The sequence below is a fragment of the Variovorax sp. OV700 genome (genome assembly GCF_900099805.1).
Taxonomy (GTDB): Bacteria; Pseudomonadota; Gammaproteobacteria; order Burkholderiales; family Burkholderiaceae_C; genus Variovorax.
In genome coordinates this window covers 337,232-394,902 of the sequence record NZ_FNDR01000005.1, presented here as the reverse complement: position 1 = coordinate 394,902, position 57,671 = coordinate 337,232, and the positions used below count along the sequence as shown (strand labels likewise).

Annotated in this window: 42 protein-coding genes and 1 tRNA gene (2 of these 43 running past the window's edge); 19 read left to right on the top strand and 24 right to left on the bottom strand. The window is 67.0% G+C overall.

Annotation, left to right across the window (positions count from 1 at the left end):
- On the top strand, nt 1-2,639 hold the 3' portion of the coding sequence (locus tag BLR24_RS14595; RefSeq protein ID WP_254787304.1) for a hybrid sensor histidine kinase/response regulator. It extends 757 nt beyond the left edge of the window; the window shows 2,639 of its 3,396 coding nt (coding positions 758-3,396); its start codon lies off the left edge, out of view; it ends in the stop codon at nt 2,637-2,639.
- Complete coding sequence (locus BLR24_RS14590) at nt 2,617-3,528, top strand: response regulator transcription factor (protein WP_093017998.1); 912 nt, start codon at nt 2,617-2,619, stop codon at nt 3,526-3,528. The genes BLR24_RS14595 and BLR24_RS14590 overlap by 23 nt, the downstream gene beginning before the upstream one ends.
- A 56-nt stretch (nt 3,529-3,584) precedes the next feature.
- Here the strand turns inward: BLR24_RS14590 and BLR24_RS30715 are convergent, their stop codons facing one another.
- Both BLR24_RS30715 and BLR24_RS14585 read right to left on the bottom strand, forming a co-directional pair.
- Nucleotides 3,585-4,028: a hypothetical protein gene (locus BLR24_RS30715; RefSeq protein WP_175543272.1), complete on the bottom strand. Its 444-nt coding sequence runs from the start codon at nt 4,026-4,028 to the stop codon at nt 3,585-3,587.
- A gap of 198 nt (nt 4,029-4,226) precedes the next feature.
- On the bottom strand, nt 4,227-5,360 hold the full coding sequence (locus tag BLR24_RS14585) for a sensor histidine kinase (protein ID WP_093017996.1): 1,134 nt from the start codon (nt 5,358-5,360) through the stop codon (nt 4,227-4,229).
- Between the two features lie 129 nt (nt 5,361-5,489).
- Between BLR24_RS14585 and BLR24_RS14580 the strand changes: the two genes are divergently transcribed.
- The 3 genes from BLR24_RS14580 (at nt 5,490) to BLR24_RS14570 (ending at nt 7,527) form a co-directional block, all read left to right on the top strand.
- On the top strand, nt 5,490-5,774 hold the full coding sequence (locus BLR24_RS14580; protein WP_093017994.1) for a DUF1488 family protein: 285 nt from the start codon (nt 5,490-5,492) through the stop codon (nt 5,772-5,774).
- Nucleotides 5,775-5,899: 125 nt separating this feature from the next.
- Nucleotides 5,900-6,718, top strand: coding sequence for a substrate-binding domain-containing protein (locus BLR24_RS14575; RefSeq protein ID WP_093017992.1), 819 nt, complete (start codon nt 5,900-5,902; stop codon nt 6,716-6,718).
- A gap of 62 nt (nt 6,719-6,780) precedes the next feature.
- Nucleotides 6,781-7,527, top strand: a complete 747-nt coding sequence (locus tag BLR24_RS14570; protein WP_093017990.1) for a transporter substrate-binding domain-containing protein — start codon at nt 6,781-6,783, stop codon at nt 7,525-7,527.
- A 28-nt stretch (nt 7,528-7,555) separates the two neighbouring features.
- Here the strand turns inward: BLR24_RS14570 and BLR24_RS14565 are convergent, their stop codons facing one another.
- The 21 genes from BLR24_RS14565 to alaS all read right to left on the bottom strand — a co-directional run bounded on the left by BLR24_RS14565 (nt 7,556) and on the right by alaS (nt 31,734).
- On the bottom strand, nt 7,556-7,966 hold the full coding sequence (locus BLR24_RS14565; RefSeq protein ID WP_093017988.1) for a hypothetical protein: 411 nt from the start codon (nt 7,964-7,966) through the stop codon (nt 7,556-7,558).
- Between the two features lie 11 nt (nt 7,967-7,977).
- Nucleotides 7,978-10,206, bottom strand: coding sequence for a M1 family metallopeptidase (locus BLR24_RS14560; RefSeq protein WP_093018254.1), 2,229 nt, complete (start codon nt 10,204-10,206; stop codon nt 7,978-7,980).
- Between the two features lie 676 nt (nt 10,207-10,882).
- Nucleotides 10,883-11,989 (bottom strand): porin, encoded by a 1,107-nt coding sequence (locus tag BLR24_RS14555; protein ID WP_093017986.1) that lies wholly within the window; start codon nt 11,987-11,989, stop codon nt 10,883-10,885.
- Nucleotides 11,990-12,027: 38 nt separating this feature from the next.
- A complete protein-coding gene (locus tag BLR24_RS14550) occupies nt 12,028-12,996 on the bottom strand; it encodes a PDR/VanB family oxidoreductase (RefSeq protein ID WP_093017984.1) in 969 nt (322 codons plus the stop codon).
- Between the two features lie 18 nt (nt 12,997-13,014).
- On the bottom strand, nt 13,015-14,055 hold the full coding sequence (locus tag BLR24_RS14545) for an aromatic ring-hydroxylating oxygenase subunit alpha (RefSeq protein WP_093017982.1): 1,041 nt from the start codon (nt 14,053-14,055) through the stop codon (nt 13,015-13,017).
- A gap of 26 nt (nt 14,056-14,081) precedes the next feature.
- A complete protein-coding gene (locus BLR24_RS14540; RefSeq protein WP_093017980.1) occupies nt 14,082-14,303 on the bottom strand; it encodes a recombinase-like helix-turn-helix domain-containing protein in 222 nt (73 codons plus the stop codon).
- Nucleotides 14,304-14,337: 34 nt separating this feature from the next.
- Nucleotides 14,338-15,507, bottom strand: coding sequence for an FAD-dependent monooxygenase (locus BLR24_RS14535; RefSeq protein ID WP_093017978.1), 1,170 nt, complete (start codon nt 15,505-15,507; stop codon nt 14,338-14,340).
- A 31-nt stretch (nt 15,508-15,538) separates the two neighbouring features.
- Nucleotides 15,539-16,531 carry a Bug family tripartite tricarboxylate transporter substrate binding protein gene (locus BLR24_RS14530; RefSeq protein WP_093018252.1) on the bottom strand — a complete coding sequence of 331 codons (993 nt, stop codon included), beginning with the start codon at nt 16,529-16,531 and terminating at the stop codon, nt 15,539-15,541.
- 17 nt (nt 16,532-16,548) lie between these two features.
- A complete protein-coding gene (locus tag BLR24_RS14525; protein ID WP_093017976.1) occupies nt 16,549-17,520 on the bottom strand; it encodes a VOC family protein in 972 nt (323 codons plus the stop codon).
- A 13-nt stretch (nt 17,521-17,533) separates the two neighbouring features.
- Complete coding sequence (locus BLR24_RS14520) at nt 17,534-19,009, bottom strand: aldehyde dehydrogenase (RefSeq protein ID WP_093017974.1); 1,476 nt, start codon at nt 19,007-19,009, stop codon at nt 17,534-17,536.
- Between the two features lie 9 nt (nt 19,010-19,018).
- The gene (locus BLR24_RS14515; RefSeq protein ID WP_093017972.1) at nt 19,019-19,813 is read right to left on the bottom strand and encodes an aspartate dehydrogenase; all 795 of its coding nucleotides are present in this window, start codon (nt 19,811-19,813) and stop codon (nt 19,019-19,021) included.
- Between the two features lie 4 nt (nt 19,814-19,817).
- Nucleotides 19,818-21,533 carry a thiamine pyrophosphate-binding protein gene (locus BLR24_RS14510; protein ID WP_093017970.1) on the bottom strand — a complete coding sequence of 572 codons (1,716 nt, stop codon included), beginning with the start codon at nt 21,531-21,533 and terminating at the stop codon, nt 19,818-19,820.
- Nucleotides 21,526-22,362 carry an SDR family oxidoreductase gene (locus BLR24_RS14505; protein WP_217636322.1) on the bottom strand — a complete coding sequence of 279 codons (837 nt, stop codon included), beginning with the start codon at nt 22,360-22,362 and terminating at the stop codon, nt 21,526-21,528. Before BLR24_RS14505 ends, BLR24_RS14510 begins: the two co-directional genes overlap by 8 nt.
- 5 nt (nt 22,363-22,367) lie before the next feature.
- Nucleotides 22,368-23,204, bottom strand: a complete 837-nt coding sequence (locus tag BLR24_RS14500) for an IclR family transcriptional regulator (RefSeq protein WP_093017968.1) — start codon at nt 23,202-23,204, stop codon at nt 22,368-22,370.
- 42 nt (nt 23,205-23,246) lie between these two features.
- The gene (locus BLR24_RS14495) at nt 23,247-24,119 is read right to left on the bottom strand and encodes an alpha/beta fold hydrolase (protein WP_093018248.1); all 873 of its coding nucleotides are present in this window, start codon (nt 24,117-24,119) and stop codon (nt 23,247-23,249) included.
- Nucleotides 24,120-24,142: 23 nt separating this feature from the next.
- The gene (locus BLR24_RS14490) at nt 24,143-24,691 is read right to left on the bottom strand and encodes a cupin domain-containing protein (RefSeq protein ID WP_093017966.1); all 549 of its coding nucleotides are present in this window, start codon (nt 24,689-24,691) and stop codon (nt 24,143-24,145) included.
- A 28-nt stretch (nt 24,692-24,719) separates the two neighbouring features.
- On the bottom strand, nt 24,720-25,535 hold the full coding sequence (locus BLR24_RS14485) for an SDR family oxidoreductase (RefSeq protein ID WP_093017964.1): 816 nt from the start codon (nt 25,533-25,535) through the stop codon (nt 24,720-24,722).
- Between the two features lie 18 nt (nt 25,536-25,553).
- A complete protein-coding gene (locus BLR24_RS14480; protein ID WP_093017962.1) occupies nt 25,554-26,537 on the bottom strand; it encodes a Bug family tripartite tricarboxylate transporter substrate binding protein in 984 nt (327 codons plus the stop codon).
- 221 nt (nt 26,538-26,758) lie between these two features.
- The gene (locus BLR24_RS14475; protein ID WP_093017960.1) at nt 26,759-28,018 is read right to left on the bottom strand and encodes a D-amino acid dehydrogenase; all 1,260 of its coding nucleotides are present in this window, start codon (nt 28,016-28,018) and stop codon (nt 26,759-26,761) included.
- A gap of 60 nt (nt 28,019-28,078) precedes the next feature.
- Nucleotides 28,079-29,110 (bottom strand): 2-dehydropantoate 2-reductase, encoded by a 1,032-nt coding sequence (locus tag BLR24_RS14470; protein ID WP_093017958.1) that lies wholly within the window; start codon nt 29,108-29,110, stop codon nt 28,079-28,081.
- On the bottom strand, nt 29,110-31,734 hold the full coding sequence (gene alaS / locus BLR24_RS14465) for an alanine--tRNA ligase (RefSeq protein WP_093017956.1): 2,625 nt from the start codon (nt 31,732-31,734) through the stop codon (nt 29,110-29,112). The genes BLR24_RS14470 and alaS overlap by 1 nt, the downstream gene beginning before the upstream one ends.
- A gap of 258 nt (nt 31,735-31,992) precedes the next feature.
- Here alaS and BLR24_RS14460 point away from each other — a divergent pair, with 258 nt between their 5' ends.
- The 3 genes from BLR24_RS14460 (at nt 31,993) to BLR24_RS14450 (ending at nt 33,742) form a co-directional block, all read left to right on the top strand.
- Complete coding sequence (locus BLR24_RS14460) at nt 31,993-32,814, top strand: ferritin-like domain-containing protein (RefSeq protein ID WP_093017954.1); 822 nt, start codon at nt 31,993-31,995, stop codon at nt 32,812-32,814.
- Nucleotides 32,815-33,020: 206 nt separating this feature from the next.
- Complete coding sequence (locus BLR24_RS14455; protein WP_093017952.1) at nt 33,021-33,296, top strand: hypothetical protein; 276 nt, start codon at nt 33,021-33,023, stop codon at nt 33,294-33,296.
- 372 nt (nt 33,297-33,668) lie between these two features.
- Nucleotides 33,669-33,742, top strand: a tRNA-Gly gene (locus tag BLR24_RS14450).
- Between the two features lie 76 nt (nt 33,743-33,818).
- Here BLR24_RS14450 and BLR24_RS14445 read toward each other — a convergent pair.
- On the bottom strand, nt 33,819-34,703 hold the full coding sequence (locus tag BLR24_RS14445) for a class I SAM-dependent methyltransferase (protein ID WP_093017950.1): 885 nt from the start codon (nt 34,701-34,703) through the stop codon (nt 33,819-33,821).
- 849 nt (nt 34,704-35,552) lie between these two features.
- On the opposite strand from BLR24_RS14445, the gene BLR24_RS14440 reads away from it, so the two are divergent.
- The 11 genes from BLR24_RS14440 to BLR24_RS14390 all read left to right on the top strand — a co-directional run.
- The gene (locus BLR24_RS14440) at nt 35,553-42,902 is read left to right on the top strand and encodes a polyketide synthase (RefSeq protein ID WP_254787302.1); all 7,350 of its coding nucleotides are present in this window, start codon (nt 35,553-35,555) and stop codon (nt 42,900-42,902) included.
- On the top strand, nt 42,899-47,899 hold the full coding sequence (locus BLR24_RS14435) for a non-ribosomal peptide synthetase (protein ID WP_093017946.1): 5,001 nt from the start codon (nt 42,899-42,901) through the stop codon (nt 47,897-47,899). Before BLR24_RS14440 ends, BLR24_RS14435 begins: the two co-directional genes overlap by 4 nt.
- Before the next feature lie 6 nt (nt 47,900-47,905).
- Complete coding sequence (locus tag BLR24_RS14430) at nt 47,906-48,625, top strand: 4'-phosphopantetheinyl transferase family protein (RefSeq protein WP_093017944.1); 720 nt, start codon at nt 47,906-47,908, stop codon at nt 48,623-48,625.
- Complete coding sequence (locus BLR24_RS14425) at nt 48,622-49,440, top strand: serine aminopeptidase domain-containing protein (protein WP_093017942.1); 819 nt, start codon at nt 48,622-48,624, stop codon at nt 49,438-49,440. The genes BLR24_RS14430 and BLR24_RS14425 overlap by 4 nt, the downstream gene beginning before the upstream one ends.
- Nucleotides 49,433-50,389: an alpha/beta hydrolase family protein gene (locus BLR24_RS14420; RefSeq protein WP_093017940.1), complete on the top strand. Its 957-nt coding sequence runs from the start codon at nt 49,433-49,435 to the stop codon at nt 50,387-50,389. Before BLR24_RS14425 ends, BLR24_RS14420 begins: the two co-directional genes overlap by 8 nt.
- Before the next feature lie 31 nt (nt 50,390-50,420).
- Nucleotides 50,421-51,614, top strand: coding sequence for a polysaccharide biosynthesis/export family protein (locus BLR24_RS14415; RefSeq protein ID WP_093017938.1), 1,194 nt, complete (start codon nt 50,421-50,423; stop codon nt 51,612-51,614).
- Between the two features lie 64 nt (nt 51,615-51,678).
- Nucleotides 51,679-53,991 (top strand): polysaccharide biosynthesis tyrosine autokinase, encoded by a 2,313-nt coding sequence (locus BLR24_RS14410; RefSeq protein ID WP_093017936.1) that lies wholly within the window; start codon nt 51,679-51,681, stop codon nt 53,989-53,991.
- Nucleotides 53,988-54,650: a sugar transferase gene (locus BLR24_RS14405; protein ID WP_093017934.1), complete on the top strand. Its 663-nt coding sequence runs from the start codon at nt 53,988-53,990 to the stop codon at nt 54,648-54,650. The genes BLR24_RS14410 and BLR24_RS14405 overlap by 4 nt, the downstream gene beginning before the upstream one ends.
- Nucleotides 54,651-54,713: 63 nt before the next feature.
- Nucleotides 54,714-55,691, top strand: a complete 978-nt coding sequence (locus tag BLR24_RS14400; RefSeq protein ID WP_093017932.1) for a GDP-L-fucose synthase family protein — start codon at nt 54,714-54,716, stop codon at nt 55,689-55,691.
- A gap of 45 nt (nt 55,692-55,736) precedes the next feature.
- Nucleotides 55,737-57,065: a hypothetical protein gene (locus BLR24_RS14395; RefSeq protein WP_093017930.1), complete on the top strand. Its 1,329-nt coding sequence runs from the start codon at nt 55,737-55,739 to the stop codon at nt 57,063-57,065.
- A gap of 8 nt (nt 57,066-57,073) precedes the next feature.
- Nucleotides 57,074-57,671, top strand: partial view of a glycosyltransferase gene (locus BLR24_RS14390; protein ID WP_093017928.1) — the 5' portion only. It continues 509 nt past the right edge of the window; 598 of the gene's 1,107 nt are visible here — the first part of the coding sequence; the start codon lies at nt 57,074-57,076; the stop codon falls past the right edge of the window.

The following is a 57,671-nucleotide window of genomic DNA, read 5'->3' as shown; positions in this document are numbered from 1 at the left end:
CCGCCAACCGGGGCCGCTGGTGGGCCGCGGTGCTGGTGGCGGGGCCTGGCTGGATCGTGCCGGGCATGCTCAAGATGATGGGCGGCGCCTTCCTGGCCTTTTTGGCACTCCAGCACGAGATTCCGGGCAAGCACGCGATCGAGCCCACGCTGATGTACCTCACGGGCTTTTCATACGTGCTGCGCGACCCGGCCTGGGTGCTGGCGATCACCACGCTCTTCGTGGTGGTCTCGCAGATGAAGATCAACCTCACCAACGCCTATGCGGGATCGCTGGCGTGGTCCAACTTCTTCGCGCGCCTCACGCACAGCCATCCGGGGCGCGTGGTGTGGCTGGTATTCAACGTGGTCATTGCCATCCTGCTGATGACGCTGGGCGTGTTCGCGGCGCTCGAGCACGTGCTGGGCTTCTACAGCAACATTGCCATCGCCTGGGTCGGCGCGCTGGTGGCCGACCTGGTCATCAACAAGCCGCTGGGCTGGAGCCCGCGCACCATCGAGTTCAAGCGCGCCCATCTGTACGACATCAACCCGGTCGGCCTGGGCGCGATGCTGGTGGCGGCGGCGCTGGCCATGCTGGCGTATTCCGGCGCGCTGGGCCAATGGGCGCGGGCGTTCTCGCCGTTCATCGCGCTGGTCACCGCGCTGTTGGTCTCGCCGCTTCTGGCATGGCGCACGCGCGGGCGCTACTACCTGGCCCGCACCGACATCCAACGCTGGACGCCCGGGCAGTTGGTCAAGTGCTCGGTGTGCGACAACAGCTTCGAGTCGGAGGACATGGCCCACTGCCCCGCCTACAGCGCGCCGATCTGCTCGCTGTGCTGCACGCTGGAATCGCGCTGCCACGACCGCTGCAAGACCGACTCGCGGGCGGCCGAGCAGATGAGCGGATGGCTCAAGGCGCTGCTGCCGCCCGCGCTGTCGGGGCGGCTCAACTTTCGCGTGGCGCACTACCTGATGGTGGCCACGTCGCTCGTGGCGCTGGTGGCCACGGTGATGGGCGTCGTGTATGCGCAAGAGACCATCGTGGGCTCGGACCTCCTGGACCCGGCCCTTCGCAGCGCCTTTCTCAAGGTGTTTGCGCTGCTCTCGCTGGTGGCGGCGGTGGCCGCGTGGTGGATCGTGCTGGGCAGCGAGAGCCGGCAGATGGCGCAGGAAGAATCCAACCGCCACAACCACCTGCTCACCGTCGAGATCGAGGCGCACAAGCGCACCGACGCCGCGCTGCAGACCGCCAAGGAAGCTGCCGAGGCCGCCAACCAGGCCAAGACCCGCTACGTGGCCGGTATGACCCACGAACTGCGCACGCCGCTCAACAGCATCCTCGGCTATTCGCAGATTCTGCTCAAGGGCGAGGCCGCGGCGCCGCCGCGCGAAGCGGTGCAGACCATCCAGCGCAGCGGCGAGCACATGCTGGGACTGATCGACGGGCTGCTCGACCTGGCGCGCATCGAGGCCGGCCGGCTGCAGCTGGAGCCCGCTCCGCTCGCGCTGCCCGCCTTTCTCGACGAGCTCGTGCACATGGTGCGGCCGCAGGCGGAGAGCAAGGGCCTGGCCTTCGTGTACACGCACAGCGGGCGGCTGCCGCCCTGGGTGCATGCCGATGCCAAACGGCTGCGCCAGATCCTCATCAACCTGCTGGCCAATGCGGTGCGCTTCACCGACAGCGGCACGGTCACTCTGCATGTGGATGCGCGCCGCGAGGTGCTGCGCTTCGACGTGGTCGACACCGGCATCGGCGTAGCGCCGCAAGATCACCAGCGCATCTTCCTTCCGTTCGAGCGCGGCGCCGCCGGTCGCCGGCGCGGCGAGCCCGGCACGGGCCTGGGTCTCACCATCACCGGACTTCTCACGTCGCTGATGGGCGGCGAACTGCGCCTGGCCGATACTTCTCCCGCGGGCAGCACCTTCGGAGTGCGGGTGTACCTGCGCGAAGTGGCCGAGCCGGGGCCCGAGGCGCAGGCCGGCGCACTGCGGCGGCCGGTGTCGGGCTACATCGGCGCGCGCCGAACGCTGCTGGTGGTGGACGACCAGCCGGTGCAGCGCCAGATGCTGGCCGGAATGCTCGCGCCGCTGGGCTTCGAGGTGCGCGAGGCCGCGAGCGGCACCGAGTGCCTCGACAGCCTGCGCGAAAACCTGCCCTCCGCCATTTTGCTGGATCTCACAATGGACGACATGGACGGCTGGCAGACCGCGGCCCTGGTGCGCGCCTCGGGCTTCGACCGCATTCCGATCATCATCGTCTCGGCCAACATGTTCGAGAACCAGAGCGAGCTGCTCCGCGCGGCGGGCTGCCAGGCGTTCGTCGGCAAGCCGGTTATCGAATCGCAGCTGATCGCCGCGCTGGAGCGCCACCTCGGGCTCGAATGGCTGGCGTTGAACGACCCCATGCCACCCAGCGCCGACGTCGCGGTCAGGCCGGAGCAGCTGGCGCTCTCCGAAGACGACCGCGCCGAGCTGATGCGGCTGGTGCAGATGGGTCACGTGCGCGGCCTGCACCAAGTGCTCGATCGGCTCGCCACCGCTTCACCACCGGCTGCGGTCACCTGCACGTGGCTGCGCGGCATGGTCAACCGCTTCGATCTCGACAATCTCCGCAAGGCACTCGCAGAAGAAGATGCAGACACTCTCGCTCCCTGATGAAACCGAACGCCCCGTGGTACTGGTGGTGGACGACGCCCCCAGCAGCCTGGGCATGCTGTGCGACACGCTCGAGGCCAGCGGCTACACCGTGCTGGTGGCAGCCGACGGCGAGGCCGCGCTGCAGCGGCTTGAACTGGTGGTGCCCGACGCTATCCTGCTGGACGGCATGATGCCCGGCCTTTCGGGCTTCGAGACCTGCCGGCGCATCAAGGCCGATGCTGCGCTCGCGCACATTCCGGTGCTGTTCATGACCGGGCTTTCGGAAACCGCGCACGTGGTCGAGGGCTTCGCGTGCGGCGGCGTCGACTACGTCGTGAAGCCGATCCGCGCGCAGGAGGTGCTGGCGCGGCTGCACACGCACACGCGCAACGCGCGCATCACGCGGATGGCGCGCGATGCCGTCGACGTCGCGGGCATGGGCGTGGTCTTCGTCGATGCGCACGGGCGTATCGCATGGCGTTCACCGCAGGCCGCGCTGTGGCTCCAGGCACTCGACGCGCCATCGGCTGCGGGACTGCTGCCAACCTCGCTAGAACCTTCGCTGGCATCCGGCGCAGTCATTGCGCTGGTCACGCCCGCCGGCACACGGCTGTCGGTGCGCAACCTGGGCACTGCCGCCCTCGGTGAGACCATGCTTCTCTTTGCCACCCAGCGCGAAGGCGCGGCGGGCACTTCTGCTTCGGCCCGCCTTGCCGATGCGGCGCTCACGCCGCGCGAGACCGAAGTGCTTTCATGGCTTGCCAAGGGCAAAACCAATCGCGACATCGGAGAAATTCTCGGCACCAGTCCGCGCACGGTGAACAAGCACCTCGAACACATCTTCGAGAAGCTCGGCGTGGAGACGCGCGCCGCCGCGGCGGCGCTGGCGAGCGGACAGCTGGCCTGATTGCGGAATAAAGGGCCGGCAGCCTCGCCGCTGCGCGGCCCTTCAACTGTCCTCTCTTATCTCTTCGTTGCCGGCGTTGCAGGCACCGCAGGTATCGTCGTGTTGGTGTCCGACTTGGACGCCGGCACCGCAGGCGTCGCGGGCGTTGCAGACATCGTGGACGATGAAGATTGCGCCGACGGCGTGGCCGGAGTCGCAGGCGTGGCCGGCGTCGCAGGCGACGTGGCCGTGGCTGGCGTTGCAGGCGTGGCAGGTGTCGCCGGCGTTGCGGCATTGGCCGAGGCGTTGGATCCGCTGGTCGCGCCCGCGCCGTTGCCATTCGCACCGGCAGCGGCGCCTACGCCAGCACTTCCGCCGCCGCTACCGCTACCGCCCCCCGAACCTCCGCCACCACCGCCGCCACCTCCCCCGCCGCCACCCGCGGCCAAGGCAAGGGGTGCAACGCAGGCGCCCATGAGGACCGCCACCAAGGTCGGTGCAATACGCTGTTTCAGCTTCATCGGATTCTCCTTGTTGATGTTTCGACAAAGCCAAGCTAGACGACGCACCAAGCCGTTCTTGTAGTCAAAAGTCAGCATGGCAGGCCGGTCTGATCGGTCGGACGTCCGCATCGCTATGCAATCGATAGCTTCACAGTTCGGCTCGACGGTGTCCGCAGGGATACGGCCAGGAGGGCAGCGCGCGCGGGGGGAGCTCGGCTATCTCGTCGTGCCGCGAGGCAGATGAACAGTGAATGCCGTGCCTTCTGCCGCAGACGACGTCACCGTGATGGTGCCGCCGTGGCCCGTCACGATCTCCCGCGCAATGTAGAGGCCGAGTCCCAGGCTCGTGGCGGGCCGCTCGTGCGGCGCCGATTCGCGGGTCGCAACCTGCACCAGCGGGTTGAAGATCACCTGCATCGCGTCGGGAGGAATCGGCCTGCCCCGATTCTTGACGACCAGGGTCGCATGCGCCCCTTCGTGCCTGATCAGCAACGCCACGGGATAGCTGGGGTCGCCGTGCTGCACGGCATTGCTCAGCAGATTCGTCAGGACCTGGCGCATGCGGGCCGCGTCGAACATCAGGACCACGTCGCCCGGCAGATCGGCAACCAGTGCCCGCTGGGGATACGCCGCGCACACCTCGTCGAAGGCCTCCTGGCACAGGGCGCCCAGGTTGCCTTCCTGCGGAATCACCTCGATGCCCCGGCCGAGCCGGGTACGCGTGTACTCGAGCAGGTCGGTCACCATGTCGTTGATCGACGCAATGCTTCGCCTGGCGATCTGGAGCGTCCGCTCCTTGGGCTTGGCATCACCTGCCAGGCTGAGGAGATCGATGCAGGAACTGAGCGCGCTCAGGGGGTTTCGCAGGTCGTGCCCCAGCACGGCCAGAAAGGTGTCCCTCGAATTGGCGACATGGTCGGAATACGTGGCCATGGCCTCTGCAAGGCCCTGGTCGATGCCCTCGTTGAAACGCACCACTTCTTCGAGCACCGCGGCGTCGACCGCGCCCACCTTTCCCATCCACAAGCGTAGAACCGTGGCCCGCAGCGCGCGATATTCCGCGCCCAGCTGGGACAGATCGAAGCCCACCCGCTGGCGCAAGCCTCCATGTTCGGCGGCAAAGGTCTCTTTTGGGAACGGTACCGCGAGCCCCTTGGATTTGGCTTCGCGCTCCTTTTCGGATTGCGTGGACTCCATTTCGCTAGCAATTGCCAGCAGGATTTCATGCGCATGGTCCCGGAGCTCGACGACGGACATAGTCTCCGCTGGCGGGATCATCGTTCGTGCAAAGGATTCCCACTCGACAAGAATGGGTTCGATGTTGTCTTTGATGAATTGGCTCAGGCGCATGCTGAGCCGAGTATGCACCCGTGTAGGACAACAGGCGGTCCGGCGAGCAGCGCCGGCCTGCCGGAAGCGACGGAAGAAGGGGTACTCGACGAAGCGTATCCTGAGGCTCCTCGTTCCGGAATACACCCCATGACCGAACAGCCGCTTTCCGGGACGAACCCCGTCGCCCCGCCCTTCTTCCACGAGGCCTCCGGCACGGTCCGCTTCTGGGTGCTGGTCGATGGCCAACCCGTGGGCGCGAGCATTGGCCGGGAGGTCTTGCACTACCGCTACCACTCCAACGCTCAGGGCGATGATCCGCTCGAAACTTACACCCAGCACGAGGAGCAAATGGAAGCGGCCGTGCGCCGCCGGGTTGCACAGGGCTCCATCGAGCCGGTGATGCTGCGCGAAAACGATCTACCCCGCAGTTGATTTCGCCCGTGGCTCCAGCGGGCTCGCATTGCTCGCGCCACCCGAGTCGGTAGTTTCCCCAGCAGCGCTGAAGGCTGATTGACAGCCTCGCTGCCTACGATGGATGCAACCACTCAGGAGACACCATGAAATCCCAGCCCTTCTCGTTGAATCGCCTGACCCGCCGCACCGCCCTGCTGGCCGCCGCGGCCGTGCTTGCCGGATGCAGCAGCTTCGGCAGCCCGCCGCGCGCCGGCGGCGACATCCACGTGATGACCTCGGGCGGTTTCACCGCAGCCTACAACGACCTGCGCCCAGGCTTCGAGCGCAGCAGCGGGCGCACGGTCAAGACCGCCTATGGCGCTTCGATGGGCAATGCCGAGGATTCGATTCCGAGCCGGCTGTCGCGCAACGAGCCGGCCGACGTGGTGATCCTTGCGCGACCGGCGCTCGACGCGCTGGTGGCAGAGGGCAAGGTGGTGCCGGGAAGCCAGGTCGACCTGGTGAAGTCGTCCATCGGCTTTGCGGTGCGGAAGGGCGCGCCCAAGCCCGACATTTCAACGGTCGATGCGCTCAAGCGCACGCTTTTGGCCGCGCCTTCCATCGCCTACTCGGCGAGCGCCAGCGGCACGTATTACGAAACCGAACTGCTCAAGAAGCTGGGCATCGAGGAGCAGGTCAAGCCCAAGAGCAAGCGCATCCTGAGCGAACGCGTGGGCACGGTGGTCGCGCGCGGCGATGCGGCGCTGGGGCTGCAACAGGTGAGCGAACTGCTGCCGATCGAAGGCATCGACTACATCGGCCCGCTGCCCGCCGAGGTACAGCGCGTGACGGTGTTCTCGGCCGGCATTGCCACGGCCTCCAAGCAGCCCGATGCGGCGCGCCAGCTGATCCGCTATCTCAACTCGCCCGAGGCCGCGCCGACCATCTCAAAGACCGGCCTCGAGCCGCTGACGGCACGTTGATGCGCTGATGCGGCCGGTCAGTAAACTGGCGCTCATCCTCTTTTTGAAACGATGGACGCGCCATGACCCAGCCACAGCCCATTGCCCCCGCCCTCGTCTCCGCCTTTGCGCCCGGCGGCACGCTGCGAGCGTCGATCAACCTCGGCAACCCGATCCTCGCAAACAAGGACGCGGCCACCGGCGAACCGGTGGGCGTGTCGATCGACCTTGCGCGCGAGTTCGCACGCCGGCTCGGCGTGGGCATCGAGCTCGTGGTGTTCGAGAAGGCGGCGGCATCGGTCGACGCGGTCAAGAACGAGAAGGCCGACATCGGCTTCTTTGCCATCGACCCGGCGCGCAGCGAAGGGCTGCGCTTCACCGCGCCCTACGTGCTGATCGAAGGCAGCTACCTCGTGCGCGACGCATCCGAATTCACCGACAACGCGCAGATCGACCGCGCGGGCCAGCGGATCTCGGTTGGCGCGGGCAGCGCCTACGACCTGTTCCTCACGCGCGAAATCAGGCAGGCCGAGATCGTGCGGCTCCAGGGCGCGGCCGCGGCGTTGGACGCGCTGCGTTCAGGCCAGGTCGAAGTGGCTGCAGGAATTCGCCAGCTGCTCGAAGGCGAGGCACTGCGCGAACCGGGCGTGCGTGTGCTGCCCGGCCGCTTCATGGTGATCCAGCAGGCCATGGGCACGCCGGCCAGCCGCGGCGCCGAGGCACAGGCACTGCTCGCGGCCTTCGTCGAGGAGATGAAGGCCAGCGGCTTCGTGGCCGATGCGCTCGAACGCCACGGCATCGAAGGCGCGATCGTCGCGCCCGCGGCCTAAGCGGCGCGTTTGCCGCGTCGCAAGCGGCTCACAGCTTGTGGACCTCGAGGGGTCCTTGCGAATAGAACAGGAAGTAGCCGGTTTCGGTGCTGAAGTCGTTCTTCTTCCAGCCCGGCGCCACCTTGAACACCCCGAGCTGCCCGCTCGCCACGCCGACGAAGGCAGTGTCCCCGGTGTCGGTGGTGATCCTGCGCCATGCTTCGCGCGTGACGGGCTCCATCTGCATCTTGGGTTCGCTCCATTCGGCGGTGCGCACCTTGTCACGCATGATGTAACGGCCGTCCTGCCGCTCGATCTTGACCAGCTCTTTCAGGACGCCGTTCTTCTTCACGGCATACACGCCGACCAGCTCTGCTTCGGGCCCACCACTCGGCCCGCAAGCGGACAACAACAGCAGCGCAGATGCGCTGGCTACCAGATAGTTGAGTGCTTTCTTCATGAGGCTGCCCTTCAGCGCTTTTGGTTCTCGCGCAGCTTCAGGCTGCCCTGGTAGCGCAGCGCGTGCGGATAGTCTTCCTTGCCGACCGCGTCCTGCGCCATCGTCATCATCATCTTCTGCTGGCTTGCCTCGGTCTTGGCAAGAAGCGTGGACGGCAGGTTGACGATGTTCTTGATCTGGTCGTACTGCACCTGCGTGATGCGCCCTACCGACAGCAGGCGGAACGCGTCCCGTTCGATGTTGAGCAGCAGCGGTTTATTGTCGGCAAAGGTCTGCGCCTTGGCCAGCAGGTCGCTCCAGGACTGGGTGCTGTAGTTGCTCACGTAGTAGTCCTGCCCCGTCGGCCCGGCCAGCACCGCGGTGCAGCCCGGCAGATCCAGCTGAGCGGTGCTGCTCGCCATCACGAAGGTCTTGCGCTGCTCCATCGCGTCGCCGTAGGCCAGCGTCACGGGAATGGTCCATGAAGACGCGGGATAGACGTTCTGGTTGGGAAACGGCTCCTGGCTGATCGACACGTAGGTGCGGTCGCCCGCGCACTGAGCGTCCACCGTCAGCAGCGGCACGCCGGTCTGCCGGATGAAGCTGTCGCCGATGTCAGTCACCTTCTTGCCGCCGCTCGCCTTCTCGAGCGAACTCCACAGCCGCGACGGCGTGACATTGCCGAAGGCATAGTCTTTCAGGTAGATCTGCAGGCCCTTCTGCATCGCCTCCTCGCCGATGTAGTTCTGGATCATCTCCAGCACGTGGCTGCCCTTGTTGTAGACGAAGATCGAGGGGCTGATGAAACCGAAGGAGCCCGCATCGTTGAGGTTGCGCTGCACCGGCACCGCGGTGTTCCGCAGGTCCGCCACCACCACGGTGTGCTTGTCCAGCACGTAGTCGGAGAAGCTGTAGTAGTCGGGGTGGAATTTGATCGTGGTGCGGCGGTCGAACCAGCGCGCGAACGATTCGTTGAGCCACACGTTGTCCCACCAGTCGAGCGTGACCAGGTCGCCGAACCACTGGTGCGCAATTTCGTGCGTGACCACCGTCACCGAATAAAGCGTGGGCGTGTCGCCCGGCTTGGTGAGCACGCGATCGGCAAACTCGAAGATGGAGCCCCAGTTTTCCATGCCGCCAAAGCCGGTGTTGGGCTTGTTGTCGTAGCTGTCGTTGGCGGCCACGGTGTCGAACTTCTTGAACGGCAGCGGAATGCCGGTGTAGTTGTAGTAGTAGTCCATGGCCACTTTGGTCCACTCCATCGCGAAGGTGGCCCAGGTGGAACGGCCCGGCGGCGTGAACCAGCGCAGCGGCATTTCGCTGCCGTCGAGCGGGCTCTTGAAGGTGTCCGAGAGAATGTCGAACTTGCCGCCGCCAAAGAAGGCGAGGTACATCGGCATCGAAGGCGTCTTCTCGAACGACACCTGCTGGTAGCCATCGGGCAGCTTGACGGCGGACTTCTGCGCGGCGTTCGACACCGTCTGCCAATCGCCCGGCACCTCGGCCGAGATCTCGAAGGTGTGGCGAAAGGCCGGCTCGTCCCAGCCCGGGAACCATTGCCTCGCATAGTTGGTTTCGCCCTGCGTCACGATGGCGTCGCTCGTCACGCCCTCGGGCGTGGAAAGGCCTACCTTGAAGACACCCGTGGCCGCAGAGCAGAACGGGTTGCGCGCCATTTCCTCGGGCGGGCAGTACTCCGCATCGGAGAACTGGATCTTGCCGTCCCACTCCATGTGCAGCAGATACTTGCCCTTGGCGATCTGCCCGTCGCTGAGCCGCAGCTGAACGAAGTCGCCCAGCGTCTGCGGCGTGGGTATCAACGCAATGGCCTCGGAGGGATTCGACAGCTTGCGCAAGGTGGTTCGGCCGTTGGCAAACTTCAGGTTGTGCGCGGCAACGACGATCGCATCGACCGGCTTGAGCACTTCGATCTCCACGTCTCCTCGCCCCACGAAGGTCTTGAGCTCCGCATCGGGCCGGAACCACAGCTTGTAGTTGATGGGCCAGACGGTGTCGGGCAGTTCCATCGGCTTCGCGGACCGGTCGATCTGCGCCACGGCCGCATCGGGAGCGAGCGCCGGACCGTCGTCGGGTGTCTTGGGCGACGCCGAACCGTCCGCCGTGAGCGTGGGCGCATTCAATGCGCTGGCTCCCAGCGAAGAATCGCCTCCGCCGCCTCCTCCACCGCAGGCCGCCAAGGTGGCAAGTGTCACGGCGGTGATGGCAAGATGATTGACGGCTGGCTTGACAAGTTTCTTCATGATGATGAACGCCTCTTGGTAAAGACAGGCGCCGCCGCGCATGCACCGGCGGATAGCCGGCAATGCGCGAACGCGCGCGAAAATGGAATGGACGACATATCGACGGGCAGCGCCGCGCCCTCCCGGCGAACAAGACGTTCGTCAGGAAAGACACGAACTGTCCAGCGATTTTTTCAGCCGGTGCGGCGCGAACGCGCCACACCGAACCACGCCGCGCGCGATGCGGGTGGTCCCAGGATGCGGGGAGTGATGGGTTCCATTCCCGTCGATGTGCGAGGGCGATGGAATGCGGCTGAGCCTGAATGCCTGGACGGTTGGCTTAGCGCAAGCGCGTCAACTCTGCGGATTCAGGCAGAGAGGCAACGATTGAAGAAACGATTGAAATAGCGGTCGCAACGGCCAGTTCTCTTGTAGCTGTTCTGAATAGCTTCACGTGCGTTCTCCCTCCTTGGAAGTGCGCACATTTTTAGCTGAGCACAGATGACAGCGTCAACGAGGCGTGGAACTTTTCTCTCTCAAAATGTTCGCGCGCCATACGACGAATGGAGTCATCGATTCCATGCGTGCAATTCACTACGAAGATGGTTCTTTCTTCATGCCGCGCGCAGCGCGCGGGGCGCGAACGGCAGGCACATTCGGTGTGACCAGGCAGCCACACCGAATGCGCGAAGGGAGCCTAGAAGATGTGGCGCATGCCGAACTCGGTGCCGCTGGACGACCGGTTCGGCGTGGTGATGGCGCCCGCAAGCGCTTGTGCCGCGCCATTGTGGTTGCTGATGCGCGCGACCGTGGCATACAGCGCGGTGCGCTTGGACAGGTTGTGCACGTAGCCGATCACCAGCTTCGAGGTGGTCGGCTTCAGCGCTGCGCCGGTGGGCTCGAGCCGGTAGCGCGCATACGAGCCCTTGATCTCGCCCGGGCCAACCGGCAACTGAAAGCCGACCAGCGCGCCCTTGCCATCGGTGCCTCCTTTGGACTCCGTGTAGAGCTCGCCCGTGAACTTCAGGCTCATTAGCGAGGGACCGAAGGTATAGGACGCGCCGAGGTTGGTCACGCGAAGGTCACCGGTCGCGTAGCGCGTCTTGCCGGTGGCCAGTGCGATGTTGAAGCCGCCCTGCAGATAGCCGAAGCGCAAGCCCACGTGGCTGCCGTCGCGCCGGGTCGACCGCAGCGTTCCCGGCATCACGGAGTTCGAGTCGTTCTCGCCCATGGCATACATGGCCTGCCCGTAGAACCCGCCCAGGTTGCCCGGCAGGAAGTAGCCGATGCTGTTCGACGCGCGGGTGCCGGTGGGCGCGGGCAGGCCGCCAAGGCCCGAGAAATAGATCTGGTTGGCCCCGATGCCGCCGCCGGTTCCGAAGGGATCGAAGATGGCCGTGTTCCAGAACGCGGGCACGTAGTCGCGGCCCAGGCGAATCTCGCCGAACGGCCCTGAAAGGCTCACGGTGGAGCGGCGGTTGAAGCTCAGGATGCCCGCAGTGCCGGCACTGCTCGCCTGGTTGTTGACGTTGGAGCCAAAGCCGGTGCCGTTGTCGTTCTGCAGGCCGGCCTCGAGCCAGAAACCGGCCGCGAGCCCGCCGCCCAAGTCTTCGGTCCCGCGAAAACCGATGCGGCTGAACATGTTGCCGCTGTTGGTCAGCTGCACCTTGTGGCTCGAACCATCGCCGCTGCCGCGCGTGTAGGTGACGGCCGCGTCGACCACGCCGAACAGGGTGACGGAAGATTGGGCCAGCGCTCCGCCAGCCGCGCCGGCCGAGGCCAGCGCGAACAAGTACTTTTTCATGGGGTGTGTCTCTACGCTTTCTTGCTTGGTGGGGAAACTCAGATGTCGAGCACCAGCCGCTCGCCCTTGCAGCGAGAGACGCAGATCATCATGGTCTTGTTGGACGCACGTTCGATCTTGGTGAGGATGCCGTCGTGGTGATCGACTTCGCCTTCGAGCACGGCCGTTTCGCAGGCGCCGCAGACGCCTTCCTTGCAGCTGTGGTCGGGGTTCAGGCCAGCGTCGATCAGGCTGTCGAGAATCGACTTGCCGGCCGGCACCTCGACGCTCTTGCCGCTCTTCGCGCACTGCACCACGTAGCTCTGCGTGGCGCTGGGCGCCTCCACGTGGACCGCGGCAAAGCGCTCGATGTGCGCGTTGGCGTAGCCCAGCATTTCGCAGCTCTTCTCGAAGGCATCGAGCATTGGCGTGGGGCCGCAGCAGTAGTAGTGGCTGGTGGCGCCCTTGCCCGCCAGCAGCGCCGCGAGGTCGGGCGGCGCGCCCTTCTCGTCGTCGAAATGCCAGGTGAGCTGCACCGACTTTTCCTTGGCCAGAGCCTCGATCGCATCGCAGAACGCAGCTTCCTTGCGGGTGCGCGCGCAGTACAACAGCTCCACCGGCTGGCCGATGGCCACGAGCCGCTGCAGCATGCACCAGATGGGCGTCACGCCGATGCCGCCGGCCACGAGCACCGAGCGGTCGGCGCCCTCTTGCAGCTTGAAGTTGTTGCGCGGCACCGAGATCGGCAGCGTCATGCCCACGCGCAATTGCTGGTGCACATAGCGCGAGCCGCCGCGGCTCTTGCGGTCGTTGAGCACACCGACCACGTAGCGCTGGCGGTCGCTGGACGGATTGCACAGCGAGTAGCTGCGCACCAGTCCGTTGGGCAGGTGCAGGTCGATGTGGGAGCCGGCCTCGAAGGCGGGAAAGTCCACGGCGGGCGTGGCCGGCCGGAACTCGACACTGATGATGCCGTCGGCCTCGTAGCGCATGGTGTGCACGAGGGCGTTCAGCGTGGGAGAAGACATGGCGATGCTCGCTTCCGGTCAGGCCGTCGTGGTGGCTTCGGCCAGCTGCGCTTGCGCGAGGCCGCGCATGTGGCGGCGCAGGCGGACGATGCCCAGGTCGTGCTGGTACAGGTTTTCGTGCTGGTTCGCGTCGGACTCCATCTCTTCGAGCATCACGCGGTCCTGCTCGAGCACGTGCCAGTGGCGTGCCTCCAGGCGGTTCTTGTAGAGGAAGCGCCAGGTGTCGCGCTCCCAGCCTGGCGTCAGCTTGCGCACGCGCCAGAAGAAGGTGGCCGTCATGCCCTTCACGATCGGCGAGAAAGCGCCGACGATGATGAAGTTGCCGCCGGGGCCGCCGGTCTTGGGGTACGGAATCTCCAGGCGCATCCAGTGGATGCCGGTGTCGGCCCACTCGGTCCAGTCGAAGTTGACGTTGCGCTGGCCTTCCTTCTCGAACACGAAGCCGATGTCGGTCGGGCGGATGCCGAACTTGGCGCTCGAGTCGCCCTCGGCCATCGAATGCGACTGCTTGTGCAGGTAGGTGCCGTGCATCGGGTCCATCACGTTGTCAAGCACGTAGCGGTAGTCGCCCTTCCACTCGGTGTAGCAGAGGAAGCTCGCGTACTCGGCGTCATCCGTGAGCTGCTCGGGCAGCACCAGTGGCGGCGGAACGTCGACCGATTCCTTCGAGTTGTAGACAAACACCGCGCCCGCGCGCTCCTGCACATGGAAATGTCGCGTGGCCTGCGAGCCTTCGAGCTTGCAGCCCGGGCTGCCGGGCACGCGCGTGACGACGCCGTCATGGCGCACCTCGACGCCGTGGTACGGGCACGAGAGCCGGTCGCCCAGCACCACGCCCTGCGACAGCGGCGCACCGCGGTGCGGGCAGCGGTCTTCGAGCGCATGCAGCACGCCTTCGCCGTCGCGCCACAGCGCGAGCTTGCGGCCCAGGCGGCGCAGCGAGATGGGGTTCTCCTTGATGAAGTGCGAGGGGCAGATCGGGTACCAGAGGTCCTTGAGACCGATCTCGAGCAGGTGGTCGACCGGGTCTGCGGCGATGGGGGTGATGGCGATGGTCATGGTGATCTCTCTCTGTCTGTCTCTGCTCAGGCGCCGAGCACGGCCATTTCCTTGCGGTACAGCGCTTCGGTCCACGGCTGGCCGCCAGGCGTGGCCAGGCCGCTGTCGTTGAGCCGCTGCACCAGGCCTGCGAGGTCATGGATGCCGTCGCCGAAGGCGCGTTCGATCACGTCGCCGAGCAGGTCTTCGTAAGTGGTCGCGGGGCGCTGGCGCGCCTGGTGCGGTTGGAGATAGCGGTCTTGTTGCATCGTGGGCCTCCGGGGAGTGAGGGGAATGAATGAATCAGGCGGTGGCCGCGACGGGCGCGCCCAGCGGTACGGCCCAGGCGTCATAGCCGTAGACCCAGTCGGCGTTGCCGCCTTCACGCAGCCAGTTGTTGCCGCGCGAGCCGAGCTGCACCTGGCTGGCGCGCTCGATGCGGGCTTTCTCGTAGCCTTGCAACGCGTCGGCCACATCGGTCATTGCCGCGCCTTCGAGATGACGGGCCAGCACCACGGCGTCTTCGATCGCCATGCCGGCGCCTTGCGCCATGAAGGGCAGCATCGGGTGCGCGGCATCGCCGAGCAGCGCCATGCGGCCTTGCGCCCAGGCGAGCATCGGGTCGCGCTCGTACAGCGCGGTCTTGAGCACCGTGTCGCAGGCGTCGAGCAAGGCGCGTGCCTCGGGGTGGTAGGCGACGTACTGCTCGCGCAGCTCGTCGACGCTGCCTGGGGCCGTCCACGACTCAAGGTGCCAGGTGTCCTGCGGCGTGGTGGCGAAGATGAAGACGTCCTTGCCGCGGTTGAGCGGGAAGGTAACGATCTGGCTCTGCGGGTTCGGGCCCCACCACTTGGTGAAGGCGCCGAGATTCGGCACGCCGGCCACGCGCTCGGCGGGCACCACGGCGCGGTAGGCAACGATGCCGGTGAAGCGCGGGCTCTCTGCGCCGAACATCGCGGTGCGCACGCAGGAATGGATGCCATCGGCGCCAAGCAGCGCGCCGACGCGGGCGCTGGTGCCGTCGGTGAACGAGAGGCTCACGCCCTTCTCGTCCGCAACGATGGTCTCCGCACGCTTGCCGAGTGCGACGCGCTCGGCCGGGAACATGTCGGCCAACGCAGCGAGCAGGTCAGCGCGGTGGATCGTGAGCTGCGGTGCGCCGTAGCGTTCTTCGGCCGAGTCGGCCATCTCCAGGCGCGAGGTCTCCTCGCCGGTGTCGTAGGTGCGGCTGATGCGGTGCGACGGGCGTGCCGCCGTCACACGGGCCGCCTCGCCCACACCAAGGCCGTCGAGTGCGCGCACCGCGTTGGGCGTGAGGTTGATGTCGGCGCCGACGCGGGCGAACTGCTTCGCCTGCTCGAACACGATCACGTCGTGCCCGGCGCGCCGCAGCGCGATGGCAGCCACCAGGCCGCCGATGCCGGCACCGACGATGCCGATGCCGATGCCGATGGTGGATTCGTTTGTCTTCATGGGAGTCTCTGCTTTTTTTGTGGTCCGCGGCTCACTCGGCCACGATGTTGCGTGCCTTGATGATCCTGGCCCACACGGCCGTTTCATCGCGGATGTGCGCCGCAAATGCGGCCGGCTTCATGGCCGCGTCGGTCATGCCTTGCGCCTTGAGGCGTTCGCGCACGTCGGGTTGGGCCAGCATGTCCGCGGCGTCTTTCGCGAGCTGTTCGACGACAGCGGGCGGCGTGCCCTTCGGCGCCAGCAGGCCGTACCACGAGGTCACTGCCACGCCCTGGATACCCTGCTCCGCCAGCGTCGGGATCTCCGGTGCAGCGGGGCTGCGCGCGGCCTCGGTCACACCCAGTGCAACGAGCTTGCCGTTCTTGATGAAGGGCATGGTCGCCGGCAGGTTGCTGAACATCAGCGGCACCGAGCCGCCGAGCACGTCGTTGAGCGCCGGTGCCGTGCCCTTGTAGGGCACGTGCAGCATGTCGATGCCGGCCTGCTGCTTGAACAGCTCGCCCGCCAGGTGCAGGCCGCTGCCCACGCCCGGCGAGGCATACGACAGCGTGCCAGGCTTGGCCTTGGCCATCGCCACCAGTTCCTTGGCGCTCTTGATGCCCGACGCGGGAGACGTCACCAGCACGTTGGGCGCCTTGGCCAGCATGGTGACCGGAACGAAGTCCTTCTCGATGTCGAACGGGAAGTTCGGCATCAACGTCGGGTTGATCGTGAGATTGCCGGCCGGCACCACGAGCAGCGTGTGGCCGTCGCCCTTGGCGCGCTTGACCTTGTCGATGCCGATGTTGCCGGCCGCGCCGACGAGGTTTTCGACCACTGCGGCCTGGCCGTAGCGCTTGGCGAGCCCGTCGGAGAGCACGCGGGCCAGCGTGTCGACCGGGCCGCCGGGCGGGAACGGCGAGACGATGGTGAAGCGGTCGCTCGATAGCTGCTTCTGTGCATCGCTCTGAGCTTGCGCGGGCGACGCGACGGCAAAGGCTGCCAGCGCGGCGAATAACAGGGAGAAGGAAAGATGTCGTTGCATGGTGGTGAAATTCAGGTTCACTTTTTCTCTGTGAGGAAAGCGCCCTTCGGTCCCTCCGCGTTCTTCTGACGGCGGGTGTTGCCATCGAGGCCCCCATCGACCGCCCATTCGGCAAAAACCGTCGGGCCCGGCTCGAATTCGCGCGGCTGCCAGTCGGCAGTGAGCTGGTCTTCGTCGGCGTAGTACTCGATCAAACCGCCGGCCGGGTTCTTGAAGTACCAGAAGTAGGCCGACGACACCGGATGACGCCCCGGGCCCAGTTGCGTTTCCCAGCCGCGGCGCGAGAAATGCAGGCCGCCGCCGAAGACTTCGTGGATGTCGCGCACGGTGAAGGCCACATGGTTGAGGCCGCGCTTGCCCGAAGGAATCTGCAGCAGGAACAGGTCGTGGTGACCGCCCTCTGCCGCGCAACGCATGAAAGCGCCGCGGTTGGGGTAGCTGTCGGACGAGACGAAGCCGAAGCGCTGCGCGTAGAAAGCGCTGGTGCCCACCACGTCATTGACGAAGAACACCACGTGACCGACTTCGATCGGCGTCGCGCGTTCGTAGATCGGCGCGGCCTGGTTGATGCGCGGCTTGGCGTTCCAGGTGTTCATGGCGCCGCAGTCGACTTCGACGGCGTGCTTGCGGCTGACCTGCAAACGAACGGCCAGGCCATTGGGGTCGATGCAGCCGATGCGGCGTGCGCCATCGACGGTGCTGTCGAAGAAGGCCGGGTCTTGCGCGATGGCGGCGGCGTAGCGGTCGAGGTCCGCATCGCTTTCCACGCCCCACACCACTTCGCGCAGCGTCGGGCCCTCTTCCATCGCGGGCGGCAGGCCAGCCTTGTCCAACGCCGCGACGACCACCTTGCAGCCGTTGAGGCACTCGAAGACGAGTTCGTCGGCCGCTTCCGATTTCAGCACGAGGCCCCAGTCCTCGAAGAAACGGCGGCAGGTGGGCAGGTCTTCTGCCCCGTAGGTGATCTGGTCGATGCCTAGAACGCTCATGGTGGTGTCCTCTTCAGTTCGCCCACGGGAGCGGTTGGTCGTTCGTGCCCCAGTACATGCTCTTCTGCTCCATGTACTGGAAGATGCCTTCGCGGCCCTTCTCGCGGCCGAGGCCACTGTCGCGCCAGCCGCCGAACGGCGTGGAGACGGAGAACTGCTTGTAGGTGTTGACCCAGACCGTGCCGGCCTGAACCGCGCGGCCGAGCTTCCAGGCGCGCTTGAAGTCGCGGCTCCAGATGCCGGCGGCGAGCGCGTAGACGCTGTCGTTGGCCTGCGCGATCAGCGATTCCTCATCGTCAAAAGGCATCGCGACGAGCACCGGGCCGAAGATTTCTTCCTGGCTGATGCGCGCGCTGTTGTCCAGGCCTTCGATGATGGTCGGCTTGTAGAAGTAGCCGTTGTCATAGTTGGCGCCGTGCGGACGCACGCCACCGGTGCGGATGCGGCCACCCTCGGACACGCCGAGGTCCACATAGCGCTCGATGCCTTCACGGTGCTTCGCGGTGATCAGCGGCCCCATCTGCGTCTGCTCCGACGCCGGGTCGCCCACGCGCAACGCGTTGGCACCTTCGGCCAGCCGCGTCAGGAACTCGTCGTAGATGCTCCGCGCCACGAACAGGCGCGAGCCCGCGATGCATGACTCGCCCGACGAACTGAAGATGCCGTACAGCACGCCGTTCACCGCATGATCGAGGTCGGCGTCGTCGAGCACCATGGTCGGCGACTTGCCGCCCAGCTCCAGCGACACCGGCATCATCTTGTCGGCCGCGATGTGCGCGATGTGTTTGCCGGTGGTGGTGCCGCCGGTGAACGAGACGCGCTTGACCAGCGGGTGCTGGGTGATCGCATCGCCGATGACCGAGCCCTTGCCCGGCAGCACGCTGACGATGCCCTTCGGCACGCCGGCCTTCTCGCAGATGCGCGCCAGCTCCAACGCCATCAGCGGCGTGACTTCGGCGGGCTTCACGACCACCGCGTTGCCGGCCGCCAGCGCGGGCGCCAGCTTCTGCGCTTCGCTCGCAATCGGCGAGTTCCACGGCGTGATGGCCGCGACCACGCCCATGGGCTCGTGCACGCTCATCGTGACGAAAGCGCCGCGCGAGGGGGTGATGGTTTCTTCGAGCGTCTCCAGCGCAGCGGCGAAGAACTGAAAAGTGGCGGCCGCGCTGGCCACGAGGTTGCGTGTTTCGTTGATCGGTTTGCCGTTGTCCAGGCGCTGCTTCTGCGCGAGCGATTCGCCTTCTTCGCGGATCAGTTGTGCCACGCGGTGCAGCACGGCCGCGCGATCATGCGGCAGGCGTTGGGCCCAGCCGCTGGTGCGGAACGCGTGGTCGGCGCGGGTGATGGCCTCCTCGACGTCGGCGAGGCTTGCGGCCTTGAGGCGCGCGATCGGCTCGCCCGTGGCGGGGTACAGGCTCTCGTACACGTCGCCGCCACCCAGACGCCATTCGCCGGCAATGCAGATCGGAAGAAGTTCGGAAGAAATCATGTGAGGCACTCAGATGGCAAGGGCCGCGGCCCGGTTGCGCAAGGCGCGCACGGCGCTGTAGACGGTGAGCGCGGAGGTCTTGGGGTTGGCCGCAAGCGGCTTGTTGCGCATGGTCAGCTCGAAGCTGCCGAAGGCGCCTTCGGCTTCGACCGTGTGGACGTTCTCGGCAACGGCAGGGTCGGCGATCAGGCGCACCAGCGTCCTGTCGAGCCCCAGGCCCGCGAGCGAGACGGTGGCCGCGACGTTGGCGTTCTTCGGATAGAGCAAGGCCGCTTCGCGCGCGCTGCCTTCGAAGATCACCGCCTGCTGCGTCAGCGCGTCGAGGTCACGCCCCTGCTCGGCCGGCGTGCCCTTCCATGCGTGCGGCGGTTTGCGGCCGGTGTAGCGCACGCTGCCAAGCCCCCCAATGCGGGCGGCGGACAGCGCGTCGATGCCGCCGATGGCGCCGGCGATCAACTGCACCTGCGTGCGGCCGGCAGCTGCGGCAGCCTCGAGCTTTTCAGCCAGGCCCGCGGCCGACAACGCGCCCACCGAGGCGACGATGCAGGGCGTGCCGCGTGCAAGCGCCGGCAGCACGTGCTCTTCGATGGCCGCATGCCCGGCCGTCTCGACCACGAGGTCGATGCCGGTGACGGGCACGCTGCTGCCGACCTTCACGCCCGGCACCAGCGCCTGCGCCGCGGTCACGCCTTCGGCCGGCACGACGATGGCCACCACTGCCAGCGCGGCATCGTCCTCGAGCAGTTCGAGCACCGAAGTGCCGATGGCACCGCAGCCGATGAGTGCAATACGCAAGACGGTCATGTGGTCACTCCACCGACGCGGCAGCCTTGCCGAGCGCCGGAATCCGGGTCACGGTGTTGGTCGGCGGGCCGGCGAATGCGCTCTTGAATTCGCCGATCGAGAGCATGTCGATCTCGAGCAGGAACGGGCCCTTCTTCGCCAGCGCTTCGCCCAGCTTCGCCTTCAGTTCTTCGATGCGTTGCACGCGGGCATGCGGCAGGGCCAGCGAAGCGCACAGCATTGCGTAGTCGGGCGTGTGCAGGTCGGCATAGCAGCGGCGGCCGCCGTACTGCGCGTCCTGGATGTTCTTGATGACGCCATAGCCCTTGTCGTTCATCAGCACGATCACCATGTCGGCCTCTTCCTGAACGGCCGTCGCGAGTTCTCCCAGGTTCAGGATGAATCCGCCATCGCCGGCCAGGCAGAAGGTCTTGCGGCCCGAGCCGGTTTCCGCCGCGCCGATGGCCGCGCCGATGGCCATCGGCATGCCCTGCCCGATGCCGCCGCCGGTGGCATGCACGCCCGCGCTGGGTTCGAAGATGCGCAGCTCGCGGTTGCCCCAGGTGCTGTTCGACACCGTGACGTCTCGCACCCAGTTGAAGCTGCGGCCGGCTGCCGCCTGCAGTTCTTTCACGAGCGCGGCGTAGGGGCCGAGGCCGTCGGACAGCGAGGCGACGGCCTGCTCGTGCGCGGCGCGCAGCTCGGCGAGCAGCGCCGGGTCAGCGCTGTACTTCGCGGCTTCGAGGCGGTCGGCCAGGCCTTCGAGGGCCAGCGCGGAATCGCCGCAGACGAACAGATCGGTGGCGTAGCCACGGCCCTCGGCAGCGGCATCGGCGTCGATGCGCAGCAGCGGGCGCGGCAGCTTCAGTTCGTACTTGAGCGTTTCGTTGCCACGCAGGCGCGAGCCGACGACCAGCATCGCGTCGCAGCGCTGGTACAGCGCCTCGACCGGCTTGTGGATGTTGTAGGAGCCAAGCGAGCCGGCGTCGTCCTCGGGCACCGTGCCGCGGCCTTGCGTGGTGGTGACCACGCCGAAGCCGAGCTTCTGCAGGCGCTTTATCGCGGCACCGGCATGGCGCGCGCCGCCGCCGACCCACAGCATCGGGCGCCTGGCAGCTGCCAGCCGAGCGGCCAGCGCGTCGAGCGAAGCGGCGGAAGGCACGGGCCGCTCGATGGGCAGCGGCGACAGGTCGGCCGGCATGGTCGTGAGCGCCGACTGAATGTCGATCGGGATCTCCACGCTGACCGGGCCGGTCGGCGCGGTCAATGCGAGCTGAACCGCGCGCTTGAGCGTGCCGAGCACCGTCTCCACGCTGCGCACCCGCAGGGCCGCCTTCGACACCGCCTTGAGCATGGTGAGCTGGTCGGGTGCCTCGTGGATGTACGACATGCCCTTGTCGAGATATGGCGTCTCGATCTGGCCCGTGATGTGCAAGAGCGGCGCGCCGGCCGTCAGCGCCTCGACCATGCTGCCTGCGATGTTGCCGGCGGCCGGGCCGGTGCTGGTGAGGCACACGCCCAGGCTGGCCGTGGAACGCGCATAGGCGTCGGCCATGTTGCCCGCACCGGCCTCGCCGCGCGCCGGCACGAAGCGGATCGCGCCGCGTTGCGCGAAAGCATCGAGGATGGGCATGTTGTGGATCGAGATGACACCGAAGGCTGCCTTGACGCCGCACTGTTCGAGGAATGCGGCGACGACGGCGCCGACGGTGACTGTGTTGTTGTTCATGGGGTTATGCATGGCGCGAAAGGCCTCCGGAAATGTCGATATGGCTGCCGGTCGTGTACGAGGCGAGCGGTGAAGCCAGGAAAAGGATCGCGCGCGCGGCTTCGCTCGGAAGCCCCAGTCGACCCAGCGGGATGTGTTTGTTCTTCGCGAGCTGGCCGCTCCAGGCGGCCCAGTCCAGCGACTTGTCTTCGCGCGCCTCGAAGCGGCGGCGCCATTGGCCCGACTCGACCAGGCCGATGAGGATGCCGTTGACGCGCACGCCCTGCGCCGCGAACTCTGTGGCCATCGAACGCACCAGGTTCAAGAGACCGGCGCGCGCGGCCGAGGTGGCGACCATGTGCGGCTCGGGCTGGCGTGCCAGCAGCGAGTTGGCGCAGACGATCGCGGCATCACCGAGCACGGTGCGCTGCGCCGTGAGCTGCGGCAGGAAGGCGCGCGTGGGGTTGATGACGGAGAAGAACTTCAGGTTGAGCTCTTCGGTCCAGGCCGCGTCGTCGGTGTCGGCGAAGGTGGAGACACGGCCCTGCCCCGCGTTGTTCACGAGCATCGAGGCCGGGCCGAGCGCAGCTTCGCTCGCGGCGGCGAAGGCGCGGACCGAGCCGGCATCGAGCACGTCGCAGGGCTGCGCGAACAGCCTGCCGTGCGGGTGCTTCTCGCGCAGGCCGGCTACCGCGGCGTCGAGCCGCTCGGCGTTGCGGCCGCACAGCGCGACGGATGCGCCACTCGCGAGCAGCAGTTCGACGGTCGCGAGGCCGATGCCGGAGGAGCCGCCCGTGACCACGGCCACGCGGCCCGCCAACGCATCGGCGGCAAAGAAGGAAGGTGCTGCCTGCATCGTCATGACCGTCATGCGCTGCGAAGCGGCACCACCTTGTTGGCGCGTGCGGGCGAATAGTTCAGCAGGCCCGAGATCTCTTCCGCGGTGCTGCGCACGCGCAGCACCATCTCGTCCATGCGGTTCTCTTCGATGTGGCCCGAGGTGATGGTGGCGCCCAGCGCTGCCACGATGTGGCCGCTGTGGTCGCGCACCGGCGCCGCGATGCTGGAGATGTTCGATTCGAAGAAGCCCTCGCCCAGCACATAGCCGCGGCTGCGGTCGGCCTGGACCATGTCGAACAGTTCGCTCACGGTCTTGGGCGTGCTCGGCGAGAAGGTCTCGAGCTTGTCCTCCGGATAGAGCGCGCGCAGCTGCGGCAGCGTGAGGTCTTCGAGCAGCACGCGGCCGAGCACGGTGGCATGGGCCGGCAGGCGCGTGCCCACGGTGACCGAGCTGGCGAAGGGCGTGGGCGGCGCCACCTTGGCCACATAGACGATGGAGCGGCCGTCGCGCACCACCAGGTTACATGGCGTGCGCAGCTCGTCGCACAGGCGGTTGAGTAGCGGCGTGCCCAGCTGGGTGAGTTCCAGCGAAGCCAGGTATTCGAAGCCGAGGCGGAGCACCGCAAGGCCCAGGCGGTAGTCGCGCCCGCCTTCGGCTCGCTCGAGAAAGCCCATGTTCTCCAGCGTGGTGAGAAGCCGGAACACGGTCGAGCGCGGCAGGTCGAAGCGGCGCGCCAGTTCGGGCGCCGAGAGCGTGCGGCTCTCGCGGCTGAACTCGCAGAGCACGCGCAGGCCGCGCTCGAGCGCCGGCACGTTGTAGCGGTCGCCGCCTTCTTCCATCGTCTCGTTGTCGTTGGTGGCCATGGTGGTTCGTTTTTCCCGTTGGTTGTCTTGTCGTGTCTTCTATCAGGCGGCCAGCACTTCGCGCAGCAGTGCGGCCACGGCTTGCGGCTGCTCCACGTAGCTGGCGTGTCCGGCGTCGGCAATCGGTTCGAGCGGCACGCCGCACCGGCGCGCGACTTCGGCGCAGGCTTCGGGCGTGGTGACGGCATCGAGCGAGCCGCAGGCCACGCGCACCGGCATGGCGGGCGGCAGGTCGGCCATCAGGTCGGCATTGCACAGCAGCTCGACGGCCTGGCGCAAGCCGCCATCGTTCAGCCGCGCCATGTTCCAGCGCACCCACTGGCGCGCGAGTTCGCTGGCGCCGTCGGACACCAGGCGTCCCGAGCGCCTGGCGGCCATGCCGGCAATGCCGAGTTCGTCGAGCGTGGCGAGCCGTTCGGCACGCACCTTGGCGCGGGCCTGCGCGCGTGATGGTGCGCCGTAGCCGGCGGCCGGGCTGATCAGCACCAGGCGGTGGATGCGCGAGGCCAAAGCCGAATCCTTGCGCGCCGCGGACGCGGCAACGAGCGCGCCGAGCGAATGCCCCACCAGCACGCAGGACGTCACGTCGAGCGCATCGAGCATGGCGTGCAGCCGCTGCGCATAGTCCAACGCAGAGGGCGCGGCGGGTACAAGCGGCGTCGAGGCACCGTAGCCCGGTGCGTCCCACGCGATCACGCGGGCCCGGTGCGAGAGCAGCAAGGCGACGTTGAGCCACGAAGCCGCGCCGGAGCCGATGCCGTGCAAGCAGACGACGGCCGGCCCCGTGCCGCGCTCGCGCACCGACACCACGGCACCGTTGCCAACCGGCACGGAGCGCGCCGGAAAGCGGGTCTCCAGCAATGCCAACTCGGAAGCGGGCAAGCTTGGCGCGTCGGTGGCGATGGCATCGTTCATGGCGTCATTCATGGCGGCTTGCTTCAGCGCTTGATGCGGGCCAGCGGGTGATCGGCCGGGTACGTCGGCGTCACGGGCTTCCTGGCGCCGAGCATCACGCACATCAGCGCGTCTTCGTCGCCGATGTTGATTTCTTCGCGGTACACGCCGGGCGGCACCGAGATCAGGTCGCGGTCGGTCATGATGGTTTCGAAGCGCTCGCCGTCTTTCTCGATCACGACCTTGAGCTTGCCGCGGATCAGGAAGAACACTTCTTCCACGTCGGTGTGCAGGTGCGGCGGGCCCTCATGCCCGGCCGGAATCACCATGGTCGAGAAGGTGAAATGCTCCGCAGGCACGGTGTTGACGTCCTTCGCAACGCCGGTGCCGCCGGTGCCCACATAGCGCATCTGCGCGCGGCGGAACTTGGGGTCGAGGTCGGCCTGAAACTTCAGCGCATCCCAGTCGTACTTACGGGTTTCGTAGCGCGCGATGCGGGTGTTCATCCACTCGGCAAGGCTGCTGCCCTCGGGCTGCGCCAGGCTGTTGCCGGGGGCATCGGTGATCTTCTGTTGTTCGGACAAATCGCTCATAGTGTTCACTCCATTCGTCGGAAAAATTTCAGTGCATCGCAAAGCCGCCGTTCACGGCCAGCATCTGGCCGGTCACGAAGCGTGCAAGGCCGGAAAGCAGGTACAGCGCGGCGCCGCAGACGTCGGCGGCCTGCTGCTCTCGCGGTATGGCCCGGCCTTCGAGGTACTTCTGGTGGCGCGCCATCGGCACGTATTCGGTAGCCTCGACCAGCGTGAGGCCGGGCGCGACGGCATTGACCGTGATGTTGTCGCCGCCCCATTCGCGCGCCAGCGAGCGCGTCATGGAAACGACGGCGCCTTTGCTCGACGCATAGGCCAGCAGGTTGGGTGCGCCCCACAGCGCGGTATCCGACGCGAGGTTGACGATCGCGCCGCGGCCGCTGGCTGCGAGTGCGGGCTGGCAGGCCCGGCTCATGAGCCAGGTGCCGCGCACGTTGACGTTCATCACGCGATCCCAGGTGTCGATCTCGAGTTGGTGCGCGTCGCGTCCGCCCGAGTTGGTGATGGCCGCGTTGTTGACGAGGCCGTCGAGCCCGCCGAGCAGGCGGACCGCCTCGGCGGCGCCGGCATCGATGGAGGCCGGCTCCGACAGGTCGACCGCCAGGGCATGGGCTTGGTGGCCCGCGTCGCGCAGCGCCTTGGCTTCAATCTCGGCCGGCTCGCCGAGGATGTCGGCCAGCACCACGCTCGCGCCCGCCGCGGCGATGCACTGCGCAAAGGCAAGCCCCAGCCCGCGCGCGCCGCCGGTCACGAGGATGCGGCGGCCCGCCAGCAGATTGGCGGGCAGCTCGGCCAGCAAGGCCTGCAGGCTCGAGGGATCGGGAACGGCTTTGAGGTCGGTCATATGCGTTCAGTCGTGCGTTCAGTCGGCCTGGATGCCGAGTTCCTTGATGACCTTGCCGAAACGCTCGAAGTCCGCGGCGTTGATCTTGCCCAGCGCGTCGGCGCGGCCACCCACCGGCACGGTGCCGAGAACGGCCATGCGCGAGACGATGTCGGGCATCTTCAGGATTTCGTTGAAGTGGCCGTTGAGCGTCTTGACGATCTCGGGCGGCAGGTTGCGCGGACCCCAGAGGCCGTTCCAGGCCGTGACTTCCACGTCCTTGTAGCCGAGCTCCAGCAGCGTCGGCACCTTGGGTGCGAGCGGAGAACGCTCGCGCGACGCGACCGCCAGCGGCAGCATCTTGCCGTTGGCGAAGTACGGCGCCACCGGGCCCAGCGTGATGAAGGTGGCAGGCACATGGCCGCCCAGCACGTCGTTGACCGCCGGCGCCACGCCCTTGTACGGCACGTGCGCGAGATTCACGCCCGCGGCGCGATTGAACATTTCGCCCAGGATGTGCATTGGCGAGCCGCTGCCCGGGCTCGCATAGGTGAGCGGCTTGCCGCCCTTGGCCGCGCCCACCAGGTCTTTCAGGGTTGCCAAGCCGCTGGCGCTGCCCGCCACCAGGAAGAGCGGCAGGCTGCCGGTCTGCACGATGGGGGTGAAGCCGTTCAGCACGTCGTAGCCCGAGGCGCCGCCCGACTTGAGCACCAGCTGCGCGATCGAGAAGGTGCTGGGCGCGAGCAGCAGCGTATGGCCATCGGGCGGCGCCTTCGACACGTAGGCGCTGCCGATGATGCCGCTGGCGCCGGGACGGTTGTCGACCACCACGGGCTGGCCCACGCGTGCGGCCAGCTTTTCGGCAAAGAGCCGCGCAAGCGCGTCGGTATCGCCGCCGGCCGGATAGGCGACGACCAGTGTGATGGGCTTGCTCGGGTAGCCGTTGGCCCAGGCGAACCCTGCGGCACAGGCAGAGCCCAGGGCGACGGCGGCGGCGATAGCGCGGCGGCGGGTGGATTTCATGAGCTTCGTGGGTTTGGATCGTATGTTTCACTAATGAAACGACGATTTATTAATGGAACGAGACGAAGAATACCGAGTACGACTAACTTCGTCAATCTAGGTATGAACCCTTAGAGCAGGCGCACGCAGCCCTGCCTCCCGCCTGTTGGCGGTGGTTCTCGGTTTCCCGGTTTGCGTCCGTTCGGACTTCGGGGCCCGGCCCCGAGTGCAGCGCTGCCCGATCAGTGCGCGCCGTAGCGCGCGACCGTCAGGCCTTCCATGTCGATTGCGGGCTGCCTGCCGTCGATCAAATCGGCCATCACGCGGCCGGTGCCCGCCGCCATGGTCCAGCCGAGCGTGCCGTGGCCGGTGCTCAGCATCAGGTTGGGAATGCGCGTAGCGCCGATCACCGGCGTGCCGTCGGGGGTCATGGGACGCAGGCCGGTCCAGAAGGACGCCTCTCGCACATCGCCGCCCTTCGGAAAGAGATCGGTCACGACATGCTCGAGCGTGTCGCGCCGCCCGGCATCGAGCGCCAGGTCGAAGCCCGAGAGCTGCGCCGTGCCGCCCACCCGGATGCGGTCGCCAAGCCGCGTGACGGCCACCTTGAAGGTCTCGTCCATCACGGTGGATTCAGGCGCGCCGCTGGCATCGGAAATGGGCACCGTGATCGAGAAGCCCTTGACCGGATACACCGGCAGGTCGATGCCCAGCGGCTTGACCATGGCCGGCGAGTAGCTGCCCAGCGCCACCACGTAGCGGTCTGCGGTGAAGCTGCCGGCATCGGTTCTCACGGCGGTGACGCCGCCGGCACCGTGCTCGATGGCCTGAATGCCCACGCCGAAGCGGAACTTGGCGCCGGCCGCCTCGGCCAGCGTGGCCAGTGCCTGCGTGAACTTGAAGCAATCGCCAGTCTCGTCGCCGGGCAGGCGCAGGCCGCCGACGAACTTGCTCTTCACCCGCGCGAGCGCGGGCTCGTACTGCACGCAGCCTTCCCGGTCGAGCACCTGGTAGGGCACACCGGAGGCCTGGAGCACTTCGACGTCCTTGGCAATACCGTCGAGCTGCTTCTGGGTTCGAAAGAGCTGCAGCGTGCCCAGCGCGCGTTCGTCATACCGGATGCCGGTGTCGGCGCGCAGCGCCTTCAGGCAATCGCGGCTGTATTCGGCGAGCCGCACCATTCGGCCCTTGTTGAGCTCGTAGCGCGCCTGCGTGCAGTTGCACAGCATCGACAGACCCCAGCGCCACATGGCCGGATCGAGCATGGGCTTGATCACCAGCGGGCTGTGCTGCATTAGCATCCACTTGATGGCCTTGAGCGGCACGCCGGGCCCGGCCCATGGCGCGGAGTAGCCGGGCGACACCTCGCCCGCATTGCCGAAGCTCGTTTCGAGCGCGGGCGCCGGCTGGCGCTCGAGCACCGTCACGTCGTGGCCCGCACGCGCCAGGTAGTACGCCACCGAGGTGCCGATGACACCGCTGCCCAGGATCAGAACCTGCATGAGAACAACCCCTTGAAAGCCACAAGCAACAATGGCCCCGAGGGTACAGGTTCCCTCGCGCTACAGGCCGAGAGCTTCTTGCAATTGCCGTGCCGTCCAGCGCCTGGGCTCGCGCGGCCAGTCTTCGAGCAGCGCGAACATTCTTGCGTTGCGCGGCGCATCCAGGTCATGGTCTCGCGCAAGCCGCACGACTTCGCCGCTGAGCGCATCGATCTCGGTGCGGCGTCCGAGCGCCAGGTCGTCCGCCATGCTGGAACGGGCTTTGGCGTCGATGCGCAGCATGCGCGCCGCGACGATGCGAAACAGCCAGTCGGGCAGCCGCAGCACCGCGGACAGGCGCTGCGCCGGCACCGCGGCCACCTGTGCCGGCGCGATGCCGGCACGGCCGAGCACGCCCAGCGCCTCGTCGATCAGCGCGGCAAAGCAGCGCCGGTAGCCGCGCTGCAGCAGTTCTTCGCGCAGCGGCAGGCCAGACAACGCGTTGACGGGGTTGTTGAGATTGAGCAGCAGCTTGCCCCATTGCACCGGCAGCAGGTCGGCGTACAGGTCGAGCGGGATGCCCGCGCGCTCGAAGACCGGCAGCCAGGGCCGCAGTGCGGCGTCGTCCTTGGCGGCCAGCCGTCCGGCCGTGCCCCGGTGAAAGGCACCCGGTCCGATCTCGGCCACGTTGTACGGCACCATGCCCGGCAGTACGCTGAGCGTGGGCCCCGCCTGCGAGGCCGCGGCACAGTTGGAAATGCCGTTCTGGAACGAGACCACCGTGGTGCCCGCGGGCAATGCAAAGGCCAGCTCGGCGGCCGCCTCCGCCGTGGCCCCGCTCTTCACACACAGGAGCACCAAGGCCGGCGTGGCGCCCACCGGCACCTGCTCGCTCAGCCGCAAGCTGGAAGGCGGCAGGCGATGCGCACCGCCTTCGAGGTCGCTCAGCGCGAGGCCATGCTCCGCAAGGCTGCGCAGCACACGCGGCCGGCCGATGAAGGTGACCGGAACACCCGCTGCCGCCAGGCTGCCGCCGATGAAGCAACCGATGGTGCCCGCCCCCATCACCAGCACTTCGCCGGGAGGGTGGCCGAGCACCTCGGTGGCGGCCATCAGGTGCGTTCCGCCACCCAGGCTTGCACCGATCGGAGTGCGGCCGGCACGCCCGCGGGGTCGGTACCGCCGGCCATGGCCATGTCGGCCTTGCCGCCGCCCTTGCCGCCCACCTGTTGCGCGACGAAGTTGACCAGCTCGCCCGCCTTGACCTTGCCCACCGTGTCGCTCGTGACGCCCGCAGCCACCTGCACCTTGGCGCCGTCGACCGCGGCCAACACGACCACGGCCGTCTTGAGCTTGTCCTTGAGTTTGTCCATGGTGTCGCGCAGCGTCTTCGCGTCGGCGCCGTCGAGCTTGGCGGCCAGCACCTTGATGCCGTTGACGTCGATGGCCTGCGCCAGGAGTTCGTCGCCCTTCGACGACGCGAGCTTGCCCTTGAGCGAACCCACTTCGCGCTCCAGCGCCCTCACCTGCTCCAGCACCTGCGTGAGCCGACCCTGCAGCTCGGCGGCCGGCGACTTGAGCGTGGCGGCCACGCTTTGCACGGTGGCTTCGAGGTCTTGCAGGTAGCTGAGCGCGTTGGCGCCCGTGACGGCTTCGATGCGGCGCACGCCGGCGGCCACGCCGCCTTCGCTCACGATCTTGAACAGGCCGATGTCGCCGGTGCGGCCCACGTGGGTGCCGCCGCAGAGTTCGCGGCTGGTGCCGATGTCGAGCACTCGCACGCTCTCGCCGTACTTTTCGCCGAACAGCATCATGGCGCCGGTCTTCTGGGCCGACTCCATGTCCATCACGCGGGCGTGCGTCTCGGTGTTGGCAAGAATCTCGGCGTTCACGCGCTTTTCGATCTCGAGGATCTGGTCATGCGTGACGGGTGCGTTGTGCGCGAAGTCGAAGCGCGTCTTGTCGGCATCGACCAGCGAGCCCTTCTGCTGCACGTGGCCGCCCAGCACTTCGCGCAGGGCCTTGTGCATCAGGTGGGTGACCGAGTGGTTGCGCATGGTGGCGTCGCGGCGCGCGGTGTCGACCGCGGCCTTGACGGTGTCGCCCACTTTCAGCGTGCCCTGCGTCTGCGTGCCGTGGTGGCCGAACACGTCGGCCTTGATCTTCTGCGTGTCTTCCACGCCGAACTGCACGCCTTCGGCCACCAGCACGCCCTGGTCGCCCACCTGGCCGCCGCTCTCCGAATAGAACGGCGTGGTGTCGAGCACGACGATGCCGGGCTGGCCTTCTTTCAGCTCCTGCACGGCGGCGCCTTCGAAGTAAAGCGCCACGACCTTGGCACTTTCTTCGAGGTGTTCATAGCCCGTGAAGACGTTGCCCGCGCCGCCGTATTCGACGTTGCGGTCCATCTTGAATTTGCCTGCTGCGCGGCCCGCGGCCTTCTGCTTTTCCATGGCGGCGGTGAAGCCGGCTTCATCGACGCTCACGCCGCGCTCGCGGCAGACGTCGGCCGACAGGTCGAGCGGAAAGCCGTAGGTGTCGTGCAGCTTGAACGCGACCTCGCCCGGCAGCGTCTTGGCATTGCCGGCCAGGGCCGCATCCAGAATTTCCATGCCGTTGGCCAGCGTTTCGAAGAAGCGTTCTTCCTCGGCCTTCAGCGTGTCGATGATGCGTTTTTCATCGGCCACGAGCTTGGGGTAAGCATCACCCATGAGCTTCACGAGGTCGGGCACCAGCTTGTGGAAGAACGGCTTCTTCTGGCCCAGCTTGTAGCCGTGGCGGATGGCGCGGCGCACGATGCGGCGCTGAACGTAGCCGCGGCCTTCGTTCGACGGAATGACGCCGTCGGCCACCAGGAAGGATGTGGCGCGAATGTGGTCGGCAATCACGCGCAGCGAGTTGTTGCCCAGATCCTTCTCGCCGGTTTCGCGCGACGCGGCCTTGATGAGCGCGTCGAAAATGTCGATCTCGTAGTTGCTGTGCACGTGCTGCAGGATGGCGGCCAGCCGCTCCAGGCCCATGCCGGTGTCGACGCAGGGGGCGGGCAGCTTCTTGACCGAGCCATCAGGCTGCATGTCGAACTGCATGAACACGTTGTTCCAGATCTCGATGTAGCGGTCGCCGTCTTCATCGGGGCTGCCCGGCGGGCCGCCGGGGATCTCGGGGCCGTGGTCGTAGAAGATTTCGGAGCACGGGCCGCACGGGCCCGTGTCGGCCATCATCCAGAAGTTGTCGGACATGTAGCGGCCGCCCTTGTTGTCGCCGATGCGCACCACGCGCTCCGGCGGCAGGCCGATTTCCTTGGTCCAGATGTCGTAGGCCTCGTCGTCCTCGATGTAGACCGTGGCCCAGAGTTTTTCAGCCGGCAGCTTGTAGACCTCGGTCAGCAGTTCGAAGGCCCACTTGAGCGATTCGCGCTTGAAGTAGTCGCCAAAGCTCCAGTTGCCCAGCATCTCGAAGAAGGTGTGGTGGCGCGCGGTGTAGCCCACGTTCTCCAGGTCGTTGTGCTTGCCACCGGCGCGCAGGCACGCCTGGACCGAGGCGGCACGAACGTAGGGGCGCTTGTCTTCGCCCAGGAACACGTCCTTGAACTGCACCATGCCCGAGTTGGTGAACATGAGCGTGGGATCGTTGCCCGGTACCAGCGAGCTGGAGGCCACCACCGTGTGGCCCTTGGAAGCGAAGAAATCGAGAAAGGTCTTGCGAATATCCGCGACCGTGAATGTGGGCTGGCTCATCTTTGGATTTCGTCTGCTGTCGAGGGCGGCCTGGCGATGGCGACCCTCTCGTCGAAACCACGGCGTCGAACCGACCTGACTGCTTGATTTGCTTGAACAAACGATTATAGGTTTGGCTACCGGGCCGCGGCCCCCGCAGCCCGGAGCGGCACCGCCCCGCGCCCCGGAATCCCCAAAAGCTGACACAGGAATTAGCGCGCAGAACCTAATGCGCCAGGCTTCGTCCTATTCAATTCAACGACGTACCAAGGAGCATGCATGGCAGGTCAAGAGGCGACCCACTGGAAGATCGAGGATCTGGACTTTTCGCGCATTGCGCGAGCGGAGGTCCGCAAGGACGAAAACCTTTTCTATCTCGTCGCTTGCGCCTCGTTCATCGAAAGCGGCTCGGACCTCTACACCCAGAACCTGGTCGACTTTTTCCGCGGCGACGACGAAGTCACGGCCTGGCTTGCCGACTACTGGGAAGCCGAGGAACTGCAGCACGGCAAAGCCTTGCGCGCCTATGTGTCCCACGTCTGGCCCGAATTCGACTGGGAAACCGCTTACCGCGGCTTTCTGGAGGAGTACGCCACCTACTGCAAGGTCGAACTCCTCTCCCCGACGCGAGGACTCGAACTGGCCGCGCGCTGCGTGGTCGAGACCGGCACCGCCAGCTACTACCGGGCCCTGGCGCGTGCCACCACCGAGCCGGTGCTGCGCGACCTGGCGAGCCGCATCGCGGCCGACGAGGTCAGCCACTACAAGCACTTCTACCGATTCTTCCGGCGCTACCGGCAAGAGGAAAAATTGGGCCGGCTCCGCGTGCTGGGCATCATCGGCCGGCGCACGCTGGAACTCAAGAGCGAGGATGCCGACTGCGCCGTCCGCCACGTGGTGCGCGTCCGATCACCCGAGCGCGCCTGCGATGCGGCTTACATCCGCCAACTGGGCGCGCGCATCAACGGCACGGTGCGCACCAACATCAGCCCGGGGACCACGCTCAAGATGCTGATGCGGCCGCTGGAGCTGCCGGCCAGCGTGGAAACCGTGATCCAGTACCCGATCAGGCAGTTCATGGAACATGTGTTTCTGCGCTGACGGGTCGGCTTCGTCGCGCCCCCCGCGCTTTTGGGCTTGGTCTGCGTCCGCATTGAAACTGGGTGGGCAGTGATGGCGGTGCGGCCTACATGGCGGACCGACTTTCCCTGACGTAGGGGCGATTGGTCGAATGTGAAAAATTCACATTCAACCAACCCAATCGGCCGGCAGCAGAAACATCTACGCAAGCCGGATCGGAGAATCAAATGCCCCTATTCCTTCTGTTGAGGCTGCAACGGGTGCAGCTGCCTGTCCGTGTCACCGACCCTGAGGAAGTGCGCCAAGTCTCGGTCCTTTTGGCCACCGGCCTGATCGAGGCTGAATTCGCAACCATCAAGTCACGGGCGCGGCATGCCGTGGAGCGGGTAGCAACCGTGACTCGCATCACCGAAGAGGGCCTGGCTGAGATCGCGACAGCAGGCCAGTCGCAAGTGTTCGCGCAACCCTTTGTTCGATTTGCTGGGGGGTTGCGATTGATGTGAGAGTAGTTATTTCCGATATGTACTACCAAATGTGTACAACTTTGATTCGTGCCCCCTCCATCGCACCCATTACAGAGGGCGAGTTCTCCACCGTTGCGGTGGATAAGACGGTGGAAAAGCATGCGCGCATCGCCGCAGAACGTTGCTACGCCTGCACCGCGACGCAGCGCCTGTAAAAGCGGCATCGCAGCCCCTGGGCCCGGGAGATGGGATCACGCTCGGACGATTTCATCTCGCCTGTCCGCCCGCTCGAGCAAGCCTGCAAGCACCTATACTCCCAGCTGTCGTCGTCGGCGCAGGCTTGCCCCTCGACGCCCTGTGCAGATCAAGCACCAGGTCAAAAACTCGTTGTGCTTCAACGAGTTGCAAAATGCGGGTGTAGTTCAATGGTAGAACGGCAGCTTCCCAAGCTTCATACGAGGGTTCGATTCCCTTCACCCGCTCCATAAGCCAGTTCGACCCACCCCCGGCACAAGCGGCCTGATTGCATGCGCGCGGGAGATTGCTCCTGGTCTTGGCGAATCACCCCGCAGCGGATGACGAATCCCCCCGCCGCCTGGCCACGCACATCAATGACAGCGCGCTGGTCGGCGCCGATGGCCGGCGCCCGGACAGCATGTTGCCGAGCCGGTATTTCCATTTCGCGGCCCCCACCACGCCGGACAGTGCCTCGGCGCCAATTTGATGGTTGTGCGGATAAACGCGGACGTCGAATCCCAAGGGCTCCAGCGTGGCGCGAAAAAATTCCTTCGTGACTCCGTCACCGGGCTGATGATGGACTTCGGTTCGCAGGCCCCATGACTGTTGGCTGCCGGTCTTGTGAAAGCCATACCTGGCCGCCCGATATACCCACAGCCGCGCATTCCACATCAGCTTCGCCACCCCTTTGTAATCCCACGCGGTGAGCTGCGGATCGTGGTCGGTGATCAAGAGGCCGTGGGGCTTCACCAGCCGGGCGCCTTCGCGCAAGACGGCGCCCATGTCTTCGCAGTGATGCAGCGACGCATTGATGGCGACGATGTCCGCCACGCTCGAGCGAAATGGCGTATTTGCCGCGTCGGCCAATACGGCCGTGTAGCCCAGCTTTGCCGCAAGTTCCAGCGAACCGGGGGCCACATCCACCCCCACCAGCAACTTCGGCTTTCCGCCCAGAGTGGCAAAGATATTGCCCGGCCCACAGCCAAGATCGATGACCACCTTGCCTGTCCAGTCGCCGCCAGCGGCCAGCCACCTGCTCTTGAAATGAGAGTCTCGATGGCAGTAATCCAGGTATTCCTGCGCCCATTGCGCATTGCCGAAATAGGTGGCATTGGCAAGGATCGCGCTCGAGGCTCGTTCGAGTTTCGAATGGAAATAAGTTCCAGAATGTTCGAGGATCACATCGGGCAATAAGATATCACCTAACATTTCGTGTCCTTCAACAAAAACCCCAGACTACTAAGTGAGTTGTTGCAGAGAATCACACGACTCCCGGATTTCTTGCCAAATTTTTTAAAACTATTACAGGGTTCGGGTAGTTAATAACAAATTCACTACCGCTCATTGCCGATCTGCATAGGCCTTAGGTAGTAAGTCTCCGGGGCACTGATCCGTCGCACTCCCACCCGGGAACGCCGCCTACCCAATAGTCGGCAGGCCCCTCTCCCGCTTCCGATACCCGAAATCGGATCTAGCCATCCCCTGCGTTTCCTACCGAATTTGAATCACCGCCCGGGTGAGGCGCGCGCTTGGACGCCAGCAAATCCCGCCAAGCCGGACGCGCGCAGTGGCAGGCGCTTTGTCATGGTTGCGGACCGCAAAAAGGGGGCGATTGTCTCCTTCGAAAGGGGGCGCATCGCTCATGCGGGCGGCGGGCGCAATTTCTACAGTGAGTCCCATGGCTAAAAGCCTTTGCGTGAAAAAGCGATGCCGCGCGGATCGGAAAATCCGGACCGCCGGGCCTGCGCTCGGCTCGCTACTCAGCAGTAAAGGCGCTGGCTACCCTATTCACGTGATCCAAGGTAGTACGGTTATGTAACGATCGTTTCTGGAATGCAACTTGACAAGTTTTCACCTACACCGCCCCAGGCAAAGTCTCTAGGATTGCCAGAGAAATACAAACCTACGTACTACATCCATTCTTCTTAAGAATTTGTAAATCGCTGCCAATCTATTGCATGCATTTCTTATTACATCTCCCCCATGAAATCCCCATCCGCATTGCCGTTGCAATTCGCGCCCCTCCATCTTCCATTGGAAGATGCATTTGGGCCGCGCTTGAATTCAAAAAAAACGGACGAGCGGATCGGCGGTGTATTGGAGATCGAACCGGAAAATGCACTGCGCTGGACCCGATGGATCGATGCCTCGGCGCAGCTGCCCGACACCCCTTTTGCAGCAGCCTGGCTTCTCTTGCAGGCCCGCTGGCTCGGCACGCAGGAGCCCGTTCTTCACGAGATTTCCGGGAACGGAGCGGAACCGCCGACAAGCCAAGCGGCGATTGCCACCGCCTTTGATCCCGGCCAGACGGCCGGCAACTGGCTGGCCATGCTCGACGAGCGACGCCGCACAGCGGCTGCGAACTCGTCCGAAGCGACATCGGGCCCTGTCTGGCTGAGCGGCAACGCCGCCAGCACTGCCGATCAAAAGGCCCCCCTTCGTCTCTGGCTGTCCACATCGTCGGGCTCGCCGTGTCTTCATGCCGACGCGGCGGCGACCCTCCTGGACCCGGCAACGGCAGCGCAACTGCTCTCGGCCATCGCCGACACTGCCGCCGACCTGATGGACCGCGTCGGCGCTTCCCTCGGCGACATCCGCACCCTCCCTGCGGCCGACCGCGAGCAACAGCTGTCAGCGTGGAACGCCGCGCTGTCTCCGCTGGACCGCAGCCTCACCGTTGTCGAGGTTTTCGCCCGCCGGGCCGCTGACGCGCCCGATGCCATCGCCCTCGCGGAGGGCGATGCGCAGATGAGCTATGGCGAGCTCGACCAGCAGTCGGCCCGGCTTGCGCACCGTCTCCAGCACCTGGGCGTGCGTGCGGGCGACAGCGTGGGCCTGGTGCTCGAGCGATCGATGGACGCAGTGGTCGCGCAGCTCGGAATCCTGAAGGCGGGCGCCGCCTATGTGCCGGTGCCGGCGGATTTTCCGCCGGAGCGCATCGCGTACATGCTCGACGAGGCGGACGCGCGCCAAGTGATCGCCACGTCGGCGCACCGCCACCTCGTGCCCGATTCCCGGGCGGTGCTGCTGCTCGATGAAGCCGAGCCTCCCGAGCTCGCCCCATGGCGCGCACCGGCCATCGACGGCGAATCGGTGGCGTACGTGATGTACACGTCAGGCTCCACGGGCGCGCCCAAGGGCATCGAGATCTGCCACCGCGCAATCCTTCGCCTGGTCGTGGATGTCGACTTCGCCGACCTGGCACCGGGTCGCGCCGTGCTGCACGCCGCACCGCTCGGCTTCGATGCCGCCACGCTCGAGATCTGGGGCCCGCTGCTCAATGGCGGCTGCTGCGTCGTTCACGGCGAGCGCGTGCCAACGGGCGCGGGCCTTGCCGCGACCATTGCGCGCCACGACGTGCACACCGCCTGGCTGACGGCCGCGCTGTTCAACGCGGTGATCGACGACGACCCGGCGCATCTGTCGGGCCTTCGGCATCTCATCACCGGCGGCGAAGCGCTCTCGGTGCCGCACGTGCGGCGCGCGCTGGCTGCGCTCCCGGGACTCACGCTCAGCAATGGCTACGGGCCGACCGAATGCACGACCTTCGCGGCCACCTATCGCATTCCCCATGTGCTGCCGGCCGACCTGCGTTCGGTGCCGCTCGGCCGGCCGATCAAGGACACCGTGCTGCGCGTGCTGAGCCCCTCGATGGCGCTGCTGCCGACGGGCTTGATCGGCGAACTCTGCATCGGCGGCCACGGCCTCGCACGCGGCTATCTGCGGCAGCCGCAGCTGACGGAAGAGCGCTTCGTGCCCGATCCGTTCGGCGACGTGGGCGAGCGCCTCTATCGCACGGGTGACCTTGCGCGCTGGCTGCCCGACGGCACCATCGAATTCATCGGGCGCCGCGACGGCCAGGTCAAGATCCACGGCCATCGCATCGAGACCGGCGAGGTCGAGATGGCCATCCTGGCCCATCCGGCGGTGCAGGCCTGCGCCGTGGTGGCACGGCCCGATGCCGATGGGCAGCTGCGCCTGGTGGCCTACCTCGTCGCGCGCTCGCACAAGATCTCGTGGGACGGGCTGCGCACGCACCTGGCCGCACGGCTGCCGGCGGCGCTGCTGCCCTCCGCCCAGGTGTGGCTCGACCAGCTTCCGGTCACCCCCAACGGCAAGCTCGACCGCAGGGCCCTGCCCGAACCGGTGGGCGACCGCCCCGAACTCGCGCAGCCGTTCGAGGAGGCGCGCAACGCCACCGAGGAGCGAGTGTGCGAAGCCTTTGCGCGCGCATTGCACATCGGCAAGGTCGGGCGTCACGACAACTTCTTCGATCTCGGCGGCGATTCGCTGCGGGTGCTGCAGGTGCTGGCCGAATTGCAGCGCGACAGCGCGCAGCCGCTGTCGACCACTCTCTTCTTCCGGCATCCGACGCCGAGCGCCATGGCGGCAGAGCTGGAGCCGGCGTCGGGCGAAATTGCATCGCCCATGGCCATCGCCACCGCCGCGCCGCGCGCATCCCTGCCTCGCTCCGTCGACACCAGCGACCTTTCGGATGCGATCGCGCTCATCGCCACCGCGGGCCGTTTCCCCGGCGCGTCGGACGTCGAGCAGTTCTGGGACAACCTCGTCGCCGGCCGCGACACCATCAGCTTCTTCGACGACGAGACGCTCGATGCAGGTGTCAGCGAAGCATTGCGCACCGACTCTGCCTACGTGAGGGCCCGCGGCGTGATCGAGGGCATCGAGAACTTCGACGCCGCCTTCTTTGGCATCGGCCCGAAGGAAGCCGCGCTGATGGACCCCCAGCAGCGCGTGTTCCTCGAGATCTGCTGGGAATGCCTCGAACGCGCGGGCTATGTGCCCGACGCCGCGCCGGGCCCGGTGGGCGTGTATGCCGGCATGTACAACGCCAGCTACTTCCAGCGCCACGTCAGCACGCGGCCCGACCTCATCGAAGCGGTGGGCGAGTTTCAGGTGATGCTGGCCAACGAGAAGGACTACATCACCACGCGGGTCGCCAACCGGCTCAACCTCACGGGGCCCGCGGTCAGCGTGCACACGGCCTGCTCGACCTCGCTAGTGGCCGTGGCCCACGCCTTCCATGCGCTGCGCACGGGCCAGTGCTACATGGCGCTGGCCGGCGGCGCATCGGTCACCTGCCCGACGCGCAGCGGCTACCTCTACCAGGAGGGCTCGATGCTCTCGCCCGACGGCCGCACGCGCAGCTTCGATGCGCAGGCCCGGGGCACGGTGTTCAGCGACGGCGCCGCGGTGGTCCTGCTGAAGCGCCTGTCCGACGCGCAGGCCGATGGCGACACCATCTATGCCGTGCTGCGCAGCGCTTGCGTCAACAACGACGGCGGCAGCAAGGCCAGCTTCACCGCGCCCAGTGTGGACGGGCAGGCGGCAGTCATCCGTGCGGCGCTCGCGGCGGCCAACGTGGACGCGCGCAGCATCTCGTACGTGGAGGCGCACGGCACCGCCACGCCCATGGGCGACCCGGTCGAAGTCGAGGCACTGACCTGCGCCTACGCCGAGCACACCGACGCGCTGGGCTATTGCACGCTCGGCTCGCTCAAGAGCAACGTGGGCCACATGGTGACGGCCGCGGGCGCCGCCGGGCTCATCAAGACCGCCCTCTCGCTGCACCATGAAGTGATTCCGCCGACCGCGCACTTCAGCGCGCCCAACCCGGCCATCGACTTCGCGCGCACGCCCTTCTACGTGTCGCCCAGCCTGCAGCCGTGGCCGCGCGCCGGCGAGCCGCGCCGTGCCGGCGTCAGTTCCTTCGGTGTCGGCGGAACCAACGCGCACGTCGTCGTCGAAGAAGCTCCGGTGCGCCCCGCATCGACGTGCGCGAAGGGTCCGCAGGTCCTGCCGCTGTCGGCCCGCTCGGAGGCCGCGCTGGCCGTGGCCACCGAGCAGTTGGCCGCGCACCTGGAGGCAACGCCAGGCGTGCCGCTGGCCGATGTCGCCTACACGCTGGGCGTCGGCCGCAAGGCGCACGCCTTCCGCCGCGCGGTGGTAGCCAGCGACGCGGCCGAAGCCGTGGCCGCGCTGCGCGGCAACGACGGCCCGTGGCGCGTCAGCGGCCGCATCGATGCGCGCGCGCCGCAGCCGGTGCTGATGTTCCCGGGCCAGGGCGCCCAGTACGCCGGCATGGGCAAGAACCTGCATGCGAACGACCCGGTGTTCGCCGCCGCGTTCGATACCTGCATCAAGGCCTTCGGCGGCGCGTTGGACTTCGACCTGCGCGAGCGGATGTTCGGCACCGACGCCCAGGCGCTGGTGCCCACGGCCGTCACGCAGCCCGCCATCTTCACGCTCGAATACGCGCTGGCACGCCGGCTCCTGTCGCTCGGTGCAAGGCCGCATGCGCTCATCGGCCACAGCGTCGGCGAGTTCGTCGCCGCCGTGCTGGCGGGCGTGATGCGCCTGGAAGACGCCGCCCGGCTGGTGGCCCGCCGCGGCGCGCTCATGCAGGCCCAGCCCGCGGGCGCGATGCTGTCGGTGCGCATGGGCGCGACCGAACTCGCGGCCCGGCTCGGCCCGTCGCTGTCGCTTGCCGCGGACAACGGGCCCACGGCCTGCGTGGTCGCCGGTCCCTTCGACGCCATCGAAGCCCTGCAGGCCGAGCTGCAGCAAGACGACATCGCAGCCCGCCCACTGCAGACCTCGCACGCATTCCACTCGTCCATGATGGACGCCGCCGTCGCCCCCTTCGAAGCGCTGGTCGGCGAAGTGGCGCTGCATGCGCCCACGATCCCGATCTTCTCGACGCTCACGGGCCGGCTGCTCGAAGACTCGGAAGCCACCACCGCCGCGTACTGGGCCCGCCACTTGCGCAGCACCGTGCAGTTTTCGCCGGCGGTGCGCGGCGCCATGGCGCACGCGGCCCGCCCGCTGTTCGTGGAGGTCGGCCCGCGCAACACGTTGGCCACGCTGGTGCGCCAGCACGGCGCGGGCGAAGTGATGTCGCTTCTGCACGGCGAACCGGCCGACGAGGCCCGCACGCTGCGGCTGGCCCTGGCCCGCCTCTGGACCTGCGGCGCAGATGTCGAGCTGTCCCGGCTCGCCGTTCGCGCCGGCGCACAGCGTGTGCGTCTGCCTACCTATCCCTTCGAGCGCAAGCGTTTCTGGGTCGACATCGCGGCCCCCGCAGCGAGCCCGGCCTCCGCGCCGCCCGCCCTGCCAACCGATGCGCCGGCTGCCGCTCAGCCTGCGCTTGCGCCCTTCGTTCCACCTCTCATCCTGGAGCCGACCGTGACAGCTGCTGCGCCCACGCCACATCTTTCCACCGCGTCCACTCCAGCCGCCGAACCCATGGGCGCGCGGCTGCGGTCCTTGTTCGAGGACATCTCCGGCATCGACATGGCACAGGCGGACGGATGTGCCGCTTTCGGCGAACTCGGCCTGGATTCACTCACGCTGACCCAGGTTGCCACTCAGATCAAGAAGCGTTTCAAGGTCAACCTGAGCTTTCGGCAGCTGATGGAGAACTACCGCTGCTTCGACACGCTCGCCGCATTCCTGCAGGAGAGCCTGCCGCCCGAACCCGTGGCTGCTGCACCCGCGCCGGTGGCATCGCCCGCCTTCGTTCCCGCATCGGTTCCTGCGGCGGCGCAAGCCGGCATCGCGGTGCAGCCGGCCGCGTACATGTCGCCGATGAATGCAACGGCTGCCGCCAGTGGCATCGGAGCCGCGCCGCTCGCGCAACTGGTCGCGCAGCAGATGGAACTGATGCGGCAGCAACTTGCACTGCTCTCGAGTATGGGAGCGGACGCGGCCCCTGCCAGGCCCACCGTGCTCCTGCAGCCAGCGCCGGCCGCGGCCGCACCGGCTCAGGCCGTGCCGTCCCCTGCCGCGCAGCCCTCCGCCGACGACGGCGGCGCACCCAAGGAGCCGGTGCGCTACGACGTCACCAAGGCGTTCGGCGCCATCGCCCGCATTCACACCCAGCGCACCGCCGAGCCGAGCGGCCGGCAGAAGGCCCGGCTGGCCACCTTCATGCGGCGCTATGTGGAGCGCACCCGCAAGAGCAAGGAGTTCACCGCGGCAAACCGCCCCCACATGGCCGACCCGCGCGTGGTCAACGGCTTCCGGCCGCTGACCAAGGAGATCACCTACCAGATCGTCATCGAGCGCTCGAAGGGCTCCAAGCTCTGGGACCTGGACGGCAACGAATACGTCGATGCACTCAACGGCTTCGGCATGAACATGTTCGGCTGGCAGCCCGACTTCGTGCAGGATGCGGTGCGCAAGCAGCTCGACGCCGGCTACGAGATCGGGCCGCAGCACCCTCTGGCCGCCGACGTGACCCGGCTGATCTGCGAGCTCACGGGCTGCGACCGCGCCGCCCTGTGCAACACGGGCTCCGAAGCGGTGATGGCCGCGCTGCGCATTGCGCGCACCGTCACCGGGCGCAGCACCGTGGTCGCTTTCACCGGCTCCTACCATGGCACTTTCGATGAAGTGCTGGTGCGCGCGGGCAAGGGCGGCAAGGGCCTCTCGGCCGCGCCAGGCGTGATGAGCGGCATGTTCGGCGACATCCGCGTGCTGGACTACGGCACGGCCGAAGCGCTGGCCTTCATCCGCGACAACGCCGACGACCTGGCCGCCGTGCTGGTCGAGCCGGTGCAAAGCCGCCGCCCCGACTTCCAGCCGCGCGAGTTCCTGCAAGAGGTGCGCGCCATCACCGCGCAGCAAGGTGCCTGCCTCATCTTCGACGAGGTCATCACCGGCTTTCGCACCGCACTGGGTGGCGCGCAGGAACTGTTCGGCGTGCGCGCGGACCTCGCCACCTACGGCAAGGTGATCGGCGGCGGCTTTCCGGTCGGCGTGATCGCCGGCAAGCGCGCCTTCATGGACGCACTCGACGGCGGTGCGTGGCAGTACGGCGACGACTCGATCCCGGGCGTCGGCGTGACCTATTTCGCCGGCACCTTCGTGCGGCACCCGCTCGCACTGGCCGCGGCCAAGGCCTCGCTCGAACATCTGAAGGAAGCCGGCCCGGCGCTGCAGGCCAGCCTGACCGCGAGCACCGCCGAAATGGCCGGCGAACTCACGGCGTGGTGCGTCGAGGTGGGCGCGCCCATCGCCGTGCGCCATTTCGCCTCGCTCTGGCGCGTGGGCTGGCTCGAAGACCATCCGCTGCAGGACCTGCTGTTCGCCATGATGCGCAGCCGCGGCGTCCACATCCTGGACAACTTCCCCTGCTTCCTGACCAGCGCGCACAGCGCAGAAGACATCGCGACCATCAGCCGCGTGTTCAAGGAATCCGTGGCCGAGATGCAGGAGTCCGGCTTCCTGCCGCGCAGGGCCACCGTGGTCACGGGCTTCGACTATCGCAAGGGCCACGAGGAAGACGGCTCCGTGCTGGCTCGCGACATCGACGGCCAGCCCTTCTGGTATGTGCCGGACACCTCGTCACCCAATCAACTCATCAACGGAAAGGCCGCAGCATGAACGCCGTTCTTCGCCCTCCCGCCGCCAGCGGTTTCATCGAATGCGTGATTCCGACGACGGAATCGCAACGCGAGATCTGGCTCGGCGCCACGCTGAGCGCCGAAGCCTCGATGGCCTACAACGAATCGGTGCTGCTGCACCTGCGCGGGCCGCTGGACCGGGAAGCCATGGCGCGTGCCGTGGCCCGGCTTGTCGCACGCCATCAGTCCCTGCGCGCCACCATCACGCCCGACGGCACCTGCATGCTGGTGAGCCAGCCCGGCGAAGATCCGATGGAGCAGAGGGACCTGAGCGGCCTCGCCCCCGATGCGCGCGAGCAGGCGCTCGAGACAGTGCACACCGAAGCGGTGTGCACGCCGTTCTCGCTAGAACACGGCCCGCTGTTCCGGGCCGTGCTGTGCCGGCTCGCCGGTGACGAGCATGAGCTCGTCATGTCGGCCCACCACGTGGTCTGCGACGGCTGGTCATGGGTGGTCATCACAGAACAGCTTGGCCAACTGTATGCCGAGCAGACGGGCAGCGGACACCCGCTCCATCCCGCTCCCTCCTATTCCGACTTTGCCGCGGTAGAGGCGGCCGAAGCCCTGCATCCGGACATGCAGACGCATGTGGACTACTGGCTCGAACGCTTCTCCGGCAGCGCCCTGCCCGTGCTCGAACTCCCGCTTGACCATCCGCGCCCGGCCACCCGCACCTTCGGCTCGCGGCGTGTCGAGCGCCTGCTCGATCGCCGCCTCGTCAACACCTTGCGCACGGTGAGCGCCAAGGCGGGGGCCAGTCTCTTCGCGGGCCTGCTCGGCGGCTTCGTCGCGACGCTGCACCGCCTTACGGGGCAGGACGACATCGTGGTCGGAATTCCGGCCTCGGGCCAGCTCGCACGCGACATGCCCGGCCTCGTCGGCCACTGCGTGAACCTGCTGCCGCTGCGCATCGCCGCACCTGCCGGACTGCGCTTCGATGCCCTGATGAGCGAATGCGGCACCGCCGTGCTCGATGCTTTCGAACACCAGGCGCTCACCTACGGCGCGCTGCTGGGCAAGCTTTCTCTCCAGCGGGACCCGAGCCGGCTGCCGCTGGTGAGCGTGATGTTCAACGTCGACCCCGACGTCGCCACCAGCGCGCAGTCTTTCTCGGGCCTGGAGGTCGTGCAGGACACGATCCCGCGCCAGTATGAAAACTCCGAAATGTTCCTGAACCTGCGGCCGCTCGACGGCGGGTTGCAGATCGAGGCGCAGTACAACACCAGCCTGTTCGATGACGCCACCGTGCAGCGCTGGCTCGACATATTCGAGTGCGTGCTGCGCTCCGGCGCGCGCACGCCGGACGAAGCGATCGGCCGTCTCGAAGTGCTGTCGGCCGAAGGCGCGCAGGCGCTGATTGCGCTGCAGCCGCCGCCCATTGCGTTGGTGGGAGCGCCGCTGGCGCACGCCGGCTTCCTGGCGCGCGTGCCGCTGCAGCCCGACCGCCCCGCGGTGCGCGACGGCGGACGTGTCTGCAGCTATGCGGAACTCGATGCCAAGTCCAATCGCCTGGCCCGCGCACTGCGCGCGCGCGGCGTGCGCCGCGGCCAGTGCGTGGGCCTGTGCCTGGAGCGCAGCCTCGAGATGGTCGCCTCGCTGTTGGCCGTGCTGAAAGCGGGGGGCGCCTATGTCCCTCTCGATCCTGCGTTTCCGCAGGCCCGGCTCGAGCACTACGCCAAGGACGCCTCGATCAGCCTGTTGCTGACCTCGTCGGACGTCGTGGGCGCGCCGCGCAACTGGCGCGCCGATCCGGGCGACCGCCTGTTCGAGATCGACCGCGACACCGCATGGCAACAGGAGTGTGCAGACGCGTTGTCGCCGAGCGATGACGACGCCGGTCCCGACGATGGGGCTTACGTGATCTACACCTCCGGTTCGACCGGCCTGCCCAAGGGCGTGTACGCCCCGCATCGCGCCGTGGCCAACCTGCTCCAGTGGATGCACCGGGTGTCGGGCCTGCACGCGGAGGACCGGATCGCCGCGGTCACGACTCTGTCGTTCGACATGGCGGTGCCGGACCTGCTGCTGCCGCTGGCCACGGGGGCAGAGATCGTGATGGTGCAGCGCGACACGGCCATGGACGGCAATCGCCTGTCCAAGCTGCTGGAGCAGGAACAGATCACCCTGCTGCAGGCCACGCCCGGCATGTGGCAACTGCTGCTCGACGCCCAATGGCCGGGCGCACCGGGCTTCAGGGGATGGACCGGCGGCGAGCCGCTGCGGCCCAGCCTCGCCTTTGCGCTGTGCGAGCGCCTCACGGAACTCTGGAACGGATACGGGCCGACCGAGACCACGGTGTACTCCACAGCCTGGTGCGTCGACCCCGACTTGATCGTGTCGCGCGGCGTGTCCATCGGCCAACCCGTCGACAACACCGAAATCTGGATCCTCGACGCCGACCTGCAGCCCTGCCCGATCGGCGTGCCCGGTGAAATCTGCATTGCGGGCGCCGGCCTCGCGATAGGCTACCTCGATCGCCCGGAACTCACCGCCGAGCGCTTCGTCACGGCCCGCATCTTCGGCGTCAACAAGGCGATGTATCGCTCCGGCGACCGCGGACGCTGGCGCAACGACGGGCTGATCGAGCATCTCGGCCGGCTCGACTTCCAGGTCAAGGTGCGCGGCTACCGCATCGAGCCCGGCGAGATCGAGGCCCGCTGCTGCGAAGTCGCCGGTGTCTCGCGCTGCGTGGTGGTGGCGCGCGAAGACCATCCCGGCGATGTCCGGCTGGTGGCCTATCTTGCGCTGACCCCCGGCGCCAGTTTCGATCTCGATGCGCTGATGGCGCATCTGCGGGAATTCCTGCCGGCCTTCATGCTGCCCCAGCACGTGGTCACGCTCAAGGAGCTGCCCACCCTGGCGAACGGCAAGGTCGACCGTGTCTCGCTGCCGCCGCCGCAGGCAGTCTCGCGCGACGAGGTGAAGCGCGGTGCCGGCCCTCGCAACGAACGCGAAGCCAAAGTGCTCGCGGCCATGGAGAAGGTACTGAGCCTGCCCGGCCTCGACATGCGCGACGACTTCTTCATGATGGGCGGCCACTCGCTGCTGGCCGCGCGCCTCACCACGATGCTGAGCCGCGAGTTCCAGATCACGCTGCCGCTGCGCGCGCTGTTCGAAGCGCCCACGGCCGAGCGACTGGCCACGGTGGTCGAAGGGCTGCAGGGTGCGGGCGCCGGCGCGCAGGCGCCGCTTGCATGCAACTTCAATCGCAGGACGGCACCGCTCACGCCGTCGCAGGAACGCATTCGCCTCATGGAAGAGCTGTATCCCGGCCGCTCCGTCTACAACGCACCCTCGGTGCGCCGGTTGATCGGCGATTTCGACGCCGAGCGCTTCGAGGCCACGGTGAAGGAAATCATCCGCCGCCAGCCTTCGCTGCGCACCAGCATGGGCATCGATCCCGTCACGGGCAAGCCGGCACAGGTCGTTGCGGAGCAGGTGGAGTTTTCGTTGCCCGTGATCGACCTGAGTGGCTTGCCGGCGGACCAGCGCGAAGCCGAGCTCATGGAGCGCGTCCAGGAGCTGGCCGACGAGCCCTTCGACATCCATCGCGCGCCGATGGCGCACATGGCGCTCTACCAGCTGGCCGAGAAGGACCACGCCTTCATCTTCGTGCCGCACCACCTGGTCTGGGACGGCTGGTCCTTCGACCTGCTGCAGCGCGAGCTCGCGGCCATCTACGAAGCGGCGGAGCGCGGGCGGCCGCACGGCCTGCCTCCCATTGCCACTACGCATGGCGACTACGCCGAGTGGCTCGAAAAGTGGATGGAGGAACCGGCTTGCAAGCAGCAGCTGGAGTTCTGGCGCCAGCGCTTTGCCAGCGCGCCGCTGCCCCGCCTGCCCAACACGGACATGCCGCGGCGCTCCGGCAAGAGCGGCCAGGGTGGCGCGCACTGGATCCACATCACGCCTGCGATGACACAGCAGCTGCGCGAAGTGGCGCGCGGCATGGACGTGACGCTCAGCATGCTGACTTTCGGCGTCTATGCGCTGACGATGAGCCAGGTCATCGGGTCCAGGTCCATCGTGATCGCGAACCCGATCCGGGGCCGGCAGCAGCCGGAAACCGAGGACGTGATGGGCTGCTTCAACAACGTGCTGCCGGTTTCGCTCGAGGTCGATTTCAACCTCTCCCTGCCGGCTTTCATGCGCTACGTGAAGCAGGAGCTGCTCACGATGATGAACTTCCAGCAGGTTCCGTTCGAACGCCTCATGGCGCAGTCCGGGCTGGAAAGCCACATCCGCGCAGTCGGCCCCTACCAGGCGATGTTCTCGTTCCAGGATGCGCGCGAGCGTCCGCGCTCGATCGGCACCCTGCAGAACCAGCAGATGTACGTGATGCAGCGCGGCGCGACCGACGACATCGGCGTCTGGCTGCTCGACAAGCCCCATGGGATGGAAGGCGCGCTGATCTACAACGCCGACATCTACCTGCGGGAGACCGGGGCGCAGCTGCGCGACCGCTATCTCGAGGTGCTCTACAGGGTGGTCGATCACTCCAAGGAAACGCTGGCGGAGCTCGCCACCACCGAAGGCTCCTCCACCGCCGCCTATCTGCGCAAGCTCGCCGCCATCGACCCGATCAAGACCTTGGCACCAGGCAACGGAGCAACCGGCGCGCAGAAGAACGATGACGTCCTGTTGAACCCCGAGCACGCCAAGCTCGCGCAGATCTGGGCCTCGGTGATCGGGATCGACGTCAACGAGATCCGCGCCACCGACAACTTCTTCGACCTCGGCGGAGATTCGCTGCTCGTGCTGCGGGCGATCCAGCAGACCGAACGGACGCTGGGCTACCGCGTGAACTCGCGCCGCTACCTGTTCGAGAACCTCGGCCAGATCGCGACGTTGGGGCACCAGGGACCGGACGGCTCCGATCTGTCGGCTCCCGGGCAGATGCCGCTCGGCAACCTGAAAGGCACAGCGCGGGGCGAAGGGTTGCTGAGCACCCTTGGCAACTGGCTGCGCAAGGAGTAATTCACCATGGGACACGCTGGTTTCTTTGGCCTTTGTTCCGTCGAGGCGCCGGTATGCCGGTACCTCGACCTGGACGAAGACGCCGGCCCCGACGCCGAGGGCATCCTCTCCACCGAGGAACGCGAACGCGCCGCGCGGCTGCAGTTCGACTCAGATCGCCGGCACTACGTGGCTGCGCATGCGGCGCTCCGCCACGCACTGGCCGCGCAAACGGGCGAGCACCCCGAGGCGCTGCGCTTCAATCACGGTGCCTTCGGCAAGCCCTCGCTCGCGGGACGGTCACGCGTGCGGTTCTCGCTGAGCCACAGCCGTGCGCTGGGCCTGATCGCCATCGGCAGCCGCGGGCCGCTAGGCGTCGATGTCGAGCAGCTGCGTGAGGTGCCCGATGCGCTCGAGCTCGCCGAGCGGTATTTCACGCGCTCCGAATGCGAAGCGCTTGCCGCGCAGCCTGCCGCGGAGCTGCACCGCGCCTTCCTCACCTGCTGGACGCGCAAGGAAGCGTGCCTCAAGGCCATCGGCCTCGGGCTGATCGTGCCGCCGGAATGCTTCGAGGTCGGGCTGGAGTCCGACTGCCGCAGCGTCGAAGTGCCGGTCGCCGGTCGCATCCTGTGGCTCGCATTGCAGCCGGCGCCCTTCCGTTCGGACAGCGTGGGTGCGCTTGCCGAATGGCGCCAGACGCACGTTCACGCCAGCGAGCCTCATGCGGCGACGGAGGTGTACCTGTGACCGCGCACCCGTTCATGTTCGGACCCGCTTCGCGCCAAATCTTCGGCATCTTCCATGCTGCGGAGGACGCGCGGCCGGGCGACACCGCGGTGCTCGTGTGCCCGCCGTTCGGACAGGAGGGCCTGCGTACCCACCGCCTGTTCAAGGTGCTGGCCGAGCGCCTTGCTCGGGCGGGTGTCGCGACCTTGCGTTTCGACTTCCACGGCTCGGGCGACTCGCCGGGCGAGGAGACCGATGGCGAGCTCGACGGCTGGCGGCGCGACCTGTGCTGCGCGCACGAAGAGCTGCGCCGCCGTGCGCCAACAAGCCGCATTGTCTGGGTCGGTGCGCGGCTCGGCGCGACCATTGCCGTGCTGGCGGCGCGCAACGGGCGCTGCGACCCCGCGCGGCTGGTGCTGTGGGAGCCGGTAATTGACGGCCGTCGCTATGCGCGTTCCTTGCGCGAAGAGCATGTGGCCGCCATCGACACGACCTTCTGCATTCCCGATCTTGCCTGGCGCCGCAGTCTGGCGCGCGAGCCCGACGCCATGCCGGAAGAGGTTCTCGGCACCCTGCTCTCGCCCAAGCTGCGATCGCAGCTCGGTGCGCTGGTGGCCGAATCGCTCCCGCTCACGGCGCTGCACGACACGCTGGTCTTGACGCCGCCCGGCGACGAGCACACGGCGCAATGGGCGGCCGAACAGCAGTCGCGCCACATGCCGGTGCGGCTTGCCTACTTCCAGCACCGGCTCGACTGGACGTCGGACCCCTATCCCAACAGCGCCATGGTTCCGGCCGGTGCGCTCAACCGCTTGCAGGGTGCGCTCTATGAATGACGCGACGCAAAGCCCGGTCCGGTTCGGAGCCGGCAACTCACTGGTGGGCATGGTCACCACGCCCGCGCAGCAGGTGCCTGCCACTGTCGCCTGCCTGATGTTCAACATGGGTGCCAACCATCGCGTGGGGCCGCGCCGCATCAACGTCAAGCTGGCGCATGAGCTCGCGGCACACGGCATGGCCAGCCTGCGCTTCGATCTGGGCGGCGTCGGCGACAGCGATGCATTCGATTCGGCCCACGACCTGCAGACCCGCTCGGTGCACGACCTGCAGGCCGCCATGGATCTGCTCGAAAGCATGCTGGGCATCCGGCAGTTCGTGATCGTCGGCATGTGTTCCGGCGTGGAGCACGCCGTGTCGGTGGCCGCCGCGGACACGCGTGTGGTGGCGCTCTCGCTGTTCGACGGCTTCGCCTTCCCCGAACGTCGCGCCCGCTGGGAGCGCACGCTGCGGCGTGCCCTGGCGGCGCCCGCGCACCCGTCTTTCCCCGGCAAGGCCAAGCGCTGGCTGCTGCGCCACCTGACGGGCAACCCTTCGGCAAAGGCGCTGCCCGGCTTCCTCACCGAAAAGCAGCCGCCCGAAGTCAGGGCCGCGTGGTTCGGCGCCGCCATGAAACGCCTGGTCGAGCGGAAGGTCGCGCTGCAGCTGCTGTATTCGGGATCGCTGCATGTGTGCGACCGCGATCGCGACCAGCTCGGCGCGCTCGGCCGCGAGCCATACGCCAAAGCCCTGCAATACCAGTTCATGCGGAACGTGGACCACACGTTCTGCACGGCGGAAGGGCAGCTTATCTATATGCAAACCGTTGGGGACTGGGCGATTGCATGCGCCCGCAGCGCCAGCGTGGAGCGCCCCAGCCCCAGCCCCTGCCCCAGCCCCTGCACCAGCCCAAGCCCCGCAACGGCGGCCGCCGAACGCCCGTTGCGCGGTGCCTACGCATCCCAGTAAGCAAGTTTTTCCCTAGAGCAAAGGACACACCATGGCACACCTCGATCAAGCCGGTTCCTTGCGCGTTGCACGCGTTCCGACCGACACGGCCCCGCCGTTCGCCCGCGTTCGCATCCGAACCCGCATGGGACTCGCGGCCGTGCTGCTGCCGCTGTGCCTGGCCGGCTGCGGGATTCCGGGTTTCGGGAATCCCGACAGCGGGAACTGGAGCGGCTCCGGCTCCGAGGCGGCCGGCCAACCGAAGATCGTTGCCATCACGCCCGAACTGATCCGCAGCATGGCCGCGCAGAACCCGCAGGCATTGCCGACCGAGGTGCGACAGCTCTTCGGCAAGGCGCCGGCCTACACCATCGGGCCGGGAGACGTGGTGGGCATCGTCGTCTACCGCCATCCGGAGCTGATGCCCAATGCGGGCGCGGTCATCTCGCAGCAGTCGGATCCGACAGGCGTGAGCGTGGCGCCCGGCTTCATCGTCGACGGCCAGGGCGAGATCAGCTTTCCCTACATTGGCCGAACGAAGGTCGAGGGCCTGACGGAGAGCGCTGCCTCCGACCTCATCTCGCGCCGGATCGCACCCTTCGTGAAGGACCCGCTGGTAAGCGTCAGGGTGCAGTCGTTCCGCAGCCGGCGCGTGTACGTGGAGGGCGAGGTCCGCACCCCGGGCCTGCAGATCTTCACCGACGTGCCGATGACGCTGGCCGAGGCGATCAATCGCGCCGGCAGCATCAACGCGGGAGGCGACCGCTCGCGGGTGACTCTGACGCGCGGTGAGCGCACCTATGTGCTCGACCTGCCGATGCTGCAGCGCTTCGGCTACGACGCGAGCCGCATCCCCATGCAGAGCGGCGACATCGTGCACGTGGGCACCCGCGAGGACACCCGCGTCTACGTGATGGGCGAGATCCGCAATCCATCGCCCCTGTTGATGCGCAACGGCCGGCTGACCCTGAACGAGGCGCTGGGCGATGCAGGGGGCCCCGAGCTGAACACCTCGCAACCCGGCCAGATCTACGTCATACGCAATTCGCGCGGCGACGTGCCCGAGGTGTTCCATCTCAACGCGAAAAACCCCGTGGCGCTGGCCCTGGCCGATCGCTTCGAGCTGCAGCCACGCGATGTGGTCTACATCGATCCCGTGCCGCTGGTGCGATGGAACCGGGTGATCAGCCTGATTCTTCCCGCCGCGCAGGTCGTGAACCTCGGAGGCACCGCCAGCCGTCGCTGAGCGAGCCCCTCCCCGCCATCCCACTTCGCCCCATCCGTCCAGGCAACCCACAAAAGGTGATCCTATGAATGCCCACTGGCAACCCCTGATTCCCGCTCCTTCCGAACCGGTGGCTGCGGACCGTCCCCCGTCGAGGCTCAGGGAACATATCGACCTGCTGCTGGACAACCGATGGAGCATCGCGAAGATCACCGCGGTTGCGTTGCTGATCGGTGCGGCCTACACGATGTTCGGCCCGCGCGTGTACGAATCCAACGTGCTGATCCAGGTCGAGGATTCCGAACGCTCGGGCGGCACGCTGGTCGGCGACTCCGCCAGCAGCGCCCTGAACGCCAAGACGCCGACCGCGGGCGAGGCGGAGATCCTGAAATCGCGCCTGGTGCTCGAACAAGCGATCGAGGACACCAAGCTCTATATCGAGGCGCAGCCGCACTACATCCCGGTGGTGGGCGCGTGGCTGGCACGCCATTCGAAGACGCTCTCCGAACCCGGCTTCGTGGGCATGTCGGGCTACGTCAGCGGCACAGAACAGATCGTGGTGGCGCAGATGGACGTGCCGGCCGAGCTCGAGGGCACACGCTTCCTGCTGACCACGAAGGCGGACGGGGCCTTCACCCTCACCCATTCCAAGCTGGACGCTGCCATCGAGGGCAAGGTCGGCACGCCGCTCGACGTGCAGACCCCGCGCGGACCGATCCACCTGCTGGTGGGCTCCATCGAGGGCCGGCCGGGCGCGGCCTTCGAGCTGGTGCGCCAATCGAAGCAGCTCACACTGCTCGAACTCCAGAAGGAGCTTCGCGTCATCGAGAAAGGCAAGCAGTCCTCGATCATGGACGTGAGCTGGCGCGACAGCAACCGGATGCAGCTGGCGAACCTGCTCAACGAAGTGGCGCGGCTCTATGTGCGCACGAACATCGACCAGAAGACCGCGCAGGCGCAGCGCGCGCTCAACTTCCTGGGCACCGAGCTGCCAAAGCTCAAGCAGCAGCTGGAGCAGTCCGAGGAAACCTACAACGAGTACCGCAACCAGAACGGGACGATCAGCCTCGACGACGAGGCGCGCAATGCGCTGTCGCAGAACGTCGAGCTGCAGGCGAAGCTCTTCGATGCGACCCAGAAGCGGCTCGAGCTCACCGAGCGCTTCACGGCGCGGGACCCGAGTGTGCAGACGATCGATGCGCAGATCGCCTCGCTCAAGAAGGCGCTGGGCTCGGTGGACCAGCGCATCCGCCGCATGCCGCTCTTGCAGCAGAACTCTCTGCGCATGCAGCGCGACATCAAGGTGAACACCGACCTGTACGTGTCGCTCTTGAACAGCTCGCTGCAGATGCGTCTCGCGAAGGAAGGAAAGATCGGCAACGTCCGCGTGCTGGACCAGGCCGTGGTGCCTGAAAAGCCGCTCCGTCCCAAGGCCGTGATCGCGATGGGGCTGGCACTGCTTGCGGGCCTGTTCGCCGGGGCGGCCTCGGCCTTCATGCGCAAGTCGTGGCGCAACACCATCGCCAGCCCGGCCGAGATCGAAGCCTACACCGGCCTGACCGTCTACAGCACCGTTCCGCTGAGCCCCCGGCAGAGCCTGCTGGACCGCGCCATGCGCAGCGGCAATCCCGGCGTGCATCTGCTGGCAGCGATCCAACCGGACGATCCGGCGCTAGAGGGACTGCGGCGGCTGCGCACAGCGCTGAAGTTCGCCGTGCCCGATGCGCCGAACAACCGGATCATGATCTCGAGCGCCACGCCGGGCGCCGGCAAGACCTTCGTGTCGGCCAACCTTGCGGCCGTGCTCGCCTCCAGCGGCCGGCGCGTGCTGCTCGTCGACGCCGACCTGCGGCGCAGCAGCCTGGCACCCCATTTCGGCCTCAAGCGCCGCGGCGGGCTGTCGGAACTGATCCAGGGCTCGGTCGAACTCGACGAAGCCATCCACCGGAGCGTCCTGCCCAACCTGGACGTCATCACCACCGGTGCGCTGCACCTGGACCCGACGGCCCTGCTCACGAGCAACGCCTTCGTGAAGTTGCTCGAGCGGATTTCGGGGCGCTACGACACGGTGATCATCGACACGCCGCCCATGCTGCTCGCGTCGGAAACCGCCGAGATGGCGACCTCCATGGGCACGCTGCTGATGGTGGCACGCGCCGGCGAGAACGAGCTGGGCGACCTGTCCGAAAGCGCGAAGGTGCTGCGGAACGTGGGCGCGCGTTTTCAGGGCGTGGTGCTGAATGGGCTGGACACGCGCCGTCGCTACTACGGCAGCCTGGGCTACCGGTTCGGCGGCTATCGGCTGAGGATGCACGACTACCCGGGCGCGCCGGCCGAGCTTCCCGCGCCGGCGCCCGTGCGTACCCGTGCCCGTACGGGAGCGGGAGCGACATCATGACCACGATCCGAACGAACGCCCACGTGCACCTGCGGAGCAACTCGCCGTTGCTGATGGGCATCAAGCGCCTCGCGGACATCGCGATGGCGAGCGCGTTCTTCCTGTTCTTCGGTTGGATCTATGCGCTGATATGGATCGGCGTGCTGCTGACTTCCGGCAGCCCCGCCATCTACAAGCAGCCGCGCTATGGGCGGGGCGGGCATGTCTTCAGCTTCTACAAGTTCCGCTCGATGGTGCCGGATGCCGACATGGTCCTGGAGCGCTACCTGCGCGAGAACGAAGCGGCCAGGCGCCAGTGGGAGATGTACCAGAAGCTCGACCACGACCCGCGCATCACGCCCTTCGGCGCGTTCCTGCGCAAGTACAGCCTGGACGAGCTGCCGCAGTTCTGGAACGTGCTCAGGGGCGACATGAGCATGGTCGGCCCGCGCCCCTGCATGTTCGCGCAAAAGGAGCTGTACGGCGTCTACTGGGACCACTACTGCTCCGTGCGGCCCGGCATCACCGGCCTGTGGCAGATCAGCGGCCGCAACGAGGTCAGCTACCGGCGCCGGGTGGCGATGGACGTGGACTACGTCACCACGCTTTCCATCCAGCAGGACATCGTGATCCTGCTGAAGACCTTTCGCGTGGTGGCCGGAGGACACGGCTCCAGCTAGGCACAGCGCCGCGCACTGCATTTCTCTTTTTTCGACATCTCAACCCTCAACCGAAAGAACAGTATGCGTATCTACGTAGCAGGTCATCGCGGCATGGTGGGCCAGTCGTTGATGAAGCGTTTGCGGGGCCTCGGGCACGAGGTCGTCACGCGCAGCCACGAGGAACTCGATCTGCTGGACCAGGAAGCGGTCCGCCGGTTCTTCGCCACCGAACACATCGATCAGGTCTACCTGGCCGCGGCCAAGGTGGGGGGCATCTACGCCAACATGACCTATCCCGCGGAGTTCATCTATCAGAACCTGATGATCGCCGCCAATGTCACGCACCAGGCGTTCCTTGCGGGCGTCAGGCGTCTCCTGTTCCTCGGCTCGAGCTGCATCTACCCGCGGCTTACCGAGCAGCCCATCCACGAACATGCGCTGCTTAGTGGCAAGCTCGAGCCGACGAACGAACCCTATGCGATCGCCAAGATCGCTGGCATCAAGCTGTGCGAAAGCTACAACCGGCAGTACGGAGCCTCCCACGGCATCGACTACCGCAGCGTGATGCCGTGCAACTTGTACGGCCCGGGCGACAACTACCACATCGAAAACAGCCATGTCGTGCCGGCGCTGATCCGGCGCTTTCATGCCGCCAAGATGGAAGACGCGCCCGAGGTGCTCATCTGGGGCACCGGCCGGGCCCAGCGCGAGTTCCTCTATGTGGACGACATGACCGACGGCTGTCTCATGGTGATGGACCTGACGCGGGCCGAGTATGAGCAGCACACCACGCCGATGTGCGCCCACATCAACCTGGGCGCGGGCCAGGACCAGTCGATCGCCGAGCTGGCGGAACTGATCCGCGACGTCGTCGGCTACCGCGGCCGGATCCGGTTCGACACCTCGCAGCCGGACGGCGCGCCGAGAAAGCTGCTGGACGTGTCGTGCGCCGCGAGTCTGGGATGGCACGCCACCGTGCCGCTGGCCGAAGGCCTCCGCCGCACCTACGCCGACTACCAGGAGGCGCTGCGGCCCGTCCAGGAGATTGCGCACGCCTGAGCCGCGCGCACTCCCTTTCCACACAACCGACTTGCAAGGCACGCCATGAGAACACTTTGCTTCTGGTTCGGCATTGCGGCTGCGTTCCTGTGCGGCTGGGCCGACCCGGCCTGGGGCTACGCGGTCTTGTGCGTGCTGTCGGTCGCCCAGCTGGCGATGCTTCGCGCGCCGGGCGCCAGCGTGTTCCTGCTGCTGCACTACGCCACCGTCCTTACGTACTTCTCGCTGGCGCCGGCGATGCAGATCGCCGACGACGTCTTCTTCTGGGACGCTGGCGTGATCAGCGCGCCGGCGCACACGCAGGCGCTGGCGCTGCTGCTGCTGTACATGGCGGGCGTGGAACTCGCCCGGCTCGGCATGCCCGAGCCGCTGGCGCCGTCCTTTTTTGCACGGAAGCCGACGCCCGAACCGCAGGGGGCCGGCGTGGCGCACCCCGTGCTGCTGCTTCTGAGCGGCATCCTGGCGGCGTTCGCATCGCTGTTCATCCGCCCCGACCTGAACTTCATTGCGCGCGGCGACGTAGGGAACGAACAAGGCGTTCCCATGGATTTCATCGTCTATTCGACGCTGCCGAAACTCATCGTGCTGATGTGCTTCGTGGCGCTGGCCATCCATGCCGTCCGCCGGCGCACGATCTGGTCGTGGGGCGCCGCGGGCCTGGCGCTGGTGCTCTCTGCCATCGCGGCGAACCCCGTCAACACGCCGCGGCAGATCCTGCTGATCGGACTGCTGCCGCTTCTCATCCATCTCTTCGGCCGCGGGCGTCGCTGGACGCTGGCACTGCTGCTCTTCGGCGCCATCGCGGGGTTGGGCCCGGTGCTGAACCTCGTGTCGCGCGGCGTCTTCTGGGGAGAAACGCTCGCCACCTTTCCCTACAGCCAGGACTTCGATGCGATGTTCATCGTGGCCGGCATCCTGGAGCGCGCGCCAGACCCCGATCTCGGATGGGGGCGCTACTTGCTGTCGGCCTTCTCCTTCTTCCTGCCCCGCGACCTGAAGCTCTATCCGGATTTCGATCCGCTCGGATGGCCGTCCATCCTGGGCAACTTCTCGCAGGCCAACCTGTCGCTGCCGCCGTTCACCACCGCGTTCCTCGACTTCGGCCTGGCGGGCCCGGTGCTGCTCGGCCTCGCGATTTCGGCCTGCGCCCGCTATCTGGACAAGCTCATCGATCCGCGCGGCGTGGTGTCGGGCAGCTATCTCTGCGCACTGGTGCTGCTGGCCGCGTACGTGCCCTTCATGCGCGGCCCGATCCTGGGTTGGGGACCCTTCGCGGCCTCGGGGGTGATCGCGGCCGCATTCGCCGGAATCCTGAGCTCGCGCTTCCGCCGGCCACGCCCCGCCGCAGCGCCCTATGTCCCTGGCACGACCTGAGGTTCGCCATGCACAAATACCTGTTCTACGACACGATCCGGCTCAATAGCGCCGCGGGCGGCGTGCTGAACGTGTCCGATCTCCTGTTGAAAAGAATGCAGCTTTGCAAGGGCGACCGGATCCAGCCGGTCAGCGAGTTGCATCCGCGCCTCTTTGCCGCGGCGCGGCGCCTGCGGATCAGCCGGTTCCTCGTCGAGATGCTGCTCTACAACTACCACCGCCTGCGCGCGCTGTTTGCCGGGGAGCAGGTGTTTTCGCTATTCCCGAACTACTTCCTGCCGTTCACGCCGTTCGGACGCCACCGCGACTCGATCGTGATCGTCCACGATCTCCAGTACAAGGTCTACCCCGAGTATTTCAGCCGCACCAAGCGCCTGTGGCTCGACTGGTGCCTGTGGCGCGCTGCGCACAGCCAGGCCGACGTGGTCTTCATCAGCCGGAGCAGCCAGCACGATTTCGAACGGCACTTCAAGCGCTGCGAACACGCGACGGTCATCTTCAATCCGGTGGATGCCACCAGGTCGGCCGCTCCAATGGCCCCAGCCGCACCCACCGCCCCGACCGGCAAGGCGCACATCGGCGAGCGCTACCTGATCGCGTCCTACC

What these genes read in the sequence shown, in the direction of transcription:
- BLR24_RS14490 (WP_093017966.1), bottom strand. Translation starts at nt 24,691, where the DNA reads ATGAGCGATTTGTCCGAACAACAGAAGATCACCGATGCCCCCGGCAAC.
- BLR24_RS14545 (WP_093017982.1), bottom strand. Translation starts at nt 14,055, where the DNA reads ATGACCATCGCCATCACCCCCATCGCCGCAGACCCGGTCGACCACCTG.
- BLR24_RS14550 (WP_093017984.1), bottom strand. Translation starts at nt 12,996, where the DNA reads ATGTCTTCTCCCACGCTGAACGCCCTCGTGCACACCATGCGCTACGAG.
- BLR24_RS14565 (WP_093017988.1), bottom strand. Translation starts at nt 7,966, where the DNA reads ATGAAGAAAGCACTCAACTATCTGGTAGCCAGCGCATCTGCGCTGCTG.
- BLR24_RS14510 (WP_093017970.1), bottom strand. Translation starts at nt 21,533, where the DNA reads ATGCATAACCCCATGAACAACAACACAGTCACCGTCGGCGCCGTCGTC.
- BLR24_RS14420 (WP_093017940.1), top strand. Translation starts at nt 49,433, where the DNA reads ATGAATGACGCGACGCAAAGCCCGGTCCGGTTCGGAGCCGGCAACTCA.
- BLR24_RS14475 (WP_093017960.1), bottom strand. Translation starts at nt 28,018, where the DNA reads ATGCAGGTTCTGATCCTGGGCAGCGGTGTCATCGGCACCTCGGTGGCG.
- BLR24_RS14515 (WP_093017972.1), bottom strand. Translation starts at nt 19,813, where the DNA reads ATGACCGTCTTGCGTATTGCACTCATCGGCTGCGGTGCCATCGGCACT.
- BLR24_RS14455 (WP_093017952.1), top strand. Translation starts at nt 33,021, where the DNA reads ATGCCCCTATTCCTTCTGTTGAGGCTGCAACGGGTGCAGCTGCCTGTC.
- BLR24_RS14430 (WP_093017944.1), top strand. Translation starts at nt 47,906, where the DNA reads ATGGGACACGCTGGTTTCTTTGGCCTTTGTTCCGTCGAGGCGCCGGTA.
- BLR24_RS14585 (WP_093017996.1), bottom strand. Translation starts at nt 5,360, where the DNA reads ATGCGCCTGAGCCAATTCATCAAAGACAACATCGAACCCATTCTTGTC.
- BLR24_RS14405 (WP_093017934.1), top strand. Translation starts at nt 53,988, where the DNA reads ATGACCACGATCCGAACGAACGCCCACGTGCACCTGCGGAGCAACTCG.
- BLR24_RS14470 (WP_093017958.1), bottom strand. Translation starts at nt 29,110, where the DNA reads ATGGCCGCCACCGAGGTGCTCGGCCACCCTCCCGGCGAAGTGCTGGTG.
- BLR24_RS14500 (WP_093017968.1), bottom strand. Translation starts at nt 23,204, where the DNA reads ATGGCCACCAACGACAACGAGACGATGGAAGAAGGCGGCGACCGCTAC.
- BLR24_RS14555 (WP_093017986.1), bottom strand. Translation starts at nt 11,989, where the DNA reads ATGAAAAAGTACTTGTTCGCGCTGGCCTCGGCCGGCGCGGCTGGCGGA.
- BLR24_RS14435 (WP_093017946.1), top strand. Translation starts at nt 42,899, where the DNA reads ATGAACGCCGTTCTTCGCCCTCCCGCCGCCAGCGGTTTCATCGAATGC.
- BLR24_RS14410 (WP_093017936.1), top strand. Translation starts at nt 51,679, where the DNA reads ATGAATGCCCACTGGCAACCCCTGATTCCCGCTCCTTCCGAACCGGTG.
- BLR24_RS14520 (WP_093017974.1), bottom strand. Translation starts at nt 19,009, where the DNA reads ATGATTTCTTCCGAACTTCTTCCGATCTGCATTGCCGGCGAATGGCGT.
- BLR24_RS14570 (WP_093017990.1), top strand. Translation starts at nt 6,781, where the DNA reads ATGACCCAGCCACAGCCCATTGCCCCCGCCCTCGTCTCCGCCTTTGCG.
- BLR24_RS14535 (WP_093017978.1), bottom strand. Translation starts at nt 15,507, where the DNA reads ATGAAGACAAACGAATCCACCATCGGCATCGGCATCGGCATCGTCGGT.
- BLR24_RS14560 (WP_093018254.1), bottom strand. Translation starts at nt 10,206, where the DNA reads ATGAAGAAACTTGTCAAGCCAGCCGTCAATCATCTTGCCATCACCGCC.
- alaS (WP_093017956.1), bottom strand. Translation starts at nt 31,734, where the DNA reads ATGAGCCAGCCCACATTCACGGTCGCGGATATTCGCAAGACCTTTCTC.
- BLR24_RS14580 (WP_093017994.1), top strand. Translation starts at nt 5,490, where the DNA reads ATGACCGAACAGCCGCTTTCCGGGACGAACCCCGTCGCCCCGCCCTTC.
- BLR24_RS14540 (WP_093017980.1), bottom strand. Translation starts at nt 14,303, where the DNA reads ATGCAACAAGACCGCTATCTCCAACCGCACCAGGCGCGCCAGCGCCCC.
- BLR24_RS14480 (WP_093017962.1), bottom strand. Translation starts at nt 26,537, where the DNA reads ATGAAATCCACCCGCCGCCGCGCTATCGCCGCCGCCGTCGCCCTGGGC.
- BLR24_RS14460 (WP_093017954.1), top strand. Translation starts at nt 31,993, where the DNA reads ATGGCAGGTCAAGAGGCGACCCACTGGAAGATCGAGGATCTGGACTTT.
- BLR24_RS14485 (WP_093017964.1), bottom strand. Translation starts at nt 25,535, where the DNA reads ATGACCGACCTCAAAGCCGTTCCCGATCCCTCGAGCCTGCAGGCCTTG.
- BLR24_RS14495 (WP_093018248.1), bottom strand. Translation starts at nt 24,119, where the DNA reads ATGAACGATGCCATCGCCACCGACGCGCCAAGCTTGCCCGCTTCCGAG.
- BLR24_RS14575 (WP_093017992.1), top strand. Translation starts at nt 5,900, where the DNA reads ATGAAATCCCAGCCCTTCTCGTTGAATCGCCTGACCCGCCGCACCGCC.
- BLR24_RS30715 (WP_175543272.1), bottom strand. Translation starts at nt 4,028, where the DNA reads ATGAAGCTGAAACAGCGTATTGCACCGACCTTGGTGGCGGTCCTCATG.
- BLR24_RS14505 (WP_217636322.1), bottom strand. Translation starts at nt 22,362, where the DNA reads ATGACGATGCAGGCAGCACCTTCCTTCTTTGCCGCCGATGCGTTGGCG.
- BLR24_RS14395 (WP_093017930.1), top strand. Translation starts at nt 55,737, where the DNA reads ATGAGAACACTTTGCTTCTGGTTCGGCATTGCGGCTGCGTTCCTGTGC.
- BLR24_RS14590 (WP_093017998.1), top strand. Translation starts at nt 2,617, where the DNA reads ATGCAGACACTCTCGCTCCCTGATGAAACCGAACGCCCCGTGGTACTG.
- BLR24_RS14400 (WP_093017932.1), top strand. Translation starts at nt 54,714, where the DNA reads ATGCGTATCTACGTAGCAGGTCATCGCGGCATGGTGGGCCAGTCGTTG.
- BLR24_RS14525 (WP_093017976.1), bottom strand. Translation starts at nt 17,520, where the DNA reads ATGAGCGTTCTAGGCATCGACCAGATCACCTACGGGGCAGAAGACCTG.
- BLR24_RS14415 (WP_093017938.1), top strand. Translation starts at nt 50,421, where the DNA reads ATGGCACACCTCGATCAAGCCGGTTCCTTGCGCGTTGCACGCGTTCCG.
- BLR24_RS14445 (WP_093017950.1), bottom strand. Translation starts at nt 34,703, where the DNA reads ATGTTAGGTGATATCTTATTGCCCGATGTGATCCTCGAACATTCTGGA.
- BLR24_RS14530 (WP_093018252.1), bottom strand. Translation starts at nt 16,531, where the DNA reads ATGCAACGACATCTTTCCTTCTCCCTGTTATTCGCCGCGCTGGCAGCC.